The sequence below is a fragment of the Rhodococcus sp. SORGH_AS_0301 genome, assembly GCF_030818285.1.
Classification (GTDB): Bacteria; Actinomycetota; Actinomycetes; order Mycobacteriales; family Mycobacteriaceae; genus Rhodococcoides.
In genome coordinates this window covers 3,425,458-3,483,128 of sequence record NZ_JAUTAC010000002.1, presented here as the reverse complement: position 1 = coordinate 3,483,128, position 57,671 = coordinate 3,425,458, and the positions used below count along the sequence as shown (strand labels likewise).

The 57,671-nt window shown below is 68.4% G+C and carries 49 protein-coding genes and 1 pseudogene (2 of these 50 only partly in view); 19 read left to right on the top strand and 31 right to left on the bottom strand.

Annotation, left to right across the window (positions count from 1 at the left end):
- Positions 1 to 1,116, top strand: the 3' portion of a protein-coding gene (locus QE397_RS16995) for a sugar transferase (protein ID WP_373425246.1). It extends 357 nt beyond the left edge of the window; only the last 1,116 of its 1,473 coding nucleotides appear in the window; its start codon lies off the left edge, out of view; the stop codon is at positions 1,114 to 1,116.
- A 19-nt stretch (positions 1,117 to 1,135) separates the two neighbouring features.
- Here the strand turns inward: QE397_RS16995 and QE397_RS16990 are convergent, their stop codons facing one another.
- Genes QE397_RS16990 through QE397_RS16965 form a run of 6 tightly spaced genes read right to left on the bottom strand, consistent with a single transcriptional unit; the run spans position 1,136 to position 6,627 of the window.
- On the bottom strand, positions 1,136 to 1,711 hold the full coding sequence (locus tag QE397_RS16990) for a YdcF family protein (RefSeq protein WP_307096218.1): 576 nt from the start codon (positions 1,709 to 1,711) through the stop codon (positions 1,136 to 1,138).
- 9 nt (positions 1,712 to 1,720) lie between these two features.
- A complete protein-coding gene (locus QE397_RS16985) occupies positions 1,721 to 2,854 on the bottom strand; it encodes a glycosyltransferase (RefSeq protein ID WP_307096216.1) in 1,134 nt (377 codons plus the stop codon).
- The gene (locus tag QE397_RS16980) at positions 2,851 to 3,396 is read right to left on the bottom strand and encodes a DapH/DapD/GlmU-related protein (RefSeq protein WP_307096214.1); all 546 of its coding nucleotides are present in this window, start codon (positions 3,394 to 3,396) and stop codon (positions 2,851 to 2,853) included. The genes QE397_RS16985 and QE397_RS16980 overlap by 4 nt, the downstream gene beginning before the upstream one ends.
- Positions 3,393 to 4,376, bottom strand: a complete 984-nt coding sequence (locus QE397_RS16975) for a GDP-L-fucose synthase (protein WP_307096212.1) — start codon at positions 4,374 to 4,376, stop codon at positions 3,393 to 3,395. Before QE397_RS16975 ends, QE397_RS16980 begins: the two co-directional genes overlap by 4 nt.
- Complete coding sequence (gene gmd / locus QE397_RS16970) at positions 4,373 to 5,419, bottom strand: GDP-mannose 4,6-dehydratase (RefSeq protein WP_222633051.1); 1,047 nt, start codon at positions 5,417 to 5,419, stop codon at positions 4,373 to 4,375. Before gmd ends, QE397_RS16975 begins: the two co-directional genes overlap by 4 nt.
- Positions 5,416 to 6,627, bottom strand: a complete 1,212-nt coding sequence (locus tag QE397_RS16965; RefSeq protein ID WP_307097611.1) for a glycosyltransferase family 4 protein — start codon at positions 6,625 to 6,627, stop codon at positions 5,416 to 5,418. Before QE397_RS16965 ends, gmd begins: the two co-directional genes overlap by 4 nt.
- Before the next feature lie 348 nt (positions 6,628 to 6,975).
- Between QE397_RS16965 and QE397_RS16960 the strand changes: the two genes are divergently transcribed.
- From QE397_RS16960 to QE397_RS16925, 8 genes are all read left to right on the top strand, one after another.
- Entirely contained in the window at positions 6,976 to 8,304 is a 1,329-nt protein-coding gene (locus QE397_RS16960) for a hypothetical protein (RefSeq protein ID WP_307096209.1), read from the top strand.
- A 122-nt stretch (positions 8,305 to 8,426) separates the two neighbouring features.
- On the top strand, positions 8,427 to 9,707 hold the full coding sequence (locus QE397_RS16955) for a hypothetical protein (RefSeq protein ID WP_307096206.1): 1,281 nt from the start codon (positions 8,427 to 8,429) through the stop codon (positions 9,705 to 9,707).
- Positions 9,704 to 11,134: an oligosaccharide repeat unit polymerase gene (locus QE397_RS16950; RefSeq protein ID WP_307096204.1), complete on the top strand. Its 1,431-nt coding sequence runs from the start codon at positions 9,704 to 9,706 to the stop codon at positions 11,132 to 11,134. Before QE397_RS16955 ends, QE397_RS16950 begins: the two co-directional genes overlap by 4 nt.
- On the top strand, positions 11,131 to 11,913 hold the full coding sequence (locus QE397_RS16945; protein WP_307096203.1) for an SGNH/GDSL hydrolase family protein: 783 nt from the start codon (positions 11,131 to 11,133) through the stop codon (positions 11,911 to 11,913). Before QE397_RS16950 ends, QE397_RS16945 begins: the two co-directional genes overlap by 4 nt.
- Entirely contained in the window at positions 11,910 to 13,250 is a 1,341-nt protein-coding gene (locus tag QE397_RS16940; protein WP_222633046.1) for a polysaccharide biosynthesis tyrosine autokinase, read from the top strand. The genes QE397_RS16945 and QE397_RS16940 overlap by 4 nt, the downstream gene beginning before the upstream one ends.
- Positions 13,247 to 15,229 (top strand): polysaccharide biosynthesis tyrosine autokinase, encoded by a 1,983-nt coding sequence (locus QE397_RS16935; RefSeq protein ID WP_307096200.1) that lies wholly within the window; start codon positions 13,247 to 13,249, stop codon positions 15,227 to 15,229. The genes QE397_RS16940 and QE397_RS16935 overlap by 4 nt, the downstream gene beginning before the upstream one ends.
- Positions 15,226 to 16,776: a glycoside hydrolase family 71 protein gene (locus QE397_RS16930; protein WP_307096198.1), complete on the top strand. Its 1,551-nt coding sequence runs from the start codon at positions 15,226 to 15,228 to the stop codon at positions 16,774 to 16,776. Before QE397_RS16935 ends, QE397_RS16930 begins: the two co-directional genes overlap by 4 nt.
- A gap of 401 nt (positions 16,777 to 17,177) precedes the next feature.
- A complete protein-coding gene (locus QE397_RS16925; RefSeq protein WP_307096196.1) occupies positions 17,178 to 18,473 on the top strand; it encodes a glycoside hydrolase family 71 protein in 1,296 nt (431 codons plus the stop codon).
- A gap of 1 nt (position 18,474) precedes the next feature.
- On the opposite strand, the gene QE397_RS16920 is transcribed toward QE397_RS16925, so the two are convergent.
- Positions 18,475 to 19,710, bottom strand: a complete 1,236-nt coding sequence (locus QE397_RS16920; RefSeq protein ID WP_307096194.1) for a lipase family protein — start codon at positions 19,708 to 19,710, stop codon at positions 18,475 to 18,477.
- Position 19,711: 1 nt separating this feature from the next.
- Entirely contained in the window at positions 19,712 to 21,562 is a 1,851-nt protein-coding gene (locus QE397_RS16915) for a serine aminopeptidase domain-containing protein (protein ID WP_307096192.1), read from the bottom strand.
- Positions 21,563 to 21,814: 252 nt separating this feature from the next.
- Between QE397_RS16915 and QE397_RS16910 the strand changes: the two genes are divergently transcribed.
- The 3 genes from QE397_RS16910 to QE397_RS16900 are packed head-to-tail and all read left to right on the top strand — an operon-like array spanning position 21,815 to position 26,892.
- Positions 21,815 to 23,461 carry an Hsp70 family protein gene (locus tag QE397_RS16910; RefSeq protein ID WP_307096190.1) on the top strand — a complete coding sequence of 549 codons (1,647 nt, stop codon included), beginning with the start codon at positions 21,815 to 21,817 and terminating at the stop codon, positions 23,459 to 23,461.
- Positions 23,462 to 23,498: 37 nt separating this feature from the next.
- Positions 23,499 to 24,491 carry a DUF1839 family protein gene (locus tag QE397_RS16905; protein ID WP_261776461.1) on the top strand — a complete coding sequence of 331 codons (993 nt, stop codon included), beginning with the start codon at positions 23,499 to 23,501 and terminating at the stop codon, positions 24,489 to 24,491.
- Positions 24,484 to 26,892: a hypothetical protein gene (locus tag QE397_RS16900; RefSeq protein ID WP_307096188.1), complete on the top strand. Its 2,409-nt coding sequence runs from the start codon at positions 24,484 to 24,486 to the stop codon at positions 26,890 to 26,892. The genes QE397_RS16905 and QE397_RS16900 overlap by 8 nt, the downstream gene beginning before the upstream one ends.
- 74 nt (positions 26,893 to 26,966) lie before the next feature.
- Here QE397_RS16900 and QE397_RS16895 read toward each other — a convergent pair whose 3' ends face one another.
- The 11 genes and pseudogenes from QE397_RS16895 to QE397_RS16845 all read right to left on the bottom strand — a co-directional run bounded on the left by QE397_RS16895 (position 26,967) and on the right by QE397_RS16845 (position 35,901).
- A complete protein-coding gene (locus QE397_RS16895) occupies positions 26,967 to 27,911 on the bottom strand; it encodes an amino acid--[acyl-carrier-protein] ligase (protein ID WP_307096186.1) in 945 nt (314 codons plus the stop codon).
- A gap of 2 nt (positions 27,912 to 27,913) precedes the next feature.
- The gene (locus tag QE397_RS16890; protein WP_307096184.1) at positions 27,914 to 29,098 is read right to left on the bottom strand and encodes an acyl-CoA dehydrogenase family protein; all 1,185 of its coding nucleotides are present in this window, start codon (positions 29,096 to 29,098) and stop codon (positions 27,914 to 27,916) included.
- Positions 29,099 to 29,103: 5 nt separating this feature from the next.
- Positions 29,104 to 29,358, bottom strand: coding sequence for an acyl carrier protein (locus QE397_RS16885; RefSeq protein ID WP_222647928.1), 255 nt, complete (start codon positions 29,356 to 29,358; stop codon positions 29,104 to 29,106).
- 143 nt (positions 29,359 to 29,501) lie between these two features.
- Positions 29,502 to 30,756, bottom strand: a pseudogene (locus QE397_RS16880) (YibE/F family protein).
- A 461-nt stretch (positions 30,757 to 31,217) separates the two neighbouring features.
- Positions 31,218 to 32,225: an adenosine deaminase gene (gene add / locus QE397_RS16875; RefSeq protein ID WP_307096180.1), complete on the bottom strand. Its 1,008-nt coding sequence runs from the start codon at positions 32,223 to 32,225 to the stop codon at positions 31,218 to 31,220.
- A complete protein-coding gene (locus tag QE397_RS16870; protein WP_307096178.1) occupies positions 32,222 to 33,493 on the bottom strand; it encodes a pyridoxal phosphate-dependent aminotransferase in 1,272 nt (423 codons plus the stop codon). The genes add and QE397_RS16870 overlap by 4 nt, the downstream gene beginning before the upstream one ends.
- An 85-nt stretch (positions 33,494 to 33,578) precedes the next feature.
- Positions 33,579 to 34,226 carry a hypothetical protein gene (locus QE397_RS16865; protein ID WP_222626572.1) on the bottom strand — a complete coding sequence of 216 codons (648 nt, stop codon included), beginning with the start codon at positions 34,224 to 34,226 and terminating at the stop codon, positions 33,579 to 33,581.
- Positions 34,223 to 34,801, bottom strand: coding sequence for a hypothetical protein (locus QE397_RS16860; RefSeq protein ID WP_056443995.1), 579 nt, complete (start codon positions 34,799 to 34,801; stop codon positions 34,223 to 34,225). The genes QE397_RS16865 and QE397_RS16860 overlap by 4 nt, the downstream gene beginning before the upstream one ends.
- 22 nt (positions 34,802 to 34,823) lie before the next feature.
- A complete protein-coding gene (locus QE397_RS16855; protein WP_027506952.1) occupies positions 34,824 to 35,096 on the bottom strand; it encodes a DUF4235 domain-containing protein in 273 nt (90 codons plus the stop codon).
- Positions 35,093 to 35,464 (bottom strand): DUF3618 domain-containing protein, encoded by a 372-nt coding sequence (locus QE397_RS16850; RefSeq protein WP_222647317.1) that lies wholly within the window; start codon positions 35,462 to 35,464, stop codon positions 35,093 to 35,095. The genes QE397_RS16855 and QE397_RS16850 overlap by 4 nt, the downstream gene beginning before the upstream one ends.
- Positions 35,461 to 35,901, bottom strand: a complete 441-nt coding sequence (locus QE397_RS16845; RefSeq protein ID WP_051613630.1) for a phage holin family protein — start codon at positions 35,899 to 35,901, stop codon at positions 35,461 to 35,463. Before QE397_RS16845 ends, QE397_RS16850 begins: the two co-directional genes overlap by 4 nt.
- A 147-nt stretch (positions 35,902 to 36,048) precedes the next feature.
- Here QE397_RS16845 and QE397_RS16840 point away from each other — a divergent pair, with 147 nt between their 5' ends.
- Together QE397_RS16840 and QE397_RS16835 are read left to right on the top strand one after the other, a co-directional pair.
- Positions 36,049 to 36,228, top strand: coding sequence for a DUF2613 domain-containing protein (locus QE397_RS16840; RefSeq protein ID WP_235579024.1), 180 nt, complete (start codon positions 36,049 to 36,051; stop codon positions 36,226 to 36,228).
- Positions 36,229 to 36,233: 5 nt separating this feature from the next.
- Positions 36,234 to 37,250, top strand: a complete 1,017-nt coding sequence (locus QE397_RS16835) for a DUF3068 domain-containing protein (RefSeq protein ID WP_162246758.1) — start codon at positions 36,234 to 36,236, stop codon at positions 37,248 to 37,250.
- On the opposite strand, the gene galK is transcribed toward QE397_RS16835, so the two are convergent.
- From galK to QE397_RS16815, 4 genes are read right to left on the bottom strand one after another with little or no spacing between them, the layout of a single operon-like run.
- A complete protein-coding gene (gene galK / locus QE397_RS16830) occupies positions 37,241 to 38,398 on the bottom strand; it encodes a galactokinase (RefSeq protein ID WP_307096171.1) in 1,158 nt (385 codons plus the stop codon). The genes QE397_RS16835 and galK overlap by 10 nt on opposite strands.
- Entirely contained in the window at positions 38,395 to 39,540 is a 1,146-nt protein-coding gene (galT, locus tag QE397_RS16825; RefSeq protein WP_307096169.1) for a galactose-1-phosphate uridylyltransferase, read from the bottom strand. Before galT ends, galK begins: the two co-directional genes overlap by 4 nt.
- Positions 39,541 to 39,595: 55 nt before the next feature.
- Complete coding sequence (locus tag QE397_RS16820; protein ID WP_307096166.1) at positions 39,596 to 41,146, bottom strand: hypothetical protein; 1,551 nt, start codon at positions 41,144 to 41,146, stop codon at positions 39,596 to 39,598.
- Positions 41,131 to 41,904 (bottom strand): ABC transporter ATP-binding protein, encoded by a 774-nt coding sequence (locus tag QE397_RS16815; protein ID WP_307096163.1) that lies wholly within the window; start codon positions 41,902 to 41,904, stop codon positions 41,131 to 41,133. Before QE397_RS16815 ends, QE397_RS16820 begins: the two co-directional genes overlap by 16 nt.
- A gap of 85 nt (positions 41,905 to 41,989) precedes the next feature.
- Between QE397_RS16815 and QE397_RS16810 the strand changes: the two genes are divergently transcribed.
- From QE397_RS16810 to QE397_RS16795, 4 genes are all read left to right on the top strand, one after another.
- The gene (locus QE397_RS16810; RefSeq protein WP_222633026.1) at positions 41,990 to 42,676 is read left to right on the top strand and encodes an SOS response-associated peptidase; all 687 of its coding nucleotides are present in this window, start codon (positions 41,990 to 41,992) and stop codon (positions 42,674 to 42,676) included.
- Between the two features lie 69 nt (positions 42,677 to 42,745).
- Complete coding sequence (pnuC, locus tag QE397_RS16805) at positions 42,746 to 43,375, top strand: nicotinamide riboside transporter PnuC (RefSeq protein ID WP_037186937.1); 630 nt, start codon at positions 42,746 to 42,748, stop codon at positions 43,373 to 43,375.
- Entirely contained in the window at positions 43,372 to 44,424 is a 1,053-nt protein-coding gene (locus QE397_RS16800; RefSeq protein WP_307096159.1) for an AAA family ATPase, read from the top strand. The genes pnuC and QE397_RS16800 overlap by 4 nt, the downstream gene beginning before the upstream one ends.
- Positions 44,421 to 44,888, top strand: a complete 468-nt coding sequence (locus tag QE397_RS16795) for an SRPBCC family protein (protein ID WP_056444006.1) — start codon at positions 44,421 to 44,423, stop codon at positions 44,886 to 44,888. The genes QE397_RS16800 and QE397_RS16795 overlap by 4 nt, the downstream gene beginning before the upstream one ends.
- A 283-nt stretch (positions 44,889 to 45,171) precedes the next feature.
- Here QE397_RS16795 and QE397_RS16790 read toward each other — a convergent pair whose 3' ends face one another.
- Positions 45,172 to 46,092: a type IV toxin-antitoxin system AbiEi family antitoxin domain-containing protein gene (locus QE397_RS16790; RefSeq protein ID WP_307096155.1), complete on the bottom strand. Its 921-nt coding sequence runs from the start codon at positions 46,090 to 46,092 to the stop codon at positions 45,172 to 45,174.
- 303 nt (positions 46,093 to 46,395) lie between these two features.
- A complete protein-coding gene (locus QE397_RS16785; RefSeq protein ID WP_307096153.1) occupies positions 46,396 to 49,788 on the bottom strand; it encodes a (Fe-S)-binding protein in 3,393 nt (1,130 codons plus the stop codon).
- 493 nt (positions 49,789 to 50,281) lie between these two features.
- Here QE397_RS16785 and QE397_RS16780 point away from each other — a divergent pair, with 493 nt between their 5' ends.
- Complete coding sequence (locus tag QE397_RS16780) at positions 50,282 to 50,971, top strand: ammonium transporter (RefSeq protein WP_307096151.1); 690 nt, start codon at positions 50,282 to 50,284, stop codon at positions 50,969 to 50,971.
- 66 nt (positions 50,972 to 51,037) lie between these two features.
- Here the strand turns inward: QE397_RS16780 and QE397_RS16775 are convergent, their stop codons facing one another.
- The 6 genes from QE397_RS16775 to QE397_RS16750 form a co-directional block, all read right to left on the bottom strand.
- Positions 51,038 to 51,376, bottom strand: a complete 339-nt coding sequence (locus QE397_RS16775) for a hypothetical protein (RefSeq protein ID WP_307096149.1) — start codon at positions 51,374 to 51,376, stop codon at positions 51,038 to 51,040.
- 467 nt (positions 51,377 to 51,843) lie between these two features.
- The gene (locus QE397_RS16770) at positions 51,844 to 53,115 is read right to left on the bottom strand and encodes a S1 family peptidase (protein WP_307097609.1); all 1,272 of its coding nucleotides are present in this window, start codon (positions 53,113 to 53,115) and stop codon (positions 51,844 to 51,846) included.
- A 201-nt stretch (positions 53,116 to 53,316) separates the two neighbouring features.
- Entirely contained in the window at positions 53,317 to 54,426 is a 1,110-nt protein-coding gene (locus QE397_RS16765) for a hypothetical protein (protein WP_307096148.1), read from the bottom strand.
- Positions 54,427 to 54,553: 127 nt separating this feature from the next.
- The gene (locus QE397_RS16760) at positions 54,554 to 55,648 is read right to left on the bottom strand and encodes a hypothetical protein (protein WP_307096146.1); all 1,095 of its coding nucleotides are present in this window, start codon (positions 55,646 to 55,648) and stop codon (positions 54,554 to 54,556) included.
- Positions 55,645 to 57,588: a LuxR C-terminal-related transcriptional regulator gene (locus QE397_RS16755; RefSeq protein WP_307096143.1), complete on the bottom strand. Its 1,944-nt coding sequence runs from the start codon at positions 57,586 to 57,588 to the stop codon at positions 55,645 to 55,647. The genes QE397_RS16760 and QE397_RS16755 overlap by 4 nt, the downstream gene beginning before the upstream one ends.
- Positions 57,585 to 57,671: the 3' end of an Hsp70 family protein gene (locus QE397_RS16750; RefSeq protein WP_307096140.1), read on the bottom strand. It continues 1,725 nt past the right edge of the window; the window shows 87 of its 1,812 coding nt (coding positions 1,726-1,812); the start codon falls outside the window, past its right edge; the stop codon is at positions 57,585 to 57,587. Before QE397_RS16750 ends, QE397_RS16755 begins: the two co-directional genes overlap by 4 nt.

The following is a 57,671-nucleotide window of genomic DNA, read 5'->3' as shown; positions in this document are numbered from 1 at the left end:
CTGGCCATCGCCCTTCCCTTCGGCGCCGTCGGCCTGCTGATCGGTCGGCACGTCTGGCGGGGGTGGGCACGACGACACAAGGCGTCGGGACTGTTCACGACCTCGGTGCTCGTGGTCGGTTCGCACCGCGCCGCCACATCCATGGCGGCGTCCTTCGAGCGGGACGAGTCGAGTGGCTGCCGGGTCGTGGGTGCCTGTGTGCCCGGGCACGGTGTGGCCACGTCCAGCAATGGCGCCGGGTCCCTCGACGTCGACGGTCACCGCATTCCGGTACTCGGTGACGAGCACGCCGTCATCGCTGCCATGCATTCCACCGGCGCCGACGTCATCGCGGTCACCGCGACCGAGCATCTGGGTGCCGAAGGAATGAAGCGCCTGCTCTGGGAACTCGACCCGTTCGGCGTCGATCTGGTCGTGGCGCCCGGCGTCGCCGACATCGCAGGTCCGCGGCTCACCCTCCAGCCGGTCGCCGACCTTCCACTCCTCCATGTTCAGAAGCCGCGCTACCAGGGAGCCACCCGCTTCACCAAGACCGCCTTCGACATGTGTTTCTCGGCTCTCGCTCTCCTGCTCGTGTCGCCCGTTCTGCTCGCCATCGCGCTCGCCGTGAAGATCGACACTCGCGGCCCCATCTTCTACAAGTCGGAGCGAATGGGACTGGACGGTAACCCCTTCCAGATGATCAAGTTCCGCACCATGGTGGTGGACGCCGACAAGCATCTGGCCACCCTGCTCGCGCGCAACGAGAGCGAGGGGGGAGTGCTGTTCAAGATGAAGCACGATCCGCGAGTGACGCGTGTCGGCCGAGTTCTACGCCGCTACAGCCTCGACGAGTTGCCGCAGTTCGTGAACGTGCTCCGTCGCGAGATGAGCGTCGTCGGTCCGCGTCCGCCGTTGCGCCGTGAGGTGGAGACGTACGACGGAAACGTGCGTCGGCGTCTGCTGGTGCGCCCCGGTGTGACCGGCCTGTGGCAGGTGAGTGGTCGATCCGACCTCACGTGGGAAGAATCTGTGCGCCTGGATCTCTCGTACGTGGAGAACTGGTCCATGACACAGGACATGCTGATCATCGTGAAGACCGTGCGTGCGGTGTTCGGCAGCGAAGGCGCGTACTGACTCCGTGTGCGAAGGGCTGTCAGCAGTCCTCGAACACCGCGCGTGCGAATCCCGCTGTCTGATAGACGTACTGCCACGTCCACGCCCACCAGGGGAGCTCGGTCGGGCTCGCGAGCACGGTCAGGTCACCGTCCCAGCACTTGTCGAGGATGTACCGACTGCGCGACACGTGGGGCCGGAACGTCACGACCAGAACATGTTTCCAGTTCTGCTCCTCCGCGAGCCGGCGGATCTCTCGTCCCTCACCGCGGGTGGTCGACGGGTCCGGAACGAAACAGGTGACCGTGAAGTCGTAGGTGCCGTTGCACAGATCGCTCATGTAGTCGGGATCGCCGTAGGAACCGACACCTCGTGCGGTGTACGGATCCGAGAACACCACCTGCGGCGCATAGCCGTCCTCTGCCAACTCGAGGCCGAATTCCTCACGTCCGTCGTGGGCGCCTCCGAGAACGACGATGGCGTCCGCGGCAGTGGGCTGATCGACGCGCGGGCTCACGTAAGGCTCCCAGCCGACGGCGGTGGCCACGGCGACGGCGCCGACAACGGTGAGCGCCACCCGACGGCGACGGCGCCGGGGCGACTTCCTCTGCAGCACCCGGTCAGTCTACGGCGAGGGTGCGGGTGCGCCGTCGCGTGAGTACGCGGCGTCGAGCGTCTGAGCGACGGAGGCCATGCCGGAGGTCTCCCGGACCGTCCGGAAGGCGTTCTCGCCCGCTGTGCGGAGCGTCGGGGGGTCCGCAAGCAGCGCGGACATCGCCGCGGTGAGCTCGGAAACAGTGCCGTTCGTCACTGCGCCGCACGCGTTCTCGGCGATCAGGGGGGCGAGACCACAGGTGTCGGTGACGATCACGGGTACGCCGACGGACATGGCCTCGAGAACCGACATCGGGTAGGGCTCGTCCACGGACGGCAACACGTAGAGGTCGGCCGTGCGCATGGTCTCCAGCGTCTCGTGTGGTGGCAGCGGACCGCGCCACTCGACGGAAGCGCTCACGCCGGCGTCGGTGATGCGCGCGGCGACCGCATCGCCTTCACCCTCATCTGGTCCGACCAGGGTGAAGCGAGCGGTGTGGCCCTCAGCCAGGACGGCGACTGCCGCGTTCACGAAATCGACGGGGCGTTTACGAGCCTGAAGTCGAGCGAGGAAGAGCACATGCGGCGGGGCCTCACCGGATTCCCGTCGACGTTCCGCGGCGGGAACACCATTGGCGAGACGGATGAAGTCGAGGTCGGTGTTCGCCACCGCCTCGACGTCGCGCTTCTCGTGATCCGTCAGGTGAAACACCCCGGAGGCGCGGCGCAGTACCGGACGCGTGAGCAGAGCATCGATCGGCCGCGCCAACATCTTGTCGGTCGGGTCGATCATGCCGTGAGTCTGTGTGAACAGCCGCTGCGATCGGCCGACAGCGATGCGCGCGATCGGCAGCGTGACGAGGTCCCGCGCCAGGTGCACATGGACCACGTCGTAGTCTCGGCCGTGGCGCAGGAACCACGTCACCATGGCTGGGGACGACAGGCCCGCGAAGCCCGCGCCCGGCAGTAGCGCACGGACCGGAAAGAGGCGGACCGGCACGCCGTCCTGCTCGGTGGGCGCCACGTCGAAGCCGCGGGTGCCGGCGGCAATGGTGACGTCGTGGCCGCGTGCCCTGAGCTCGCGTGCCTGGTTGACCGCCACTCGCACCGGCCCGCCGTAGGCGCCGTCCGGTGAGATCAGTGTGACGACGTGAAGAATCCTCACGGTCGCATCACCGCGTTCGGTGCCAGGACGACGGCGTCCGCTGCGACGTCCGCGGTGACCAGGGCCGTGGCCCCGACGACAGCGTCGGATCCGATGGTGACTCCGCGTAACACCGTGGCTCGCGCGGCGATCCATGCCCCGTCGCCGATCTCGATCGGCGCGTTGTCGAACTCGAAGGTAGGAGACCGGCGGTCGTGACTACCGGTACACAGCAGCACGCCCTGCGAGATGCAGACGTCGGAACCCACCGTGACGGGCTCGAGGTTCAGGATCCAGACGTCCTCGCCGATCCATGAATCGCGCCCCACCGTCAGCTTCCACGGCCAGTGAATGCGAACGCGGTGTCGGATCAACACTCCGTCGGCGATGGTGGCACCGAACGCCCGGAGAACGCGGACCCGGACCGAACCGGGGCACCACCATCGCGTCAGTACCGTCCCGGACACTGCCAGCCAGAGAATCTGCTTCAGCGGTCCTGCGCCCTTGTCGTAGCCTCGGCCGGTGAAGCCGGCCAACGATCGACGCAGAGGTGCCGCGCTCACGACCGCACGGCGTCGGCACGGCCCGCGGTGCGGTACCAGTCGACGACGCCGGCGATTCCGTCGGCGAGTCCGACGGACGGCGACCACCCCGACTCCGTGAGAGTCGTGACGTCCAGCAGCTTGCGCGGTGTGCCGTCCGGCTTCGAAGTGTCCCAGTTCACGTCACCGTTGTACCCGACCGCGGCCGCTACCAGGTCCGAGATCTCGGCGATGGTGTGATCGACGCCCGTGCCGACGTTCACCTGCTGCGGTCCGTCGAAGTGCTCGAGCAGGTGGAGACAGGCCGATGCCATGTCGTCCACGTGCAGGAACTCGCGACGCGGCCTCCCGCTGCCCCAGTTCGTGACCTGTTCGGCCCCCTCGGCGACTGCCTCCTCGAAACGGCGCACCAGTGCGGGCATGACGTGCGATCCGGAACGCGAGAAGTTGTCTCCCGGGCCGTAGAGGTTGGTCGGCATGGCAGAGATCCACGGCAACCCGTACTGCTTGCGCACCGACTGCACCTGCAGGATGCCCGCGATCTTGGCGATGGCATACGCATCGTTGGTCGGTTCCAGCGTGCCGGTGAGCAGATACTCTTCGCGAATCGGCTGTGGCGCCGATCGCGGGTAGATGCACGAGGAACCGAGAAACAGAACCCGTTCGACGTCGTGGGCCAGCGCTGCGTCGAGGACGTTGACCTGGATGCGCAGGTTCTCGGAGAGGAAGTCCACCGGGAACGTGTCGTTGGCGAGGATGCCGCCGACTTTCGCGGCAGCGAGAACGACTGTGCGGGGGCGAGTCGCGGAGAAGAACTCGAACACCTGGTCGCGCTCACGAAGATCGAGCTCGGACGACGTCCGTCCGATCAGCGACGTGAAACCTTCACCTTCGAAACGGCGCCAGAGAGCCGATCCGACAAGGCCGCGGTGGCCGGCGATGTAGAGCGGTTCGTCGCGATCGAGCGGACCGGGCACGACACTGCTCGGTCCGGTGGTCACGACCTGTTCCAGTCCGGGAGGGACGGGCGATCGATCCACGGCTTGCCCTCGTGCGTGAGCGCTGCGACATCCGCATCGACCATGATGCGGGCGAGTTCGGGGGTGTGCACCGTGGCTTTCCAGCCCAGGTCGCGTTCCGCCTTGCTCGCGTCACCGATGAGGGCGTCGACCTCGGAGGGTCGAAGGTAGCGCTCGTCGAACCTGACGTGCTGCTCCCAATCGAGACCGACCTGCTCGAACGCGGCGACGAGGAAGTCACGGACCGAGAAGTTACCGCCGGTCGCCAGGACGTAGTCGTCGGGAGTGTCGGCCTGCAGCATGCGCCACATTCCCTCGACGTACTCGGGTGCGTAACCCCAGTCACGGATGGCGTCGAGGTTGCCGAGGTAGAGCTCGTTCTCCATGCCGGCGGCGATGCGAGCCGCTGCGCGGGTGATCTTGCGCGTCACGAAAGTCTCACCACGGCGGGGTGATTCGTGATTGAACAGAATGCCGTTGACAGCGAACATCCCGTAGGCCTCGCGATAGTTCCGCGTGACCCAGTAGGAGTAGACCTTCGCGGCACCGTAGGGCGAGCGCGGATGGAACGGCGTGGTCTCGTCCTGCGGAGGCGGTGTGGCACCGAACATCTCGGAGCTCGACGCCTGGTAGAAGCGGCAGTCCAGGCCTGCGAGACGCACTGCCTCGAGCAGTCTGATGGAGCCGATACCCGTGGTGTCACCGGTGTGTTCGGGCTCGTCGAAGCTCACGCGCACGTGGGACTGCGCACCCAGGTTGTAGACCTCGTCGGGACGGATCTGCATGAGCAACGTCACGAGGCGGGCACCGTCGCTGAGGTCGCCGTAGTGCAGGAACATCTTCGCGTCCGGGTTGTGCGGGTCGGCGTAGATGTGATCGATGCGAGAGGTGTTGAAGGAGGACGAGCGACGCACGACTCCGTGCACCTCGTATCCCTTCGCGAGCAGGAGCTCGGCCAGGTAGGAGCCGTCCTGTCCGGTGATGCCCGTGATGAGGGCGCGCTTTCCGGTTCCGATCTTCGTCATGAGCTGATAACACTTTCGGTGCGGGCCGGGGAGCGGCGTGCGGCTGCGAGCCGACGAAGCCACCCCTCGTAGCGGTCGATGGCGTAGTCCTCGGAGAGCATGCGGGTGCAGTACCTGCGCCCGGCGTCTCCGAACCGGCGGGACGACACGTCGTCCGAGCCGATCGCGAGAGCAGTGTCGAGAAGCTCTCGGGGGTCCCCCGACCCGATGTGAACTCCGGCCCCCGACGCACGGATCTCATGCGCCGTCGTGCTCGTGGGGTCGGTCGCGGCGAGAACAGGATTGCCGCTGGTGAAATAAGACGTCAGTTTGCTGGGAACGGCCATCTCGGCGACGCCCGGCTTCTCGTTGACGAGGAGCACGTCGGCGGCGGCGAGTGCGGACCGGAACTCGAGGTCCGGGAGCGGCCGAACGAACTGGAGACGTGAGACGCCGACGGCGGCGGCCTCGAGCTGGGGGCGCTGATTGCCGTCACCCATGAGGACGAATCGAACACGTCGTCCCTCCGCGTCCGCCAACCGCGCGGCCTCGACGACGTTCTCGAGTCCTTGCTTCGCGCCCATGTTGCCGGAGTGCAGGACGATGGTCTCGTCCTCGGCCCACCCGAACGACCGGCGTGCGGCCTCCTTGTCGATGGTGCCCATCGGCTGGATGTGGGTCCAGTTGCGAATCACCTCGACCTTGGCCGGATCGACCTGCAGGTTGCTGGTGACGTGGTCGCGGAAACGGTCGTGGATCACCGACACGCCGTCCGCGGCACGGAGGATCTCGGACTCGAAGCGGGCGGCGGCGCGTGCTCCGCGGCCGTCCATCGCGCCGGTCTCGACGACACCGAGGCTGTACAGATCCTGGACCCACACACCGACGGCGGGCCGACGCGGCGAGAGGCGCGCACGGGTGATCGCCATGGCGGTCGAGATGAGAGTGGGACTGACACAGAGCAGTACGTCGGGGCTGTTCCAGCCGCTTCGCACGGAGCGGGCTCCGAAGCTCGCCTCCATCTTGATGCGGCCCTTGGGGGTGGGCGGATCCGGAACGAGGTGGCGTCGACGGTGCACGTCGACGCCGTTGATCTGCTCGTCGGACGAGGACTGGTCGTACCCGTCCGCGATCCGCCACTCGGGATAGTGGGGCATGCCGGTGACGACGTCGATCCGGTGTCCTCGCGTTGCGAGGCCCTCCGCGAGCGCGGTGGTGTAAGGCGCGATTCCCGTCGTCTCGGGCGCGTAGTTGATTCCCAGAATCGTGACGCGCAGGGGCCGGGCCTCGAAGGCCTCGGCGCCGTCTCGCGGCTCGGTACGGATGTCGGGGAGTGCTGTCCACTCCCGCTGCGGCGAACTGATACTGCACCTCCGGGTCTAGGTTGCGTACGAAACCGTCCCCGAGTCGGTTTCGAGCCATTGAACCAGATAACCGGTTTCAAGACAACTGTGAAACCGCCGCACTCAGTTGTTAAAGTGTTTCCATCAGACCCGTCGGTTCGGGAACGCGGTCGCAACACGGCCCGCTGCCTGGTATGTGGTCCGTCACGTGAAGGACAGGGGAATCGTCATGACATGTCGGAGTGGGGCGCACGGCACGCCTCGGTGTGCCCGATGACCGCCGATCCGTGGGCCGGCAAATTCTGCTGCCAGGTCGAGACGCTGTACGGAGACGTCGACCTCGGTGCCGTGACGAGTGTCGGCAGGGCGTGGGCGGAGGCGTGTTTCGCTCCCGGCCACCGGCCGGCGGTGCGATGGATGGTCGCCACCGGTGACTTCGACGTTCTGCCCCTCACGGATGCCGTCCACGACGCGCTCGACGCCGGGGAGCTGACGCTGACCCGGGACGGCTTCCGCGAGAGCGCGATCGCGGACTTCGTCCGGCGGGGCGACCGCCCGGACGCCGACGGAGCCTTCGACCACGCGACGGTGCACGTGGTGGTCGGCGCCCGGCACGTCCGCGTCGTCTACAGCCACCTCTTCGGAGACGAGACGGTCTTCTTTCCGAAGGTGCGACGGCTGTCTCTCGCGATCGGTGGCCGAACGCTCCCGATTCCGCCGCCTCTCACGGACGAGCGTCCGCTCACCGGTCTCCGCCTCCTCGGCGCCGCGGCTCAGGTCGCTATGTCACGCCCGCGGGCAGTGGCCACGGCGGCGCGAACCATCGTGCGAGGGCGGTCGACCGATGCGGTGATGCCCCCGAGCTCCGTGACGCGACCGGCAGATCCGAGAGCGCTCTTCGCGATCTGTGTGACGATCGAGACGGTGTCGGCGCCCAAGATCCCGTCGGTTCTGCTGTACTGCTCGATCCTTCGCGACCTCGCACTGCCGGCGGGCGTCATGAACCACGTCATCGCGGATCTGCGCTCCTACTCGCCCGCCCTGTCCGGCACGGGCGGCAACGCGGTGAGTCATGTGCCGTTCGTCGCGGACTGGTCCCGTGACGACCCGAGCGGCTGCGCGGCCTCGATCGCCGCTCGATTGCGTGTGGCGGAACCGGTGGTGCGGACGGCAGCGTCGAGGCTGTTCGGACTCGGCGCGCGGATGACGACGTCGCGGACGTCCGTGTCGAGCGCCACCCTGGCCACCTCGATGTCCTACTACCGCGTTCCCGCGGGTCAGTCGGTCGTCCGGTCCGACGGGGATGCCGTCCACGTCACGGGGTTGCAGACGCCGGATCTGGGTGTGCTCGCGTTCAACGCGCGGGACTTCGGCGGTACCGCGGATCTGACAGTGTCGCATCGCGGTGGACTCGTCGATCGAGATCGCGTGCTCGCAGCCCTGGTCGTCAACGCTGCTCGAGTGGGGTGTCGGGTCACGTGGTCCTGGTCCTTCGACCGGCACGACCACGCGTCGTCGAGTTCGCCGATCACGGCTGTGCCGACCGAGGGCAGTTATGCATAGCCATAAACAATCCTGTAGTCTTCTTTCGAGGCAGTGATCAGGTTGCCGGTACGCATCGTCGGGGTGTAGGCGGGTCATCAGTCGGTGATTCGTCGTCCAACACGTCGAGGGGCGGTGTCAACATGGCTGGGCTCAAGTTTCGGGTGATCGCCAGCGCAGGGGACCAGGTCCTCTCCAGCGTCAGCAACGCTGTCATTCTCTTCGCGATGGCCGGTCCGTCCTCGGTCCAGGCATTCGGTGCCGCGGTCCTCGTCTTCTCGATCGTCACCGCTGCCATCGGACTCGTCCGAGGTGCCCTGGGCACACCGTTGTTGCTCATGAGCGGCGAGTCGCGTGAGGACATCCTGCGTGAAGGGTCTCGCGGTCTCGGTTCGGCGCTCCTGTTCGGTGCGGTGGTCGGTGTCGTCGCCCTCGTGGTGTCCATCGCCCTCGACGAGCCCCAGGTCGGAATCGCCTACGCGACAGCCGTTCCACTCGTGCTCGCACAGGATGTCCTGCGGTTCGTCTCCATGGCCCTGGGGGAACCGGAATCGGCGTTCGTCAGCGACGCGATCTGGGCAGTGGGTGCTGGTGCAGTACTCGTCACGACGTGGATCTCGCCGACCGCTCTGGTCATCCCCGAGATGATCTGGTTCTGGTCCATCGCAGGTGGACTCGCCCTTCTGCAGCTCGCCTGGCGCACGGGTATTCGCCCGACGTTCCGTGGCCTCCGGACGTGGTGGGTCGAATTCTGGCAGCACCGAACGCGTTTCGCCTTCGAGAGCGGCGTGGATCAGATCGCCGCGATCCTCATCGTGTCGGTCTCCACCATCTTCATCGGCACCGTCGCCGCCGCATCACTGCGCGGCGCGGTCACCGTCCTCGGGCCCTTCGCTGTCCTCATCAGTTCGTTGCCTCTCATCGTCATCCCCGAGGCCGTGCGGGCAGGGCACAGCGCCAAGCAGATCTGGCGCACCCTGAGCTACGCCGCGTGGATCACGTCCGCCCTCGCCGCCACCATCGGGTTCCTGGCACCGTTCGTCCCCTCGTTCCTGGGTCGCCTGTTGCTGGGTGATTCGTGGGCCGAGGCGACACAGGTGCTGCCGTTCCTCGGACTGGAGTACGCCGCGATCTGCTGGATCGCCGGCGTCTACAACTTCTATCGGTCGCGTGGAGCGTCCGCCGAACTCCTGAAGTACCGCATCGTGCAGAGTCTGCTCGGCATCGTCATCTGCACGGGCGCAGCGGCGATCTTCCGCACTGCTGTCGGCGTGGCGATCGGGCTCGCTCTGTCGGCCACCGTGATGGCCGTGTGTCTGGTCGTCGAGGTGTACCGGAAGCAACTTCGACAGGTCGCCGCAGAGCGTCGCCCCGTGCCTGCGACCGCACTGGCAGCCCGCGGCTACGCGGAGTCGCGGTCATGACCGCCCCGTCCACGCGCCGACTGCGCCCCACCACCGTCGCCACGATGTCGAGCGGCCGGCTCGGTGCTCCGCTCCTGGCGTGCTGGGTGGCGGCGTCCATGGTCGTGCTGGTGCCCGTCGTCGTCATCGGCTTCACGCCCACTCCGCATCGCCCGGTGTGGATGGGCGCCCTCGCCGTGACCACGATCGCCGGAGTCCGCTACGCCTGGATCATCGGTGAGGGCCGTCGCCGCCTCATCGAGATGTCCTTCTGGATGTTCACCTACGTCTTCCTGGGGCTGGCCCCTCTTGCTCAGTTGCGACTGGAGCAGAACCCGCCCACCACGCCGCGTCTCGATCCGTCCCTGGACATCAAGGCCATGGTCATCGTCGTCACCGGCCTGGTCTTCTTCTGCGTCGGTCTCCTGGTCGCGCGACTGGTGTGGCCCAAGCTCCCGCCCATCGTGACCGGGGAGCGCGGAGCCGGACGTATCGACCCGCTTCGTGCGGTGGCACTGGCGGTCGTCGCGCTCGCTCTCAACGCGTACTACATCAGCCGCATCGGCCTCGGCACCTTGTTCACGAGCCGCACCGCCGTGACCGAGCAGGCGGAAGGATCGCTCGGACAGTCGACCACCGCGGTCATCATCGCCGCGGGTGCCATGATGTCGCTGCTGGTCGCGTTCATCGCCGTGGTCAAGTACTACGACACGATGACGGTGAAGGAACGGGCGTTCCTCCCGATCATCATCCTGCTGGGCGCGACACTGTGCGTCACCCTCAATCCCATCTCCAACGCGCGCTACCTGTTCGGCACCGGGGCGCTCGCGGTCGCAGCGCTGTTCGGACTGTTCGCCACCCGCGCCCGGTTCCGCGTCGTCGCGATCCTGGCAGTGGCCGCGCTCGTGCTCGTCTTCCCCCTGGCCGATGCCTTCCGCTACAGTTCGTCCGCCCAGTTCAAGACATCGAATCCGTTGGAGTCGTTGACGTCTCCGGATTACGATGCTTTCGCGCAGATCAACAACACGGTGCTGTACGTCCAGAACAACGGCGACACCGGAGGCGACCAGGCCCTGGGCGTGCTCTTCTTCTGGGTGCCGCGGTCCGTCTGGGCCGACAAGGCACCCGACACGGGCGTGCTCCTGGCGCAGAGTCGGAACTACCCCGTGGACAATCTGTCGGCGCCACTCTGGGCCGAGTTGTACATCAACGGAGGGTTCCCGATTCTCGTGATCGGGATGCTGCTGTTCGGCCTCGTTGCGGGACTGCAGGATCGCCGTATCGAGATCTCGCTACGTACGGCACGCGCACCGACGGTGCTGGCCTGCATTCTGCCGTTCTACGCCATCATTCTACTCAGAGGCTCACTGCTGCAGGCGATGTCATACCTTCTCGTCATCATCGCGTGTGCCCTGTTCGTCACCGGAACCGGAAGGAACAAGGCATGACGCGGTCGGCCCTTCGGCGCGGCGACGTCCGAGCCGTCGTACTTCTCGCCATCGTCACCGTGGCCGCAGCGGGCGTGCTCTTCGCACGTGGCGCCGCTGAACCGTCCGGGACCGAATCGAGTGCGACGTCGACGTCGACGTCGACGTCGGCCTCCCTCGTGCCTAGCCGAGCGACCACCGCGCTCTGGGTGGGCGACAGCTACACCGCGGGTGTGGGCAGGATCGACAACGCGTCCTACGCCCGCATCGTCTGCCTGCGCATGGGCTGGGCCTGCAACGTGGACGCCGAGGGCAGCACCGGGTTCCTCGACGACGGCGCCGCCGAGTACCAGGGCGTCACCAGCCGGCTTCCGGCCCGACTCGACTTCGACAAGGCCACCTTCGACGCGGATGCGATCATCGTCGACGCCGGACGAAACGATCTCGAGGTGCCGTTCGACGTCCTCATCGGGGCGATCGACGACTACGTCTCGGATCTTCGCGAAGGCTGGCCGGACGCGAGGATCGTGATCATCGTGCCCACGTTCATGTCCCCCGAGAAGTACGACAACTACGACGAACTCGTCGCCGGCATCGACGCGATCGCGGCGAAAGTCGGCGGGCAGGTCCTCGATCCTGTCGCGCGTGGGTGGTACGCGAACGTCGACATTCCCTCTATGCAGATCGAGGACAGGGTGCATCCCAACGCGGTCGGCAACGCGTATCTCGCGGGCGTGCTCGAGCGCGATCTCCGCGAACTCGGCCTCGGCGACCTCACCGCACCGGAAGGACCCCAGTGAACATCGCTTCGTTCTCCGCCACCGTCGGTAAGCGCTGGACGACCGTCGTCGCCGGAGTGCTTCTCGGGCTACTGGTCGCCGTCGGAATCCTCCTGACGTCCGACACCGTCTACCGCTCCACGTCGCAGCTCTTCCTCGGTACGCCCGGGTGGGGCGGTCCGACGACCCTGGGCAATTCGGATTCCAGTCCCTACCAGGGTGACGAGTTCACCCGGCAACGTGCGCAGACCTACGTGCGTCTGATCGAGGACATGAACTTCTCTCAGCGCGTGTCGGAGCGACTCGGAGGTTCGGTGTCGCCGTCGGCGGTCGCCGCGCATCTCGATGTACGGGTGGTCCCCGACACCGTTCTGCTCGACGTCACCGCCGGTGACGCGTCACCCGACACCGCGCGAGACATGGCCGTCGCAGCCGCGGAGCAGCTCACGGAGGACATCGAGACTCTCGAGACCCCAGCCGGCCTCCGCGTGGCCACCGTGCAGCCCGTGGCCGTGGGCAGCGCGACGGTGCCGACGGAACCGTCGTCTCCCCACACGGCACTCACGCTCGTCGCCGGTGTCACGGTGGGTCTGCTCCTGGGTCTGTCGGCGATGGTCGTGCGCGAGCGGTCACGGCGAACCGTGGACGACGCCGAGACGATCGTCGCCGCGACCGGTCGCCCCGTTCTCGCCACCATTCCCCACGTCACCGACGAGGCGGCGTTCGACGAGTTCCGGTACGACCTCGACTACCTGGCGCGGCGTGCGCCGTCCGGTGTCCTGGTGGTCTCCGGACCGGGATCCGGAGTCGGACGTACCGCCACCGTCGCGGGACTGGGCGCCGCGTACAGACGAGCAGGACGATCGGCGGTGATTGTCGACGCCGATTTCCGCAGTACGGGACCGGAAGCCGCGAGCGGCGGTGTGAGCGGAGTGGTGTTGGGGGAGCTCTCTCTCGCACGTGCACTCACCTCCGTCGACGGTGTCGCGCATCTCGTGAGCGGGGTGCACCCGGCCGAACCTGCACGACTTCTCGAGAACCGACGCTTCGCGGAACTGCTGGACGACCTCCGCTCGCGCTACGACGTCGTTCTCGTCGACTCGCCCGACGCCGGCCGCTTCGACGATGCCCGCACCGTCGCTCGCCTCGCGGACACGACGGTGTTGACGGCCGCCGCCGGCAGGACGTCCATCGACGATCTGGTGCGCTCGGTCGCAGACATGCGAGCGGTCGGCGTGGATGTCGCCGGCACTGTTCTCACTCATTCCCGAGGTACCCGAGCACGATTCGGCTACCTCGCTCCGCACGACGACCAGGACGCGCCGACCGCGGTGCAGACAGGAACGGTGACCCGATGAGCACACTCATCAAGAAGCTTCGCGTGAATACGCTCGTCTGGGCTGTGCCGCTGGGTGCAGTCGTCGGCGCGATACTCGCGCTGATGCTCACCGCCACCATGCCGAAGTCCTACACGGCGAGCACGGTGCTCTTCATCGGTTCACCCGCCGCGGGCGATTCGGCCGGTGCCTATCAGGGTGACCTGTTCTCCCAGCAGCGCGCAGGAACGTACGCGCAGTTGTTCACGGGCGACGACCTCGCCGTCAAGGTGAACGACGACCTCTCGCTCGGTCTGACGCCGAGCGAGCTGGCGTCCAAGGTTACCGCGGCCGCAGTCGAGAAGACCGTGCTCCTGCAGGTGGACGTGGTGGACGGCAGTCCCACGCGAGCCGCCGACATCGCCAACGCCTACGCGTCGAACTTCGCGCAGTTCGTCGGCCAGTTGGAGAACCCGACCGGCGGCGGCCAGCCCAGCTCGTTGGTCACCGTCATCACGGCAGCCGAGGCCCCTGCTGCCCCGACGAGTCCGAGCAGCACGACGAATCTCGCTGCAGGCGTCGTGGCGGGCGGTGCCCTCGCCGGCGCTGTCGTGTGGCTGCGCCGCCGCCTCGACAAGCGAGTGAGGTCTGTCGACGCGCTGTCCGAGGCCGCGGGCGCACCGGTCCTGGGACGATTGCCTGCCGACTCGGCCCGCGGCTCGACGCTCATCAGCCTGCCCGAGAACTCGACGGACGGGTACACCGAGAGTGCGCGCAAGCTGCGGACGACCGTGCAGTTCGTCGACGCGGACAAGCAGAAGGAGTCGCTCGTCGTCACCGGTGTCGGTGATTCCGCGGCGTCGCGTGAGGTGGCGGCGACACTGGCGCTTCTGCTCACCGAGACGGGGAGGACGGTGGTGCTCGTCGATGCAGATCTGCGCGAGGCGTCACTGCACCGGTACGTCGGAGCACCGGATGCTGCCGTCGGTCTGACCGATGTGCTCGCGGGTGCGATCATGGTCGAGGACGCGGTGACCACCGTTGCCGGTGGACGCCTGTCCTTCCTCGCTGCCGGTTCGGCGTCGTCCACTCCCGGCGAGGACATCGCCGCGAATCTGATGCGCACCGTTCTCGCCGAACTCGCACGCACTTACGACCACGTCGTCGTCGCTGCCGCTGCCGCCGATGCCTATGCCGATGCTGCGGTGCTGTCGCACGACGTGGACGGAACTGTGGTGGTCGTCCGGGAGGGTGCATCGACCGCCGCGCAGGTCTCCACTGCCGCGCGCGCCCTGCGGTCGACGGGTGGCACCCTGTACGGGACGGTGCTGGTCGCGAAGACGGGTTCGTCCGCGACGACCGTGTCGAACGCGCCGACACGAGTCGCCCCTTCTCACACCTCGATTCCGGAACAGTCGCCGGTCGCTGTGAGCCGTACCCGGCGAACGGAGGTCGACCACCACACCCCGGCCGATCGTGTGTTCGGCCGTGACGACGTCGTCCGTGACGACGTCCGCCGTTCGGCCGACGGGGTGGCGCGGGAGCGCCGCGACGACGATCGCTGGGTCTCCGATCACGACCGCTTCTCGGCGAATCGCGAGGTCGAGGACGCGATCACCGATCCGTTCCCGGCTGTCACCGCCGAGGAGGCCGGTGCTGTGCCGTCCGCGATGGAGTGGGCGCCGGCGGCCCCGGTGCGGCGCCACGTCCCGTCTCGCCCGTTCCCCCGCGCAGCGCTCCCGGCGGCGTCCGAGGCACCCGCGCCCAGGTCCGCAGATGTCGTCGACAAGGACGTCGTCAGCACGTCGGGCGAACAGGATGTCGATGTCTCCGCGTCGTCGAGCGACGAGGCGCCGTCGGACACCCTCGGCGACGGACCGGACGACACCCGTGACGAGAGCGGCAGCGAGGACGAGACCACGACCACTCGGCAGATCACGCGTCGTGGAGCACCTCGATCCCGCGCAGCGAACGGTCAGCCGGTCGCCGCTTCCGGGCGGGCACGCGGTAGATCGCGGTGACACTCGGCTCCCTCGTGTCCGGACGGCGTCGTCCGGTCGGACGGCGTCTTCTCGTCGTCGCCCTGATCGTCCTGTCCGCGTCGTCGTCGGCATGCTCGACGGCGATCTCGGTCGACGGCCCGGCCGGGCTCGACGGCGCGACCGTGGTCGGTGCGCCGGACGCGACACCGGATCAGACCCTGCCGTTCGACGTCCCCGCCGAGAGCGATTCCCCCAAGAAGGTCTTCGCTCACTACTTTCCGCCGTACCCGATCTCGTTGGACAATGTCGACCCCGCCGAGGACTACTACGCGACGCACTATCTCGATCCGGCCGGTGAGGACGGGAAGTATGCGGACGTCGGCGGTTTCCTCCGCGACCGACCGTTGCCGCGAGCGCCCCGTCCCGAGGTCGACTGGGTGAATCAGGATCTCCAGGACGAAGTGCGACAGGCCGTCTCGGCGGGAATAGACGGCTTCTCTGTCGATGTACTCGCGCCGATGGAGACCGGGTCGTTCTCGGTGGCCTCTCGACCCGCTGCACTGCTCGCGGCGGCGAACGCGGTCGACCCGGCGTTCTCGATCATGCTGATGCCCGACATGTCGGGGGTGCTGGCTGATCTCTCACCTGTGGAGCTGGCGGACGAGATGGCGGCGCTCGCGCTGTACCCGTCGGCCTTCCGAGTCGACGGTGCCATCGTGATCAGTCCGTTCCGGGCGGAAGCGAAGTCGCCGCAGTGGTGGGAAGACTTCGTCGCGGCGATGGCGACCCGACACGGTCAGAAGGTCGCACTCGTTCCGGTGTTCGTGGACTCGAGCACCGATCTCGCCGCGTATTCGTCAGTCTCGTACGGATTGTCGTCGTGGGGTGCCAGAAACCCTGCCTTCAATCCGTCGGACGACGCCGGGCCACAGTCTCCCTTGGGTCAGGCCTCGGAAGCGCACAGACTGGGCAAACTGTGGATGGCACCCGTGTCCGTGCAGGACGTTCGGCCGAGCCAATCGATCTTCGACGAAGCCTCCAACACCGAGAACCTCCGCGCGACCTGGCAGAACGCGATGGCCGGTGACGCCGAGTGGGTGCAACTGGTGACCTGGAACGACTACAGCGAAGGCACGTCGTTCGCGCCGAGCGTGCGTCATGGGTGGTCCTTCCTCGACATCTCCGAGTACTGGCTGTGGTGGTTCAAGGCGGGTGATCCGCCTGCGATCGTGCGCGACACCGTCTACCTCACCCATCGCACGCAGCTGGTCGGCGCACCGACTCGATCGGCCGAGGCGGCACCGATGGTCCTGCGTTCCGGTGGTACGCCGGCGTCGGACGAGGTGGAAGCTCTCGTGTTCGCGACATCCGAAGCCTCGGTGACCATCCGAACATCTGCGGGGGAGACGACCTGTACGGTCCCCGCGGGCGTGGGGGTCTGCACAGCGGCACTCGCTCCGGGCGACGTGTCCGTCACCGTCCACCGCGACGGAAATGACGTCGCTCGTGTGGATTCGCCGTTCGTCGTCGAATCTTCGCCCGACGTGCAGTCCCTTGACTACGTCGCGGTATCCAGTCGGCGCTAGTTCCGCATGGCCGTCTCGTGCAGGCGGTGAAAAAAAGAACTCGCGCCTTTTTCGAATATGTGCGTGTCATTAATGCGCAGCGCTCCTGCGCGCTAAGTTGCATTTCATGAGCACAGTGGCGTGGTTGTTCGACGCAGGTTCCGACGATGCGTGACCGAACCGTTCGGAACAGCGTCCGCGCAGGTCTCGACGGGCGATGGCCGCGCGGAATGCGACCGACCGTGCTGGTTGCTGCGACTGCGATGCTAGTGGTCAGCCTCGTACTGCCGACCGAGGACCACGTACCGACCTCGGATCAAGACGTGATCGCGACGGCCTACTCGGCACCGGCAATGCCCGTCGACATACCTACGTCCGCGAGCCCGAAGAAAGTATTCGCCCATTACTTTCCTCCATATCCGGTGTCGATAGACAATGCGGCACCGGCCTCCGACTACTACGCCACTCAATACCTGAATCCCAACGGTGAGAACAACAAGCATGCCGCCTACGGAGGTTTCCTCCGCGATCGTCCGATTCCACGGGCTCCCCGTAGTGGAAGCGACTGGAAGATTCAGGATCTCCGGCAGGAAGTCAGCGACGCACGCAGTCGCGGCATCGACGGATTCACCGTCGACATCCTGGTCAGGTCGTCGAGCGCCAATCCGATCGCACCCGTCACGCGTCAGCTGATCGACGTGGCGGGTCAGACGGGCGGGAAGTTCTCCGTGGTGCTGATGCCCGACATGAACGGTGAGCTCGGAGCACTCACGCCCGACGGAATGGCCGACGAGTTGGCTCAGTACGCGAAACTGCCGGGAACGTACAAGCTTTCGGACGGCCGCCTCGTGGTGTCGCCGTTCTACGCCGAGCGCAAGCCGGCGAGTTGGTGGTCGAGCTTCCTCACGTCGATGCGGAACCGGTACGGCATCACCGTGGCGTTCGTTCCGACCTTTCTCGACGCCCCGTCGAACATCGACGCCTTCGCATCGATCAGTTACGGCATGTCGAACTGGGGTGGCCGCAACCCTGCGTTCAACCCCACGGCGAACACGAATCCGTACTCCCCGGTGGCGATCGCCAACAGAGTCCGCTCGCTCGGCAAGATCTGGATGCAACCGGTGTCCTTCCAGGACAGTCGGCCGAATCAGAGCATCTACGACGAAGCGCAGAACACGACGAATCTCCGGAACACCTGGGACATCGCCATCTCCACGAACAGCGAGTGGGTTCAGCTCACCACGTGGAACGACTACAGCGAGGGGGCCACTTTCGCACCGTCGGTGCGGCACGCCTGGGGCCCACTCGACATCAGCGCCTACTACCTCGTCCGATACAAGTACGGCAGCTACCCGGCGATCCGGAGAATCGGACTGTTCGTGTCGCACCGTACCCAGCTCGCGTCCGCCAGGCCCTCGTTCCCCGAGACGAGACTCATGACGTTACGGCAGGGCAGCAGTCCTGCGCGAGACACGGTGGAGGCGCTCTCGTTCGGCAACTCCCCCGCGCAGGTGAGCATCACCGTGGGCTCAGCGACCACCACGTGCACGGTGCCGGCGGGTGTGGGTGTCTGCACGGCGCCCCTGACTCCCGGCAACGTCAGAGTCGTGATGCGGCGCAACGGTTCCACGGTGCAGTCCGTCTCCTCGTCTCAGGAGGTGGTCGCGAACCCGTACGTACAAACGCTGGACTACACGGTCACGAGCAGCAGGAAGTGACTCAGCCACACACGTCCGCTGCCGGCGGTTCGCCGCGGAACCGTGCTTCGAACCAGATCGCCGTCTCCGCGCCGGGGTCGAGATTGTCGTGACCCTGGCCCTGACGGACGATGTGATCGACGGAGTAGCCCATCGCACAGGCCTTGTCGATCGCACCGGCCACCCACTGTGGTTTGACGGTCTCGTCCTGATCGCCGTTGACGACGAGGATGGGACCAGCTGCTGATCGCCTCGGCAGTTCGATGTCGCCGAGCCAGTTCTCGAGGCGGTCGGCCGCCTCCGCCGTCGACGGAACCGTGTCCGAGGGGTTGATGTACTGGATCTTGTCCGCGCGGCGGGCGAGAGCGGCGGTGTCGGCCATGCATGCCGTCCAGGAGGACGAATCCTGTGCGAGTACGCCATGGAGATAGTCCTGCGGCACTGCGTCCGGCACGGCAGCGGTGAGGCCCGAGACGAGGAAGGGGAACCCGACCTGCTGGTCACGCGTCATGAAGCGTGACGACGCGAGGGTTCCCTGCTCGGTGAGGTCCAGGGCGGGAGCGAGAGCGACGGCGCCGACGAACGACAGTTCGGGGGCGTAGAAGTCGGCGAGTTCGGCCGCTGACCACGCTGCCTGGCCGCCCTGCGACACACCCATCGCAGCCCATTTGTCGGACGCCACCGGTGTCTCTGCGCGTGCTGCGCGCACGCCGTCGATCATGTTGTACGCACTCGTGTTCGGTTCGAGGTAGGGGTGAACGGGGGAGGACCCCGGCCCCTGATATCCGAGCCCTTGGTAGTCCGTCATGACGGCCACGTAACCCAGCTTCATGAGAGGGACGATGGTGGACGCGTATCCCAGAAGATCGGGATAAGCGGACGGTGCACAGTCCGCCGTGACGCCCGTCGTGCCGTGTCCGAAGGAGACCACGGGGCGGGATCCGTTCGGAGCGGGTGCATCCGGCGTGAAGACGATTCCCGACACTGCGGTCGGTCGGCCGTCGAGGCCCGATGTCGACCAGTAGACGATGCGGGTGGCCGTTGCGCCCACTGCCGTGATCGACGGATCGATGTCCTCCACCGGCTCGGAGGAGATCACTGTTCCCCGTTGGGCGGCGGTGTCGCCGTCCAGGGTCGGGAGTGGTTGTTGCACAGGCGCTGCGGGTGCGGCCGGCGCCTCGGACGAGCAGGCGGCCGTCGTCGCGGTGAGCATCGCGAGCGCGAGAACCATGAGGGTCCGGTGGGAACGGGGTGTCATATCAGAGTTTCTCGGCGCCCAGCGGCGCCGCGGAGGTGAAAGGGGTGGGGGAAGCGCCGCCGACGGTGTCGCCGACGACGGTCAGAAGATGCTCGAACATGGTCTCTCGGAGATCACGGTGATAGAGCGAGTGGTCCCCACGATCGAAGATCGCCACCTCGGGTCGCAGCCCGCGTCGGCGGAGCCGCTGCAGAGCAGAACGACCGCGACTGGCCTCGAAGAGCGCCGTGTCCTCGGGCGACAACAGCGTGACCGTTCGCGCACCGCTGGCGGCGAGTGGTCCGAGCACGACCTCGGGCGCGTTGACCAGCCCCATGGCACCGAGCGCTCGCCAGCCCGGGTCCGGCAGCGTGTCACGCACGGCGTGCACCCTGTTCCGCACTGCGCGGGCGAGGCGGAACAGTCTCGTCACCATCGCGGAATCCAGCGCGTCGACGTGTGCGGCCTTGATGGGCACCCTCGTGTTGCGGAACGACCACTTCGCCATGTTCATCATGACCACCGCGGCGGCGCCGTTCTCACGGGCAGCGAAGGCCGAGTGCCACGAACCGGAACAGATGCCGGCGTGCACCGTGGCCTGCGCCGGTGCTTCCACACTCTCGGCCACGTGCCGGACGTCGTCGCGCGCGTCGGCCGACGTGGGTGCCGTCGACTCCTCCGACGCGACGTCACCGCTGTCGCCCGTTCCGCGACGGTCGTAGCGCAACGCGCCCACGCCGCGGGACGCGAGCAACCGACCGCCCTCCACCCAGAGTCGAGCGGGACCGATTCGGTGCTCGGCGGCAGTCTGGTGCAGAACGACCACCCCGTCCTCCGCGCGGTGGCCCGCCGCCTGAGTGGCGAAGGACAGGAGACGGTCCGGTCCCCGGTACCCGATCGTCTCGATCACCGGCGCACCCTCCGCGGTGAGCCCCACTGCGGCGTCGTGTCGGACCGCCACGTCGACGGGGGCACGAACATCCGATGCTCCGACGGAGACCCACTCCGCGATCTCGGAGAAGACGGTGGTGGGAACCGAGAACACGAAACTGGGCGGGTTGACGAAGGTCTCGAGTCGAGAGGAGGTGATGCAGCTCGCTCCCGACGCAGCGAGGAGTCCGGTCACCGCCTTTCCTGTCCTGTCCGCCTCCCGGACCACGGCGAGAACACGAGGTGCAGCGGCGGCGGCGATGCCGCCGTCGAGCGACATGGACGAGAGTCGATCGACGGTGTCCTGCGCGAACGACCCACCGATGAAGGAGACTCGCCCGTCCGCAGCGACGTCCTCGCCGACCATGACGCTGTACTGAGCCCTCTGCTCCCGCACGTAGCGCCGGCCGGAGATCACCGGGTCCAGAAGGACGAGGGAGGCGAGTGGCTCGATGTCCCGGAGGACCTGAGATGCCAGGAGTGCTCCCGCCCGAACTCCGACGACGGACACCGGGGCGTCGACACAGGACCGAACGTGGTCGACAGCTTCGCGCACGCTGTCGAGCCACCCGTCCATCGCTTCGGGGTCGGACTGCATTCCCGCCGAATCGCCCAGCCCTCGGTAGTCGAATCGTAGGACGAGGAAGCCGGCTCGACCGAGAAGCTGAGCGAGTTGGCGTAGTCCGCGATAGGTGGGGATGTGCTCGCGCGCGATGGGCGAGCAGATGACGACCGCGCCGCGCGCCGTCCCCGATACAGGAATGTGCATGCTCCCGAACAGGGAGCTCTCGGGTGGGCCGAACCACGTGTCGACGGTCCGGACGGCCTGACTGCTCGCCTGTCGCGCCGAGGTCGCCTGCACCGCGGTGAGGCCGACAGGGCGGGAAACGTGGTCGGTCGACGATCGCACGGGTTCGTGCGTGGTGAACGCGTGTCGAGTCATCGGTATGCCCTTCGCTCCTGGACCAAGCAGTCTGACGGTATTCTATCGTCAATCAAACATACCGAACGACGATGTTTCTTTCATTATTCCGCGGACGTCACCGGCAATCGGGTGCCGCACGGCACGTCGTCGCCGGTCCGCGCTGGTCCTCCCATGCCCGGATTGGTACTGTCGGGCCGAAACCGCGGGGTGTTCACAGTCGAAAGTCGGCCGAGCAGGGACCACGATCTCGTGACAGGGAAAGGCTGAGGCATGACTGCCGTGTACGGGATCAGTGTGGGAGCCGCCGCGCTTCGTCTCGTGCGGACGGATTCCGATGCGATAGAGGCCGGGACGGTCGCGTTCGAGATGAGGGTCGTCGACACGGTCGAACGCCCGACGGCGAGTGACGTCCGAGACGCTGTTCGCTCTCTGCCGACGGACGGCGACTGCGTGCGTGCCACGGTCGCGGTTCCCGAAAGTCGGCTGGCCGAGGTGTCCGCTGCGGTCGGGGACTCGACCGTCGCCGTGGTGGACGACACGCGCGCGGCACTCGCTTTCGTCGAGTTCGCTTGGCTGGCCGACGGTTACCGGACTCTCGCACTCGTGGACGCCGGCGCGACGGGCACGTCGGTCACCATCGTCGACACCGAGGCCGGACGTCGCACCGAGACGGAACGATCCTCCGCTGGTGCCGGGCGAGCCCTGGATCGGATCGTGGTCGATCATCTGCTCGACGCCCAGATCGTCGATCGCCCCGGATCCGAGGACGCTGAACGGGAGTTGGTCACCTTCGCTCGATCGGTGAAGGAATCTCTGTCGACGAGCGTGCTCGCGCGTGCGTCCGGCGGTGCGATCGAACTGATGAGCCGAGACCAGCTGAACGCACTCTCGGGCGCGACGATCGCGGCATGCGCCGACATGGTGACGGACGCTGCGTACCGGTGCGGACGCCCGGTCGACGTCGTCGTGTTGATCGGCGGGACCGCGCGTATGCCGGCTCTGCGCGATGCCCTCGAGAGCCGTGTCGGCGTTCCGGTCGTCGTCCCGGACGAGCCCGAGGCGGTGGTCGCCAAGGGAGCCGGGTTGCTGGCGGGGCTCGGTCCGTCACCCGACGACACCACCGAGCTGAGCGTCGCCGGGTGGTTGGGCGAGGATGCACCGACGATCGAGCCCGGAACGGCACGGCAGTCGTCGTCGTCGCTCGAGCAGCCCCTCACCCCGGGGTCGTCGCGCGAGGAGACCGACACGGTCGACGGAGTCCTCGAGCCGTTGCCGTTCTCTCGATCGGAATCGGACAGCGTCGATACCGAGGCCATCGAACTCGCCCACATCGTCGACGACGTGGTCTCCACGGTCCCGTCGGCACCTGCGGGCAGCCCTTACGATTCGCCGACCCGTCCGTTCCACGCCGTCGCCGACCGCCCCGCGTCTCCTATAGGGACCCTGGATCCGCCGGCCGAGGGTGGGGAGACGCCGCCTTCGACACCGTCCTCGATGCGCCTTCCCCGCGCTGCCGCGATGGTGCTGACCGTCCTCGCCGTGGCCAGCGGTGTGCTGTGGGCCGTGGTTCGCCCCGGCGTCGAGGTCGAGGCCGCGCCCGCCACTGTCGCCGACGCCGTTCCGGCCGTCACCACGACGACGACGGAGCCCACCACGACCACGCCCGCTCCGCGCATCACCACGACCACCACCGAGCCGACGACCACACAGCCCCTGATCGACGACGAGGAGGAGCCCGCGTACGTCCCGCCGCGGACCTCCACGCGGATCCCCACCGTCGACCCGCCTCTCGACCCCACCACGGAATCGGCCGCCCCGAGCGCCGCGGTGCAGGTCCCGACGCCGACCACACGTACGAATCCCTTCGAACTCACGGTCCCGCCGATCTTCGATCAGCTGCCCATTCCGGGGTTCTGAGCGGCTAGAGTGCAGCGACCACCTCAGGAGATCGCCGATGACCGGTACCACCACGCCTTCCTCGATGTCCGCCTCGTTGGGCGCGGACGCAGCGCAGCACGTTCCGCATCCCGTTCATCGCGGTGATCGGATCTGGTCTCAGACCAACTGTTACGTCGATCTGTGGATCGAGCTGGTGCACGCGCTGAAGGCGGATCCGATTCCTGCCATGGCCGTGGTCCTGAGTACGGACTTCGACGGTCGGCAGTGGGACTTCGTCAAGTTTCAGCCCGAGGACATGCGCGCTCTCCTCGGAATTCGCATCGATGAGATGAATGTCTGGAAGCCGTTCTGGCAGCACATCGTCGAGAACCTCGAGGACGGTGTCCTCTGCACGGTGGAGGTGGACTCCTACTTCCTGCCGGACACGGACGGCATCAACTATCACATCGAGAGTTCCAAGACGACCATCGTTCCGGTCGTCGTCGACACCGATGTGGAGCGCATGGAGTACTTCCACAACAGTGGTTACCACGTCGTGCAGGGCGAGGACTTCCGTCGCGTCCTGTCGCTCGATGCCCCGGTTCCGTTGCCGCCCTACATCGAACGCATCGGCATCGACCGGGATCGCTTGGCACTCGGCGCCACTCACGACGACATCGATCTCGCGGTCGCACGGTCCCACGTCGCGCGTCGGCCCCGCCGGAATCCTGTCGCGGCTCTCGGTGACCGCGTGCAGGCGGACATTCCGTGGATCCAGCAGGCCGGTCCCGAGCAGTTCCACCTCTGGTCGTTCGGAACCCTGCGCCAGTGCGGATTCACGGCAGAACTCGGCGCCGACCTCGCTCGGTACCTCGAGTCCCGAGGCGTGGCCGGCAGCGATGCCGCCGTGGCTCCGTTCCTCGACGTCGCCACCGGGGCGAAGTCGGTGCAGTTCAAGATGGCGCGCGCCGCTCGGGGGCGCGCGGTGGACGTGACCGGCGCGCTGCACGAGATGGCGCAGTCGTGGCAGTACGCCACCGACACGCTGGCCTCCGCGCTACATGCCTGAGGCGCGGTACGACCCTGTCGCGTCGAGCTCCTGGACCGTGATCGGCTCGGCCGCAGGTGCGTTCGAGGCACCGTCCGCCGTGCTCGGCGATCCCACTCCCGCCGTGGTCCCGGGTACGGTCGCATCCGCTCTGGGGCCCGAGGTCGACGCGGTGCTCGACGCTCGCGACTGGTGGTACGGCACGACCGTCGACCTCCCGGCCGGGACGACCCTGATCACGTTCGACGGTCTCGCGACGCGTGCCGAGGTGTGGGTGGACGGCCAGCTCCATGTCCGGAGCGAGTCGATGTTCGTACCGGTGGACGTCGAGATCCGCTGTGAGGCAGCTCGATCCGTGCGCCTCGATCTGGCGTTCCGAGCTCTCGACGCTGTGAGCACTCCACGGCGGCCCCGTGCCCGGTGGCGGTCGTCGATGCTGGATCGGCAGTCTCTGCGCTGGATCAGGGCGTCGGCGCTCGGACGGGCGCCCGTGTTCGTGGGTGCGCCCGCACCGGTCGGGCCGTGGCGAGCGGTCCACGTCACCGACCCGGACCGACGAGCGTTGCGGGTGACCGGCACCCTCGTCCAGGACGGCGCCGTCCTCCGCGTACGCGGAACCGCACGACCAGGCGAACGCTTCTCGGTGTCCGTCGCGGACACGACCGGATCGGTCACTGCAGGTGCCGACGGAGCGGTCGACACGACGTTCCCGGTCGACGGGGTGACACCGTGGTGGCCGCACACGCACGGTGAGTCGCATCTGTACGAGGTGCGGGTCGACGGTGAGATGCTGTGTCGCACAGGTTTCCGCTCAGTCGCCTTCGATGTCGGATCCGGGGAGCTGACGGTCAACGGTGTGGCGGTCTTCTGTCGCGGCGCGTGCTGGGTGCCGCTCGACGTCCGCAGTCTGCAGAACGATCCCACGACGCTCGAGGCCGCCCTGGACTCCGTGGTGGCGGCAGGGCTGAACATGCTCCGCTGCACGGGCACGATGGTCTACGAGGACGACGCCTTCTTCGACGCGTGTTCACGCCGCGGCATCCTGGTGTGGCAGGACCTGATGGTGACCACCATCGACCCACCGGAGACGGACGAGTTCACCGAACTGGTGACGGAGGAAGTGCGACACCTCCTCCGGTCGACCTCGCATCATCCGTCACTGGCGGTGCTCAGCGGCGGCAGCGAGACGCATCAGCAGCCGACGATGGTGGGTCTCGAGGCCCCGGACTTCGTCATGGCGCTACTGGACGACGTGGTTCCCGGCATCGTGACGGACGAGCGACCGGAGCTGGCGTACGTGCCGTCCACTCCGTACGGGGGTCCGCTGGCCACCCACGTGGGAAGCGGCGTGTCGCACTACTTCGGCGTCGGTGGCTACCTGCAACCGCTGTCGGATCTGCGCCGGGCGGGGGTGCGCTTCGCCGCCGAATCACTCGCGTTCTCCGTGCCACCCGAGCGTCGTGCAGTCGACGACATGTTCGGATCGGCGGCCGTCGCCGGGCATCATCCGGTCTGGAAGGCCGCGGTCCCGCGCGACCGCGGATCGTCGTGGGACTTCGAGGATGTCCGAGACCACTACGTGCGCGCGGTGTTCGGTGTGGATCCAGCCTCGATTCGTCGCGACGATCCGGAGTTGTACCTGGACTTCGGGCGTGCGGCGATCTGTGAGGCGGTGAGCGCCGCGTACGAGTTCTGGCGCGGCTCGGCGTCGCAGTGCCACGGGGCCCTCGTACTGACGTACCGCGACACTGCGCCCGGCGCGGGATGGGGACTGACGGACGTGGCCGGTCGTCCCAAGGCCCCGTGGTGGGCTCTGGCGCGCGCGGCCCGGCCGGTGACCATCCTGATGACGGACGAGGGGATGGACGGGCTGCGACTCGAGGCCGTGAACGACAGCGAGTCTGCGCGTGCCCTCACGTTGTCCGTCTCGGCGCACACTCGCAGCGGGGTCGTGGCAGCGGAGGGGCACCGCGAGATCACGGTTCCGGCGCGCGGGAGTGTCGTCGTGAGCGCAGACGAGATGGTGGGTCGTTTCACTGACGCCACCCATGTGCATCGCTTCGGGGCACGCACCTTCGACGCGATCCGTGCGACCCTCTCCGACGGCACGACAGGGCTCGTCGCAGAGAGTGTGCATCTCGTGGGTGGTCCGATGGTGCCGCGGCAGAACGACATCGGACTCGCAGCGACCGCGGACATCGACGATGCCGGCCGGCGACACGTGGAGGTGAGCACACGTTTCGCGGCACAGTACGTGTGCCTGGACATGGACGGATGGCTGCCGCAGGACAATTGGTTCTCGTTGGCGCCGGGAACGACACGGCGAATTCCGCTCACGCCGTCCGGGTCCGGTGACGAGGCACCGTCCGGTCACGTGCGTGCACTCAATGCGGAGGCGAGAGCGCGCATCGAGAATCGGTGACGCGCTCTCGCCTCCGTCGGTTCGGACCTCCCTCAACCCAGGCCCGAACCGGTCAGTGAGCCCCCCGAGCTCCGTCAGGAGAGGCGGAGGCTGCCCGGCCACCGCGAGGTGTCCAGGCCGTGTGTGCGCACCATCGCGAGGGCGATGCGCTCCATACCGAAACCGACACAGGCACTGTGGGCCTCGTTGCCGTCCGCGGTGCGGATGTCGAAGGTCTGACCGAAGTGGTCGCGGTGGCAGTTGCACGAGACCACCGCGGTGCCGTCGTCCAGGTCGCCGTAGAGGCGGACCACGAGCTCGGTCTTGAGGTTCTCGTTGCGCTGGTTCGCGGCCAGCATGCGTCCCGCGCGACCGAAGAACGGGTCGTTGGCGATGACGGGGGAGGCGTCGAGCCCGAGGTCGGCCAGCACCGTCATGCCGCGCTCGATCCACGACTCGCGGTGTTCGACGGCCTGGTCGGGGGTGCCGACCTGGACGAACTCGTGCATCCGGAACGCCTGCATGCGAGCAGGATCCACGGCGGGCTCGTGCCGGAAGCAGTACCCGTAGACGTCGAGCATGGTGCCGCCGTCGGGAAGCTGACCGGTGAGCATGGAGTAGGACGGGTGGCACGCGGCCGACACCAGCATGGTGCCGGCGGACTCGAGCCAGTGGTCCCAGTCCCTGCCCTCGGACCGTGCCGCGAGCAGCTCGGCGTGGGCCTTGTTGTCGCCGGAGAAGGTGGTGATGGCGCCGGTGAGGTTGGGGAACGAGGCGATGTAGTCGGTCTTCTCGAATGCATCGCGCGGGAACACTGGCGGGAATCGAAAGCGGCGCAGCGCATCTCCGTGTGCGGCAGCGCCTGCGGCCTTCACCTTGGAGTCGATGAGATCGATGATGTCCTCGAACTCGCCCGAGCGGCCGTACAGACCGTCGAGGGAGCTGGGGACGAGGAGACCGGCGCCGACGAGCTGATCGCGGAAATCGGCACGGGCCAGATCGAGATCGGAGACCACGTCGCGGTCGAGTGTGGAGGTCATGGTCAGATCCCCTTGTAGACGAGCGAGAGCTGGGCGTTGTGGCCGAGGATGCGCTCGTTGCTCACCATGATCGCGGAACCGTGCGAGTCGCGGAGGTGGCGGCTCATGCGCAGTTCACTGTCCTCGCGGTAGCCGGCGATGCCGCAAATGAGTAGTGCGCGCGCGACGATGTCGATGAGCAGGTTCGATGCGGTGACCTTGACGTTGTTGATCTGCAGTGCGAAACCGATCGCGCCGAGGGCCTCGGCGTCGTCGGCGATCGCGTCGAAGGTGTCGCCCGCGCGGAACACGGTGTCGGTGAGCTGCTGGTGCACGACGAGCAGTTCGGCCAGACGTGCGGCGGCCGGAGGAGTGACACCCGGAGTCTTGCGCGCGGCTTTCTGCACCGACTTGCGAGCCTTCCGCACAGCGGCGTCGGCGATACCCAGCCAGGCGCCGCCCCACAGGACGTGGGCGGTCGGCAGCATCGTGCGAGCCGAGATGTCACCGTAACTGTCGGGGAGGACCCACTGGGCGTCTCCGGAGGCGTGCAGCATGAAGCCGGGGCTGCAGGTGCCGCGGAAGCCCATGGTGTCCCAGGTGCCGGTCTTCTCGAGCGTGAGGTCCGCTCGCTGACAGGCGACGAGGACCTGGTCGCTCGGAGCACTGTCGACCGAGCGCCGTGCTGTCGCCAGGACGACGTCCGAGTACTCGCCGTACGAGATGACGGGGGCGTTCTTCGTGAGCGTGTAGCGGTCGCCGTCGTACTCCACCGCGCACCCGCTGGTGCGGACGTCGCCACCGATGTTGATCTCGGTGGTGGCCGACGCCACGAGGAGCTGCTCGTCGACGATGCGACGCAGAAGAGAGCGAATGGCATCCGACGTCAGGCCGTGACGCGACAGGCTCATCACCTGGGTGTGGTGCATCGCGAAGATCATGGCCGTCGACGCGCACTCACCACCGAGCGCGCGCGACACGGCCGCCAGCTCACTGAGCGTGTAGCCGCCGCCGCCGAGCGACGAGGGGATGGACGCGGACAGCAGGCCGCCGGCACGCAGCGCGTCGACCGACTCGGTGGGGAAGCGGGCTTCCCGGTCGATGGCATCGGCGTGCGAACGCACCACCGCGAGTACCTCGTCCAGGGGCAGCGGAGAGAGGGTGGAGTCGACGAGGGCGCCGGCGGGGAAATCCTCGAGTGTCGTCATGGTGATCAGGCCAGCTCGGCGACGGCGTCGGCGATGGACGCGACGCTGGCGAAGGTGGACTTCTGGAGCAGGCGGTCGGGGAACTCGACATCGAACTCGTCCTCGAGCGCGATCATCACGTTCACACTGGCGTGCGAGGTGAGGCCGGCGTCGTACAGATCGTCCTCGTTGCCCACGGACGCGATGGTGACGGGCAGCTTGCCGTACTTGCCCAGAACCTCACGGATGCGGTCGATGTCCTCGACGGTCAGTGTGTTCATTCGATGTTCCTCACATGTGTCGATGTGCCTTGCCTCTGCGATGAACAGACGCGTAGGTTCCCGAACCCAGTGAAAACAATACACGAGAATGTTTTTGTGACAAATACATACCGTGAGACGACCGGAGGTGCTGTGCTGGGGTGTCAGCGCGCGGAGTGCCGACCGCTCACGGGGGCGCGTCCGCGGGGCGGCCGGGCGAGCATCACGGCGATCGCGGTGGTGAGCGGAACGGAGAGCGCGAGCGCCGTGCCGCCCACGCACGAGCGGACGATCTCGATGGCCACCGCGTCTCCGGTCAGGACGTTGCCGAACGAGCGGCCGGCGACACTGAAGAGCAGCAACAGCGGCAGCGCACCACCCGCGTAGGCCAGGACGAGCGTGTAGACGGTGCTGGCGATGTGGTCCCGCCCGACGCGCATCGCGGACGTGAAGATCGACCGCCGGGTGGCGTCGGGATCGAGTGCCGCGAGCTCGAACGCTGCCGACGCCTGGGTGATCGTCACGTCGTTCAGTACGCCGAGCGATCCGATGATGAACCCGGCGAGCAGCAACCCGGTGATGCTGACGTGGTCGAGATAGGCCTGCACGTCGGTGTTCTGTTCCTCCGACAGACCGGTCACCCGGGTCAGCCTGATGGCCGCTTCGGACAGTCCCGCGGCGACGCCCATCGACACCACGGTGCCGAGCAACGCCGAACTGGTCCGCAGATTGGGCCCGTGCGCCAGATACAGCACGCCGTAGAGGATGACGGTGCCGCCGACCAGGGCGACGAGGATGGCGGACCGGCCGTCGAGGATCGCGGGGAGCACGAAACCCACCAGCACTCCGAGCGCGAGACCGAGTCCGAGCAGGGCGCGCAGCCCGCGCCACCGCGCGACCACGCAGATGACGACGGCGAAGACCGCGACCACCAGCAGCAGCGGAGTGGTGCGGGAGTAGTCGTCGAACCCGTAGATCGCGGTCCCGCTGTCGTCGGTGCCGCGGACGAGGCGGATCTCCTCGCCGACGCGCAGATCGGGGGTGCCCGGCCCCGGCGTCACCTCGAGCAGGGTGCGGGTGCCCTCGTTCACGCCGGTGTCGATCGAGACGATGCTGCGGTTGCATTCGAAGCCCGAGACGGTGGGCGGAGTGGGGGCGCCGCTGAAGACGCGACCGTTGGACGAACTGCCACACGGACCGATGTCCTGCGACACCACGGTGCCGTACTCGGTGGCCACGACGCCGCCGGCCCGCGCTCTGGAACGGCGCGGGGACCTCGACGGTGCGATCGCTGGGCCACAGCAGCACCACGCCCACGATCGCGGCGATGCCGACGACGGCGAGGATGCCGAGCACCAGTCTCGCGGCGATCTTCCCGATGGGGGCGGGACCGGAGCTGTGTCCGTGGCCGTGTGTCACGACGCCAACACTATCGGTGGCGCGGAGAAGTAAATGGGGGCGTGAGCGGCGCGGGACGAAAGCGGGTGGCGGGGAAGCAGGGGGGGTGTCCCCCGCCACCGACCGAGCGGCCCACCGGGGGGGTGGGGGGCCGTTCGGCGCTTTCGGAACCCCGAAGGGCTCATGTACGAACATACCCGCGAACGCACGGTTCGATCATCACGGGGTTGAAAAATGTGCCCGAGACGTTGTGTTGTGTCACACAGCGCGGTGTATGGCACTGCGCGTCACACCAAGTGCAGGTCAGGGAGTGTGCCGGCGCTCCCGTAGGGGTTCCGGGTTCTCGTAGGTGTTGCAGCATCCGCGGGAACCTGGAACGCCCGCGGGAATGCGGGCACGCCGTGCTGCGCGGGTTCCGTGAGGCGCACACCCCCTGCAGCTTGCGGGGAGGGGTGTGGAGCGCTGGACGGCGTGCAGCGCCCCTAGACCTCCGGGAGTTCGACCGCCGCGATCTCCGCCCGCAACTGCTCCTTCAGGTCCGCGTCCGCGTACGACGCGTCCACCCCCGCGAGGGCGAGCGAGCGCAGAGCCGACGCGTCCAGCCCCATGCCGTGCGCGGCGAGGTACTCGGTGGTGAGGTCGGTGCCGAACATCGACGGGTCGTCGCTGTTGAGCGTGACCGTCAGCCCCGCGTCGATCATGGCCGGCAGCGGGTGCACGTCGAGCGACTCGACGACGCGGGTCCGGATGTTGGAGGTGGGGGACACGTCGAGCGGGATCCGGTGCTCGATCAGGTGTGCGACGAGCTCGGGGTCGCCGAGCGCGGCGATGCCGTGGCCGATGCGTTCGGCCCCCAGATCACGCAGCGCCGACCAGATGCTGTCCGGCCCGCCGGTCTCGCCCGCGTGGGGGAGCGAGTGCAGTCCCGCCGCGCTCGCCCGCGCGAACACGTCGGCGAACTCCGCCCGCGGCACCTCGATGCCCCCGATGCCGAATCCGACGATCGAGTCGACGCGATGCGCCAGCACGGCGTCCAGGGTGCGGTTTGCCGCATCGGTACCGAAGTCACCGGGGAAATCGGGGATCCAGCGCGCGACGATGCCGGTCTCGGCCTCAGCACGCAGCCGGCCCTCCTCGACACCCTCGAACACCGCCGCCGCGTCCACCCCACGCATGAGGTGCCCGAAGAGACTGATGTGCATCTCGGTGTACCGCACGGCGTGCGTCGCCAGCGCGGTGAGGCTGTCGTACGCGAGCCGCGCGAAGTCCTCGGGATCGCGCAGCACGCCGATCGACGTCAGGTACACCTCGATGAAGTGCGGGAAGTCGCGGAACTCGAACCACTCCCGCAGCGCGTCCTCCGTGCGCGGGATCGCCTCGACCTGATGCTTGTCGGCCAGCGCCTTCAGCGTGCTCGGCCACATCGACCCCTCGAGGTGGACGTGCAACTCGACCTTCGGCAACGCCTCGACGAACGCCCTGACGGTCACTGCCGGTACGACGACAGGAAGTTGCCGAACCGTTCGATCGCCGTGCGCAGATCGCGGGCCCACGGCAGCGTGACGATGCGTAGGTGATCGTGATCGGGCCAGTTGAAGCCGGTTCCCTGCACCACCAGGATCTTCTCCTGCAGCAGCAGGTCCTGCACCAGCTTCTCGTCGCTGTGGATCTCGTGCACCTCGGGATCGAGGCGCGGGAAGGCATACAGCGCACCGCGCGGCTTGACGCAGCTCACGCCGGGAATGGCGTTGAGCCCCTCCCACGCGACGTCACGCTGTTCGAGCAGTCGCCCGCCCGGCAGGATGAGGTCCCCGATGCTCTGGTGGCCGCCGAGTGCGACCTGAATGGCATGCTGCGCAGGCACATTGGGGCACAGCCGGGTGGACGCCAGCAGATTGATGCCCTCCAGGAAGCCCGCGGCGTGGTCCTTGGGTCCGGTGATCGCGAGCCAGCCCGCGCGGTATCCGGCCACCCGGTAGGCCTTGGAGAGACCGTTGAAGGTGAGGCACAGCAGGTCCGGCGCCATCGTCGCCATGGACACGTGCTGGGCGCCGTCGTAGAGGATCTTGTCGTAGATCTCGTCGGCCAGCAGCAACAGGCTGTGCTTGCGTGCCAGCGCCGCGATCCCCCGCAGCACCTCCTCGGAGTACACCGCACCCGTCGGGTTGTTCGGGTTGATGACCAGGAGCGCCTTGGTGCGATCGGTGATCTTCGACTCGATGTCCGCGAGGTCGGGGTTCCAGTCGTTCTCCTCGTCGCAGCGGTAGTGCACCGCCTTGCCACCGGACAGCGTCGTCATCGCCGTCCACAGCGGGTAGTCGGGCGCCGGGATGAGGACCTCGTCGCCGTCGTCGAGCAGCGCCTGCATGGTCATCGTGATCAGCTCGGACACGCCGTTGCCGAGGTAGATGTCGTCGACGTCGAGGAACGGGAAGCCGTCGACCAGCTCGTAGCGGGTGACGATGGCGCGGCGGGCCGACATGATGCCCTTGGACTCGGAGTACCCCTGCGCCGTGGGGAGCGCGGCGATCATGTCGCGCACGATGACGTCGGGTGCCTCGAAGCCGAACGGCGCCGGGTTGCCGATGTTGAGCTTCAGAATGCGGTGGCCCTCTGCCTCGAGACGGGCGGCGTGGGCGTGCACGGGTCCACGGATCTCGTAGAGGACGTTCTGCAGCTTGACGGACTGCTCGAGCGGGCGCAGCGTGCGCTGGCCGGCCTGGCGCGGCGTCGTGTCTGATGTGCTCACGTCCGCCATCGTCTCACTGTCGGCCCCGTCGAGTGGTCTGCCCCCGAGCAGTCCAGTGACTGTCCGGGGGCAGACGGTGAGTCGACGGGCGGTGTCAGCTGTCCTTCGACGCCTCCGCGACGTCCGCCAGGCGTTCGGCGTCGTCGCGCTTCTCGGCGGCGTCCTCCAGCTTCTCCGCCGCGTCCTCGATCTCCTCGGTGCGCGGAGCCTTGGCCTCGGCCTCGCGGCGTTCGACCTCCGACAGCTTCGCTTCACGCTCGGCCTCGGCCGCCGAGATCCGCTTGTCGGCGATGTCGTCGGCGCGCGACTTGCGGTCCTCGAGTCGTGCGGCGGCCTTCTTGCCCGCGGCCACCTTGTTCTCGATCTCCTGGTCGGCCGCGTCGGTCGCCTTCTCCTCGGCGGTCTCGCGAGCCTTCTTCGCCCGCGTCGTCGCCTCGTCGACCCTGTTCTGCGTCTCGCGCGTCGCCTGTGCACGCTTCTCGCGGGCCTGCGCCTCGAGACGGGTGGCCTTCTCCAGATCCGCGGCCGCGCTGCGCATCTTCTGGCCGCGCCGCGCGAGGTCCTCGTCACCCAGGACGGCACCCGCGGTGGCGTCGATGCTTCCGACGATCTGCTGATACGTCGCACGGACCGGACCCTCGGCGTCGAGCCGACTGATCACGGTGGACTCGAACGCCTGCAACGGAAGTCGTGCGATCGAGTACTGCAGTCGCAGGATCCGGCGGGGCAGGGACAGGCTCACTTGGTCTCCTCGGTGTCGGTCGACGCGGCCTCGCGCTCGGCCCGGGCGGCGCGCTCGCGTGCCTGCGCCGCCTCCTGCTCCAGTGCGTCGGCCTCGTCGAGCTTCTCGTCGTACTCGCTTCGCGCAGCGGAGATCTCGTCGGCCGCACGGGCCTCCTCCTGCTGCCGCTCGCTGGTGGCCTCGGCGATGCGCCGCTCCGACTGTGCCTCGGCGGCGACGCGACCCTGCTCGGCGTCACGCATCGCGTCGGCCTCCGCCGTCGTGTGCGCACGGAGCCGGTCGTTCTGTGCCGCAGCCTCGGACGCGTCGGTGCGGTCCTCGACGGACTGCCGTGCGACGTCCGCCTCGGCCTCCGTCTCCGCGATGTCCTGCTGCGCCTCCTCGATCTCGAGGGCGGCGGCGGTCTCGGTGGCCTCGGCCTCGCGGCGGCGTTCCACCTCCGCCTGCTCGAGCCGTCCGCGATCGGCGAGTTCGTCGTTGTTGGTCACGGCGCCGGCCACTTCCTTGGCCCGGCCCTTGATCTTGTCGACGAAGTCGCTGCGCGCCTCGGAGGCTGCACCCTGGTTCTCGGTCACGAAAGGCTCCTTCTGATGATCGTCACTTGGGGTCTTCCTTGGCGAGTGCGCGAAATCCCTTGGCGCCGGCGCGGTCGACCCCGGCCTTGACCAGCCCGTACACGACGCCGTGCAGCGCTGCGGCGATCAGGACCTCACGGTTGGTGCGTGAGAGGTCCTTCGGATCGGGCATCTCGGCGTCGTTCTTGCCGACGCGCTTGTAGATCTGGTTGAAGATCTGTCCGGCGACCAGTCCACCGACGATGCTCGTGGCCAGGGAGAGCGGCTTGTAGAAGGCCTTCGACGTGCTGGTCATCGGCCGGCCAGGATGTCGAGGACGGTCTGTCGGCGCAGCGCCGTGCGCGCACGGCGGCGGCGGACCAGGGCCACGAGGACCACGGCGGCGAGCGCACCGGCGAGCGAGATGCCCGCGACCTGCGGGTTCTCCTTCACCTGCGCGACACCCTCCTGTGCCTTGGCGACGCCCTGCTGAGCTACCTCCTGCACCTTCTCCGTCGACTCGTGGGCCGCGGCGGAGACGCGAGCGGGCACGTCGACCTTGGCCGCGAGCGCCTCGACGGTCTCGGCCAGCTCCTCGCGCTGCTGCTCGACGGACGGCGGCTCGGCATCGGCCTCGGTACGCAGGGCGTGACGCGGTTCGGACGCGTCCTTCGGGTCGGTCATGAGTGAGCCTTTCGGGCGTTCTGGACGGTCTCGACGTCGCGCTGGACGCTGGCGACGGTGGCGGCAGGTGCAGGCGGAACGGCATTTTTCGCCTTGGTCGCGCCGACCTTGGCGAGGATGCCGCCGACGATCAGCAGGACGACGGCGACGATCAGTGCCGCGAGCCACGGGTCGAGCACCGTCGCCAGGCCGAGGACGGCGGTGGCGACGAGGGTCGCGAGGCCCAGGAACAGCAGCAGGGCGCCGGCGCCGGAGACACCGATGCCGACCCCGAGCTTGGTGCCCTTCGACTTGACCTCGTCGAGTGCGCTGCTCACCTCGGTGCGCACCAGCGTGCTCACCTGCTGGGTCAGGCGCTCGACCAATTGCACGGTGGACAGATCGGCCGCGGCCGGTGCGCGGCCGCCCGTATCGCTCGTGTGCCGGGTTTCGTTCATGAGCCGGGTTGTACCCGCGACCCGACCGGGCGAAACGGGAGCCTCCAGAGGTCCGCGCCCAGATCGTGGACTGTTCACAACGTCGGGACGGCCTCGGGCGGTGTCCGAAATGACACAGTTGGACGTCGAGGATCGGATGTGGGGGACGTGGCTGTGAGAAGTGTCGTGGTGCCGGCTGTGGCCAGCCTGCTCGTGGGTGGGGTGTTGTCCGCCGGCGCGGTGGTGGGCCTGACATGGTCCGCCGAGGAGACCGTCCGGCCGGAGCCGGTGGTCACCGCCGATCCGTCGGCCTCGGTGCTCGGCGACGTGCAGTACGGGAGCAGGTGACCGACGTGGCGCGACCTACCCTCCTGCGCGGCAGCGCGTGTGTCCTGCTCGCGATCGGCAGTGCGGCCGTGGTGGGGGCGATCATGCTGCCCACCTACGTCGAGCATCGACTCGCGGTGACGCCCCTGGACATCCGCACCACGACGGTCGCGGTCACCGATCCGGGAACCGGCGGCGACGTGCTCGACGCGACGTCCATCACGCGTCCCGGCCCGCTGTCCGTGGCCACCGGGGTCCCGCTGGTGGTGCAGCGCTTCATCACCACCGAGGATCCGAGCGACGCGGATCGCGTGACGTTCCAGTCCGGCGCGACCGTGCGCCGTGCGGACCGGGAGGGCGATGCCGGTCTGCTGACCGCGTCGGTCGACCGGGTCACCGTCGATCGACGCACGTCGCAGCCGGTCGATCCGGTGGCGTCGTTGCAGACCACCGTCGGCAAGCCCGCCATCCCGGTGCCGCGGACCGGATATCAGCAGCGCTTCCCGTTCGACACCCAGCCGATCACGTACTCGGTCTACGACGCGACGGCCTGGACGAGCTTCCCTGCCGAGTTCGTCGAGGAGATCTCGATGGACGGGCTCCCGATCTACCACTTCCGCACGCAGGTCACCGGTGCCGATCTCTCCGAGACGACGCAGTCGCCGATCAACTCCGTGACGTTGCCCGCGTCGAAGTGGGGGCTCGAGGGGCTCGGTGAGCAGTCGATCACCATGAAGCGGTACTACTCCACCGTTCGCGACATCTACGTCGAGCCGCGCAGCGGCAGTCTCGTCGGCGGTCGTGAGCAGCCCTACCAGTACTTCGCGCGCGACCCTGCCGTTCCGGAGGTCACCGTGTTCAAGGCGACCCTCGGGCTCGACGAGGACGGGCAGAAGGAGCAGCTCGACCGCGCCCGCGAGTCGGCCACCAAGCTGATGTGGCTCACCGACCGCGGACCTGTGCTGCTGTGGTCCGTCGGGGGCGTCGGTCTGGTTCTGGGTGCGGCGCTACTCGTCGTCTCGGGTCGGCGTTCTCAGCGCTGACGGTGCGCTGCCCCGGACGGGGTGGCGGTGAGGAAGGTGGGGGTGGGCAGCCCGGCTGCCGATGCCGCCTCGGTGACCGCGTTCGCGACCGCCTCGGTGCGCGTCCGGTCGACCAGGGCGATGGCCGAACCGCCGAACCCGCCGCCGGTCATCCGGGCGCCGAACGCGCCGGCGTCCAGCGATGCCCGGACGGCGGAGTCCAGTTCCGGCGAGCTCACTTCGTAGTCGTCACGCAGTGATCGGTGCGATGCGGTCAGCAGCGCCCCCAACGCCGCGAGATCGGGTGTGGCGTTCAGGAGTTCGGCCGCCTGCTCCACGCGGACGATCTCGCTGGTGACGTGCCGGACGCGTGCCGCCGACACCTGGTCGGTCATCGCGGACGCCGCCGCCTCCGGGTCGAGACCGCGCAGCGTCGACACGCCGAGGTCGGCGCACGCCTTCTCGATCGACGCGCGCCGCCGGCCGTACTGACCGTCGACCAGCCGATGCGGTGCGTTCGTGTCGATGACGAGGATCTCCGCGTCCGGGAGATCGAGCGGAATCTGCCGGGAGGAGAAGTCGAGACAGTCCAGCAGCAGCGCGTGGCCCGGTTCCGCGAGCATCGCGATCGACTGATCCATCCCGCCCGTCGATGCGCCGGCGATCTCGTTCTCGGCGCGGATGCACGCGTCGATCAGTGCCCGCCGGTCGGCGTCGAGATCGAACAGGTCCCGGAGTGCCACCGCCACAGCACATTCGAGAGCAGCCGAGCTGGACAGGCCGGAGCCCACGGGTACGGACGAGTGCACCGCGATGTCCGCGCCCATCGTGAGCCCCAGCGCCCACGAGACGCCGGCGACGTACGCGCCCCACCCGTCCGGGCCGCCGGGAGCGATGGCCGACAGTGCGATACCCCAGTGCATGTCGGAGCCTGTCGACGCCGCCCGCAGTACTGCGTCGTCGCGTCGGCGGGCCGCGACCGCGGTGACGTAGGGCAACGCGAAGGGAAGGACGAGCCCGCCCGCGTAGTCCACGTGCTCGCCGATCAGGTTCACCCGTCCCGGCGCGATCCAGACGCCGTCCGGCTCGCCGCCGAAGGTCGTGCGGAACCGTTCGACGGCACCGTCGGCGAGCTCGGCCTCGTCGACGACCGGCAGCCACGCGGTCACGCGAGCACCTCCCGGAACCTGTCCGCGATGGCCTCGGGTGTGGTGTCGTTGATCCACGCGCCCATGGCGGACTCGGATCCGGCCAGGAACTTCATCCGTCCCGGCGATCGCATCATCGAGAACAGCTGCAGGTGCAGACGCCCCAGATCACGGTCCGCACCGACGGGAGCCTGGTGCCACGCGGCGATGTACGGCACCTCGTCGACGCCCTCGAAGAAGTCGTCGACCGCACGCAGCAGAGCGCGATACACACCGGCCAACGCGTCGCGTTCGGCCGTCGACAACGCAGCGAGATCGGGAACGGCGCGGCGCGGGGCGAGGTGCACCTCGACGGGCCAGCGGGCGGCCGCCGGCACGTAGGCCACCCAGTGCTCGGTGTCGACGACGATGCGGCGGCCGGACCGCAGCTCGGTGTCCAGTACGTCGGACAGCAGTGAGCGACCGGTGCGCTCCCGGTGCAGCCGGGACTGCCGGATCATCGCGTCGGTCCTCTGCGGCAGGTACGGGTAGGCGTAGATCTGCCCGTGCGGGTGAGTGAGGGTCACCCCGATCTCCCGCCCCCGGTTCTCGAAGCAGACCACCTGGCGCACCCCGGGGAGGGCGGACAGTGCATCGGTGCGGTCGGCCCACACGTCGACGATGGTGCGCACCCGGTGCAGGTCGAGCGAGGCGAAGGAGGCGTCGGGGTCGCTGGCGAAACACACCACCTCGCACCGGCCCGTGCCGGCAGCGAGCGGCCAGAGCTCCTCGCCGTCGACGTGCGACGGAAGGTGCTGCGCCGCTGCCGACTGCGCGAGGGAGGGGAAGCGATTCTCGAAGACCACGACGTCGTAGTCGGCAGCGGGGATCTCGGTGGGTGGGCGTCCCGGGCGGCTCGGCGCGAGCGGGGACGCGTCGGGCGGTGGGAGAAACGTGCGGTCCATCCGCTGCGCGGCGATGACCACCCAGTCGCCGGTGAGCACGTCGAGTCGCATCTGCGACAACGACTCCGACGCGGGGAGGGGGCGCGTGTCCACCAGGTCCCGCGTCTTCTCCCCGGACACCCAGGGCTCGGAGTCGTCGAAGTACAGCAACTCTCGACCGTCGGCGAGGGTGGTGCTGGTCTTGCGAACGACGTGCGTCGACGGTTCGTGCATGGTCATGCCTGTGTGTTCCTCGCTCTCGGCTCCCCGGACCACATCGTGCACGGAATTGTGATCAGGCGCTGACGGTTGCGAAGATCTCCGGGCCGCGGCTGGTCACCAGAGCGACGGCTCGACGCCGGGCCACCGCCACGAGGCATCCGCCGAGCAGCAGGGAGACGACGGGCGCGAGCCAGACGAGGACGCCCGGGAGGGCCAGCGCGATCAGGACGCCCGGCAGGCACAGGAGGGCACCCCCGGCCATCACGGCGAGCGTCCACCCGATCGCACGGCCGGTCATCGACCCGCGGGAGTTGAACGCGCTCCCCGCGGTCTGTCCTGCGACGACGTACGGGCTGGCAGCCGACTGCACGGCGCCGGCCGCGGCAGTGGCCAGGGACGCGGCCACGACGACGGCGGCCGCCACGGGGAGAGTGCGCGGCGACGGATCGCCGACGAGGCGACCGAGGACAGTCCCGACGGCGCCGAACGCCGCGGCCACCACCGCCGCGATGACGAGACGCGCGTCGATGACGCGTCGCGCCACACCCGGCACCGACGTGACGCGCCACGCCGCTGCGCCGTCGAGGCCGTACGAGTTGGCGAACATGCTGCTCGTCAGCAGGATCACGATCGGTGCGCCGTACTGCAGGCCGTAGATGTCGGTCGAGGTGGCCATGAGCACGACTCCGACGAGCAGGAACACCCCCGGCATCGTCAGCAGTCCCACTCGGCGCGGATCGACCAGCAGCAACCTGCTCTCGGCGGCGATGGCCGTGATCATCGGTCCACGCGCACGGAACGTCGTCGTCGTCCGACGGCGGTCGGTCCGGGAGCGGGGCGGCGTGCTGTCGAGCGCGGCCGACACCGCCGAGGTCCACCACCGCACCACCAGTGCGCCGAGTCCCGCGAGTGCGACGACGACGAGGGCGGGCACCCACCACCTCCCGTCGTCGACTGCCTCGCTCGACACCGCCGCCCATCCCGTCGGCAGGACGCGCACCGCGGTGCGCAGGAAGGTGTTGTCGGCGAACGACGTCGAGACGTTGCCGAGCAGGAGGAAGGCCGCGTACGCGGCCGCGGCGACGACGGTGCCACCGATCGTCGAGAGGATGCGGCCGCGTGGAGTGCGCGATGCCGCATCCAGGCGGAGGACGGCGACACGGGACACGGCGAGCGCGACACCGACGGTGAGCAGGGCGATCACGGCGGTCACGATGCGTGCCACGGGCGAGACGTCCGGAACCGCGACGGGCGTGAGGGCGAGTCCGACGACGAGGAAGACGGTCACCCCGCTGCGCGCACCGATGAGGGCGAGGGCTCTCCGGAGATCGTCGGCACGCACCGGTAGATGGCGCACGTGCGCCGGGACGAGTCCGCGGTCGCCCACTCCAGTCAGCAGGGGAGCGACGACGGTGAGGACGACCACCACCACGGCGCACAGTGCGGCGAGCGTGGCACGCGCCGAGGGCTGTGCGCTCAGCGTGATCGCGTACATCGCCCCGAGCGACGCGATCGCGGTGATCACGATCGCGATGCGGGCACCCGATCCGGTTGCTGCTCTGCGTATCTCGCGATCCAACGACAGCAGTGTGCGGACCGGCGCGCTGATCATGAGCCCAGCCATGGCAACTCGGCCGCCTGGTCACCGCCGCCGACCGCGTCGAACAGCGCGCCCTCGAGGGTGCCGCCGGCACGCACGTCGTCGATCGTGCCGGCGGCCAGCAGAGAGCCGCGGGCGAGAATGGCCACGTGCGAGCACATCTGCTCGATGAGCGGCATGGAGTGGCTCGACACCATCGCGGTGCCGCCCCGCGCGACGAAACTCTCGAGAAGGTGCCGAATGGTGCGGGCGGACATGGGGTCCACCGCCTCCAGCGGCTCGTCGAGCACGAGAAGCCGTGGCGAGTGGATCATCGCCGCGGCCAGGCCGATCTTCTTCTTCATACCGGCGCTGTACGTGGAGACCGCGCGGTCACCGGCCTCGGCGATGTCCAGCACCGCGAGCAGTTCCTCGCAGCGTTCGTGCGCCACCGCCGGATCGAGACCGTGCAGCACTCCGACGTAGTGCAGTGCGCGCCGACCGGGCAGGGCCTCGGGGAGGGACGGCCTGTCGGGAAGCAGTCCGACGCGCCCGCGGGCGGCGACCGGATCGGCCCACACGTCGTGACCGTCGATCCACACCTGCCCGGCGGACGGGCGCACGATGCCCGTCGCCATCGACAGGAACGTGGTCTTGCCTGCTCCGTTGGGTCCGACCAGCCCGTACAGCGTGCCGGGCGGTACGAACAAGGACAGGTCGCGCACGGCCGGTGCGCTCCCGTCGTACTGCTTGCTCAGCCCCCACGACTGCAGCGCGCCGGGTGTCTCGTCCACGGTCGACATGCGATCCCCCTCGTCGGTTGCGGTACTTTCCGACACTAACCAGACCGCCTGGCATGTCGCTACCCGTGCGGGGCAGAATCGAGGGATGTGCGGTCGCTACGCCAGTACCCGGTCCGACGACGACCTGTCGTCCATCTTCGATGCCGCCGTGGCGCTGGGGGAGGCGCCGGAACCGTCCTACAACGTGGCGCCCACGGATGCGGTGCGCATCGTGCTCGAGCGTGGGGAGGAAGCGCGCCAGCTGCGGACGGTCCGATGGGGTCTGATCCCGTCGTGGGCGAAGGATCGAAAGATCGCGAGCAGGCTGATCAACGCGCGGTCCGAGACCATCACCGAGAAGCCGGCGTTCCGCAAGGCCGCGGCGAAGCGGCGCTGCCTCGTTCCCGCCGACGGGTATTACGAGTGGGAGAAGCGCGAGGGGAAGAAGATCCCGCACTTCCTGCACACGGACGGTGTTCTCGCGATGGCGGGACTGTACGAGCTGTGGCCGGATCCCGCACTGCCCGAGGATGATCCGGGCAAGTGGGTGTGGACCACGACTGTGCTCACCACGACGGCCACCGACGCGCTGGGGCACATCCACGACCGGTCACCCGTCGTGGTGCCGGCGGACATGCGCGATGCCTGGTTGGACCCGACGCTGACCGATCTCGGCGCGGTGGCGGACCTGGTCCAGTCGATGCCCGAGCCGCACCTGTCTCCGTACGAGGTGAGCACGGCCGTCAACAGCGTGCGCAACAACGGGCCGCAGTTGCTCGAGCCGGTGGCCTGACGAGGGGTCGAGTTGCACTTCGAGCACTTCTGCGCCATGCTTAGCGCATAATCACGCTAAGGAGGCGTCATGACCCTGATCGAGTGGCTCGGATCCACCGCGTTCGTGTCCTTCGGGGCACCCACGTCGTGGGTCGAGGTCGTCGGATTCGTCACGGGCGCCACCTGCGTCGTCCTGGTCGCACGGCAGTCGGTGTGGAACTGGCCCATCGGTATCGCCAACAACCTCGCGTTCGTCCTGCTGTTCTTCGGCGCCGGGTTGTTCGCCGACGCGGCGCTGCAGTTCGTCTACATCGCTCTCGCCGTGTCCGGATGGGTCCTGTGGGTCGGCGGCGGCACGCAGGGTCCGCTGGTGGTCACGTCCACCAGCCGTCGGGAATGGTGGTGGCTCGGCGCCGTCGGCGTGACGGCCACGCTGGCCATGACGTGGTTCCTCGACACCGCGACGACGTCGGTCGTGCCGTTCTGGGACGCGGTGACGACCGTGCTGTCACTGCTGGCGACGTGGGGCCAGGTGACGAAGCGTCGTGAGTCCTGGTTCCTGTGGATCGCCGCGGACGTCGTGTACGTGCCGCTCTACCTCTACAAGGATCTGGTGCTGACCGGTGTTCTCTATCTGGGATTCATCGCGCTGTGCGTTGCCGGGCTGCGAGCGTGGACACGGTCGATGACCCCCGCCGCGGTCGAGGTGCCGGCATGAGGCACGCGCTGATCATCGGCAAGTTCTATCCGCCGCACGTCGGTCACCACGCGATGGTCCGGTTCGCCGCCACGGTGGCCGACCGGGTGACCGTCGTGGTGATGGCAGCCACCGTGGAGTCGGTGTCTCTGCGAGACCGTGTGGCGTGGATGACCGAGTCGCACGCAGGCGAGAAGACGGTCACGATCACCGGCATCGTCTGCGACGCACCGATCGACCACGCCTCACGGGCCGTGTGGGCGGCCCAGGTGGCGTGCATGCGCGCGGCCCTCGGGAACGAGCCCGTCGACGTGGTGGTCACCAGCGAGCCGTACGGCGAGCAACTGGCGCGGTGGTTCGACGCTCGACACGTGCCGTTCGATCTGCCGCGCAGCACCTTCCCGGTGTCCGGGACCGCGTGTCGTCGCAACCTCGCCGCCTCGTGGCGCTGCCTCGACGCGCCCGCCAGAGCCGGTCTGGCGACGCGCATCGTCGTGGTGGGTTCCGAGTCGACGGGCACCACCACTGTCGCCGGCGCGCTGGCTGCCCACTTCCGACAACGGTGGCCGGACACCGAGTGTGTCGACGAGTTCGGCCGGCAGGACACCCTCGACAAGGTCGCGGAGGCCGGGTCGGTCGACGACATCGTGTGGACCGGTGACGACTTCGCCCGCATCGCGCGCACCCAGACTGCCCACGAGGACGCGGCAGCGCGGCGCGGATCGCCTGTGCTGATCTGCGACACCGACGCGTTCGCGACGACGGTGTGGGAGCGGCGTTATCTCGGCCCCGAGTCACACCACGCCGTCGCCGACGATCGCCCCGCCGTGTATCTGGTGACGGATCATCACGGAGTTCCGTTCGTGCAGGACGGTATTCGTGACGGTGAACAAGTGCGGGCGGACATGACCGGGTGGTTCCTCGACGCGCTCACGCGCACCGGCCGGTCCTGGGTGTTGTTGACGGGGAGCCGTGAGGAGCGCCTGCAGTTGGCGATCCGGGTGGCGGAGCAGGAACTTCGGCGACGAACCACCTTCACGGCGCCGCTCGGCGGCATACTCGAGGCATGACCGCACTCGAGCATTCCGACTCCATCGTGATCGCCGCGTCGCCCGACGCCGTGTACGCCCTCGTCTCCGACGTCACCCGGACCGGGGAGTGGAGCCCGATCTGCCAGGAGTGCTGGTGGAACGACGGTGGCAGCGCCGACGTGGTCGGGTCCACCTTCACCGGGCGCAACGTCACCGCCGACCGCACCTGGGAGACGGTCTCGACCGTCGCCGTCGCCATCCCGGGCACCGAGTTCGCCTGGCTCGTCGGCGACTCGTTCGTGCGGTGGGGATACACCCTTGAGGCAATCGACGAGAACTCGACGCAGCTCACCGAATCGTGGCTGTTCACCGAGCAGGGGATCGAGTACTTCCACACGAAGTTCGGCGATCGCGCGCAGGAGGAGATCGAGATCCGCCGTACCGCCGCACTCGACGGGATTCCCCGCACGCTCGCCGCGATCAAGGCGATCGTCGAGTCCTGACATGCACGGTGAGCACGTGGTGGTGGTCGGGGGTTGCCGGGTCCGCCCGCGCCTGCAGGGGGTGTGCACACCTGGTGCGGTGAGCGCACACCCTTCGCTGCAGGCTGCTGGGGGTGTGCGGTTCGTGTAGGGGGTGTGCGCTTTGCGCGGTTGCTGAGGGGTCCCGGGTCCGCTCCGCGCCTGGAGGGGCGCGCGCCAGGGTCCGCTCCGCGCCTGGAGGGGGTGTGCACACCTGTTGCGGTGAGCGCACACCCTTCGCTGCAGGCTGCTGGGGGTGTGCGGTTCATGCGGGGGTTGTGCGGTTACGGGCGAGTGCTCGCCGGATGCGCTCGATGATGATGCTCGGCGTGGCCAGGTCCTGCCACGTCCAGCGCACCACCGTGTAGCCCGCGTCGCGCAGTGCATCCTCGCGGAGCTTCTCCCGCCAGAGCACGTCGGCCGGGGTCTCGCCCGCCGGTACGAGCCGTCCGTACTTCACGCGACCGTCGAACTCGCCGATCACGTTGGAGCCGTCCACCAAGAAGTCGACACGGTAGGACGTGTTGCCGCACGTGATGGTGTGCTGAGTGGAGACCGCGAAGCCTGCAGCGTGTAGCAGCACGCGACTGCGTGATTCACCGACACTCTCGGACCCGGCGTCCATGAACAGCGCTACGCGGTGGGCTCGCGCATGGCCACTGCGGGTGGGGCGTCGAGAGAGTACTTCCTCGACCTGGGCGCCTGCCAGTCCGAATCGACGTGCTGCATCGTCCGCCGCGCAGACCGCTTCCTCGAACGGCAGGCAACAGGCCAGATCGGCAATGGTGCGGCTGACGGTAGTCGAGCGGAATCCCGCCACATCGGTGACCTCGTCGGCGTCATAAGGCGACGCATGAACGTGACGCACGGGGCCCGTACGGCCGCCTGTACGCCGGTTGCGCGTGATGTGAACTGCTGAGAGGGGCACGTTCCACAAGTCGATACCGTGAGCGATCGCTGCCGACGCATGGCTCAGCACTGCGTCGGGGGCCGTGTTGCCGGTCGTCATCATCGCGCGCGCCAGGAGGAGGTGGCGCTCCTGGCCGGAGAGGTCCGCGATGTCGTCCGAGCTGGCGTAGGCACCACGGCGCACACGTGTGAGATCTCCGGTTCTGCACATGCGCCGCAGTTCGGAGTCCGTGTAACCCTGAGTCAATGCCTCCGAGCGGGAGGTGATGCGCGCCATCGGTCGATCGTTGCCGACGTTGGCGTCTCCGATCGGTGCCCGTGCGCTCGCTGTGGACAGCGCGCACCCTGTGGATGAGCGAGCGCACACGGCCTACGTCAGGCGAACACCTGCTGCGGAGTGCTGGAGGCGGTGTTCGGTTGGTGCAGGAGGTGTTCGGTAAGGAGGCTTGGTCGCTGGTCGCTGGTTGCTGGTCGCCGCACGCGTTGGCCAGCGCCAGGGTGTGTACACACCCCTGTCATAAAGCGAGCACCCCCTCCAGCGTGCTGAAGGGGGTGCTCGGTTGGTGCAGAGGGTGTTCGGTCAGGACCTCTTGCCCGGCGCCTTCGCTCCCGACTTGAACCCGAGCCCACCGGCCTTCGGCTGCGGCGGCGCCGGGGTGTCTGCGGGTTCCGCGGCACCGTTCGACTCGGCGGCACCGTTCGACTCGGCAGCACCGTTCGACTCCGGCGTAGGAGCGGCCGTCTCCTCGGGTGCCTGCTCTGCGGGTGCCGACGACTCCGGTGCCTCCGACTCGGCAGGTGCCGCCGGCTCGGGCGCTGCGGCGGGTGCCGCCGAACCCGGTGCCTTGGCGCCGGGCTTCTTGAACCCGGACTTCACGGCGAGACCCTTGGCCTTGACGGTCGGCATGGACTCCGACGCCTGGGCCGGTGCCTCGGCGGGAGCCTCGGGGGGTGCCTCAGCAGAAGCCTCGGCGGGTGCAGAAGCCTCCGCCGGTGCCTCAGCCGCCGGTGCTGCTGCGGAACCCGGTGCCTTGGCGCCGGGCTTCTTGAACCCGGACTTCACGGCGAGACCCTTGGCCTTGACGGTCGGCATCGACTCCGACGCCTGTGCCGGTGCATCGGCAGAAGCCTCGGACGGTGCTTCGGCGGAAGCCTCGGAAGCGGGAGCCTCGGAAGCAGGAGCCGCTGACCCCGGTGCCTTGGCGCCGGGCTTCTTGAACCCGGACTTCACGGCGAGACCCTTGGGCTTGACCGTCGGCAACGACTCGGATGCCTCACTGGCCGTCTCGGCGGGAGCGTCGGTCGGTTCCGGCTTCTCGGCCGGAGCAGCTGCGGCAGATCCCGGCGCCTTCGCGCCCGGAGGACGACCCTTGAGCTGCAGCCCCTTGCCGCCCGGTGCCTTCGCCTTGCCGGCCATGCCGAGGCCCTTCGGCTTGGACGCGTCGGCTGCGTCGTCACCGTCGGCGTTGGGCGACTCGGCGGGCTCGGCCGGAGCCTTCGCACCGGGTGCCTTGGCGCCCGGAGCCTTGGCCAGGCCCTTCATCTTCAGACCCTTGCCGGGCGCGGGGGCAGCGGGATCGCCACCCGCAGCAGCCGTCTCGATCTCCTCGACGCGACCCTTCTCCTCCTCGGCGGCGACGTCCTCGGTGGCGACGGACTCGGCCTTGGGGGTGTCGACGGGCTCCTCGGCAGGGACGACCACGGGCTTGGCCCGCGGCACCACCTTGATGTTCTCGCCGAGCTGTGCGGAGTCCAGGCGCGTGATCGAGCTGAGGAGCATCTGCGAGACGTCGATGACCTCGACGTTGTCGTTGCCACCGGCCTCCTGGCGTGCGGTGACACCGTCGTTGAGCATGACGCGGCAGAAGGGGCAGCCGGTCGCGATCTTCTGCGTCGCGGTGGTGCTGCCACCCAGGGTGTCGAGCGCTTCGTCGACGCGGTCGATGTTGATCCGCTTGCCGATCTTCTCTTCCATCCACATGCGAGCACCACCGGCGCCGCAGCACATGGAGCGCTCGCCGTGACGCGGCATCTCCTTGAGCGTGGAACCCGACGCCGCCATGAGCTCGCGCGGTGCGTCGTACACCTTGTTGTGGCGTCCCAGGAAGCACGGGTCGTGGTACGTGACGTCCTCTTGCACCGACGCCACCGGCACCAGCTTCTTGGCCCGCACGAGGCGGTTGAGCAGCTGAGTGTGGTGGACGACCTCGTACTTGCCGCCCACCTGCGGGTACTCGTTGCCGAGTGCGTTGAAGCAGTGCGCGCACGTGACGACGATCTTGCGACGGCTCTCGTCGACACCCTCGAACACGGAGTTCAGGGTCTCGATGTTCTGCATCGCGAGCTGCTGGAACAGGAACTCGTTGCCCGCGCGGCGAGCGGAGTCACCGGTGCAGGTCTCCTCGGCGCCGAGCACCATGAACTTCACGCCGGCGGTGGCGAGCAGTTCCGCGACGGCCTTGGTGGTCTTCTTCGCGCGGTCCTCGTAGGCGCCGGCGCAGCCGACCCAGAAGAGGTACTCGAAGTCCTCGAAGCTGTCGGCGTCCTGGCCGAAGACCGGCACGTCGAAGTCGAGCTCCGAGATCCAGTTGGTGCGGTCCTTGGCGTTCTGGCCCCAGGGGTTGCCCTTGTTCTCCAGGTTCTTGAACAGGCCGGCGAGCTCGGAGGGGAACTCCGACTCGATGAGCACCTGGTAGCGACGCATGTCGAGAATGTGGTCGACGTGCTCGATGTCGACGGGGCACTGCTCGACGCAGGCGCCGCAGTTGGTGCAGCTCCACAGCACCTCGGGATCGATGATTCCGCCGAGACCGCCGTCGAGGGTGGTCTCGCCGACCAACGGGCGCTCGGCCTCGTCACGGGCGGCCTGCGGGATCTTCGCGAGCTTGGCCTCGTCCGGCTTGCCGTCCGCGTCGACCAGGCCGATCTCGTCGCCCGCCATGTCCTTGCGGCCACCGGCGAGCAGGTACGGCGCCTTGGCGTTGCCGTGGTCGCGGAGCGAAGTGATGAGCAGCTTGGGTGAGAGCGGCTTCCCCGTGTTCCACGCCGGGCACTGCGACTGGCAGCGGCCGCACTCGGTGCACGTGGTGAAGTCGAGCCAGCCCTTCCAGGTGAAGTCCTCGATCTTGCCGGCACCGAACGCGTCGACGTCGGGGTCGGCCTCCTCCATCTCGAGGACCTTGCCGCCGGACATCATCGGCTTGGCCGCGCCGAGCGCGACTCCGCCGTCGTCCTCACGCTTGAAGTAGATGTTGAAGAACGCGCTGAACCGGTGCCATGCGACACCCCACGTGATGTTGCGGCCGACGATCAGCAGCCAGACCATGCCGGACATGAGCTTGACGAAGGCGAAGATCGAGACCAGGACCGCGCTCGCGGGGAGCAGCTTGGCCAGGTTCATGGTGAAGAAGTCGGTCCACGGGTTGGCGTGTCCGTAGGTGGCGATCTTGCCGGCCTTCACGAAGATCATGCCGAGGCCCTCGAGCAGCACCACGAACTCGACGAAGTAGGCGGCACGGAAGTTGGAGCCGGAGAAGCGGGAGAGGCGCTCGGGGGAGCGAGGGTGGTTCCGCTGCCGGATGATCATCAGCGTCACGATGCCGATGACGGTGCCCAGGCCCAGGATCTCGTCCATCAGGTGGTAGATCGCGAGGTCACCGATGAGTGGCCAGTGGAACTCGGGATTGAACGTCTGCCCGTAGGCCTCGAACCACAGGATGGCGCCGAGCATGAAGCCGACCATCACCAACCAGTGCGCCCAGCCGACGGAGCGGAACTTGTTCATCCGGGTGTGCGCAGCGAACTCGATGCACATCTGCTTGAACCGCGGAACGAACGGTCGCAGACGTGTCCTGTCCGGCTGTCCCAGCGCGATGGATCGCACCATCATCGCGGCACCGCGGAAGAAGTAGGCCCAACACACGATGCTGAGCAGGGCACCGACGGTGCCGAGGGTGATCGTCAGGGCATTCATGACGCTGCCTTTCTTCGGCGACGGCCATTCCGTCGCCCTACGCTTCCGGCCGGCCACAGGGGGCGGTCCGACGGTCAGCCCGGATGCATCTGTCCCACTCGAAGTTACCAGCCGGTAACCACCAGGGTTCTACCGATCGGTAACTTAGCATTTCGGTCGACATCACCGCAGGTCGGACGGAGGGCTGGTCCGTCCCGCACACGCGATGAGCCCTACCGTATTACGGCACAGCGACAGGCCTCCCGCACAGGTATTCCTAACTTGCCTCGTGGGTAACTTGGGGCCGCCGAGGAAGCCGCCCCTCATCGCGACCATTTTGTTACCCTTCACGAGCCACCTCGTCCGTGAATGAGGTCACATCGTGGCTGTTCACACGGACAATTCCCGGATCGAGTGCTGAAAACGGACCTGATATTCGGTTGTGTCCCTGTCAACCGCTACAGTGCTCGTGTCGGGGTCCGACACCACGAACCTGAACGAACGGAACATCTAGATGAAACTGCGTCGACTCGTCGCAACCTCTGCGATCGCGATCGCCTCCCTGGGCGTGGCCACCGGTACTGCGTACGCGCAGCCGGCCACCACCACCCCCTCCGCGACGACCACCGAGAGTGCTCCCGCGGAGAACTCCGAGCTGAACTGGGCATCGCGCGTCGAGGGCGGCAAGGTCATCACCACCGTCGACGCCGGTCTCTTCCGCGCGTCAGACGACGGCAAGTCGGTCGTGCTCGAGGACAACGAGGGCAACAGGGTCGTCAGCCTGCCGCTGTCGTTCAACCTCAACGGTGTCGAGTTCCCCTACGGTGTCGAGTACACCGACGAGGGCCGCACCGTCACCCTGATCCCGAACCTTGCAGCTCCCATGGGCCTGGCTCCGGCTTCGCTCGAGCAGAATGCTGCATCGCCTGCCGAGAACACTGCTGCCGAGCAGTCCTTCGCCTCGCAGCTCGGACTCGCCACCTCCATCGGCGGTCTGACCGGCACTGTCATCGGTGCAGTTGCCGGTGCGGTCCTCGGTTTGCCGTTGCTGGGCGCGGGCTCCGTGATCACAATCCCGATTGCCGGCGCTGCCGGCGGCTTCATCGGCACGATCGTCGCGGGTGGGCCGACCCTGGTCGTCGCCGGTATCGATCTGCTGAACACCTACAACGCTGCTCCGGGAACCTCGAAGTTCGCGCAGTAGGACCCAAAGCATGAAAGAAGGCCGCCACCCATCGGGTGGCGGCCTTCTCGTTTCAGGCGGAGTGGTTCAGAGCCAGGGAACGGCGGCGGCGAGGAAGATGCCACCCGCGATCACACCGACGGCTCCGGTGAGCAGTCCGATGACGGTGTCTGCGCGATCGGCATCGGAAACGCGGGTGGCCAGGACGCCGGCGACGAGCGCGGCGATGCCCAGCAGAACGCCGAAGCCGAAGCTCCAGAAGGCCACCACCGACAGCGCGCCCAACAGCACGGAAGCGTCGGCAAGTCGGGGATCGCGGGCAACGGAACTCAGGGCCGCCCGAGCAGACGACATCTTCGCCGCCGTGTAGATCGCGGCCGGGGACTGAGTCTCGCGGGGGAGTGACGAATCGGCGATGTCGGTCACAGCGATACCTCCTTCGGGGAACGGCCGAAGGTCATCGGGTATCGAACGCAGCGCAGCACAGCGGTACACCTCCTCGTGGGATGAACGGAACGGTCGACACTCGGACGTCACCGACGTTGGTGACGGAGTGGACTGCGCGTGTCCCAGGATACCACTGTGGCCAAAGTGCGTTACGTGACGGAATCCGAAAAGTGATGTGCCCGTGTCTTTTTGATTCCTCGATACTCACGGCAGCGGCCCCGTCGTCCGAAGACGACGGGGCCGCGACAGTGTGGTGAAGGGAGGTCAGCTTCCGAAGGCGCCGGCGTTCGTGACGATCCCGATGATGTATCCGAAGACGGTGAGAGCGAGCTGGAGGTATCCCATGTCGGGCCTTCCGTGTGTCGACGACGCACGATCGAGGTGCGGAGGCACCCTGCCTCGACGGGTGACATTACCGCACCAAGGAGACCGAACGTTGTGCTATCTCACGACGTGCGGACGGTCGTTCCGGTGGCCGCGGTGACGGCGTCGACGGGGATGCCCAGGCTGGCGGTTCCGCCGTACTGAGCCAGCGCCAGGTTGGCCTCGCCGCAGCTCGGAGCGGCGCCGCTGTTGGATCCGCTGGTGATGCCCAGCGCGAGTGTCCCTGTGACGATGGCGCCGCCGCTGTCACCCGCGAGAGTGCAGGCGGTACTGGCGAATCCACGCACCGTGCGGCTGTCGCCGTCACCCAGGAAGAGCTGCGTCTCGACGCGGTCCGCAGCGACGAGACCACACGTGAAGGACGACGCCTGACCGGACTTGCACACCGGAGCGCCGATGACGGGCGAGGCCGTTCCGGTGATCGTGAGGGCGGTGCCGTTGGCTCCCCGCACGGTGGGCTGGTCGAGCCCGGCGGCCACGCCGGCGTCGTTCAGCGCGATGACGGAGTAGTCGAGTCCGTCGCTGCCGCCGACACTCGAGGTGGTGAAGTCGCCGACGGGAGTACTGGCGCGGATGTCGTCGCGATTCGGCAGGTACACCGAGGCGGAGTTGCCCGGATCGCAGTGTCCCGCAGACAGACTGACCGGCGTGCCGGCCCTGTCGGTGGCGCTGAACCCGAACGAGCAGATCTCGATGTCCTCGAGCGGCGCGGTGGTGATGTCGCCGGCGGACGTCACGTAGTCGTCGCCGCCCATCACGGCAGGCGGAGGCGTCGGACCGGGAGCGGGTGGGGACAGCTGCACCTGGAGGTTGGCGATGGCGGTCGGCAGATTCAGTGCGCGCCCGATCGGACTGTTGGAGATGTCGACGATCACCCGTCCGCCGAGCACGTCGACAGCCGCCGAATTGATCTGTGACGAGACCTCGCGGGGCAGACCCGACACCCAGCGACCGAAGTCGTCGAGGGACTGCTCGAGCGTGTCCGCCGACACGGGCGACTGGCGGCTGCGGTAGCCGTCCTGCGCCACCTGGCTCGCGGCCTCCGAGGTGGTGACCGCGACGACGGGAACGCCGTCGTCGCCGATCCAGGCACCCGCGAAGTCCGCCGGGCGCTGCTGACGGAAGTCGTCGGCGTAGGTACGAAGCTTCTGCGCCTCGGCAGCGCGGTCGAGGTACTCCTGCGGCGACATGTGCAGATCGCGCTGCACGGCGTCGACCAACTCGGACGGGAGGCGATCCGCGGACAGCTGCTCGGGAGCCGCCGACGCGGGTGCTGCGCCGGCAGTGGCGGTGCCGAGGCTCAGCGTCAGCAGCGACGCGCCCACCACCCCCATCACCCGTGCGCTGCGAGATGCGCCGCTCGACTCGGAGTGACTCTGGCCCGTGGCCGCTGTGGCCGCCGAGTTACGCAAGAAGTTCCCTTCGCAGTGGTGACAGTCCGTGGCCCGTCGGGTCCGCACATGGTTTGCAGAGGTACCGATGCCAGCGCACGAGCATAGGGCATCATCCTGAGCGTTTCCGGCGCCCGACGAGCGTCAGGGACGGTTCACAGACAGCATCGGGCCGAGCCGTGGAATCGCGACGGACGGCGCCGTGGACGTGGTCGTGGGAGCGGTCGACGTGGTCGTGGGTGCGGGTGTACTGCTCGCCACGGTCGGCGGCGTCGGCACGGTCACCTCGGGGAACGACGGGAAATCGGGAAAGTCGATGTCCGGTGGCGCGAACGGGAACCGGTCCGTCGGGAGCCCGAGACCGGTGCTCGGTTCCACCGCGGCGGCAGGCGGTGCGGGCGGCACGACGGGGTCGGGCGTGTCGATCTCCGGAGCCGGGGCCTCCTGCACCGGAGCCGGTGCCTGCTCCTGGACGGGCAGCGGCGCGGCGGACGTCGTGGTGCTGCCCAACGACGACGTCACGACGGGAGCGGCGGGCGTGATGGCCTGCTGCGAGTTCAGGGGCGCGACCGAGCTGGAGTCGAGGTCGTGGGTGCCCACGGCGCCGCCGACGGCGAGGAACGCGAGCGCCACCGCGGCGACCGAGACGGCTGCGCGCGTGGGTGTTCTCCTGTGAGCCCGACTGCGGCGCGTCCTGCCGGTGGCCGAGTCCGACACCATCGCCGCAAATGCCTTGTCCGAGGCCGCCGAAGTGGCCGGCGACGACCGATGCGAGGGTGCGGCGCGCACGGCCACCGCCGGGTTCTCCGACATCGCGGGAGCCAGCGAGCAGTCCTGCAGACCGACGTAGTCGAGGGCGTCCCGTAGTGCGGCGATCGAGTCGGCGGACAGTCCTGCAGGGTGGAGCAGCATGCATCGCGCGTCGGCGGGCAGAGAGTAGAGCTCCGACAGCATGCCCGTCAGAGCGTGGACGAATCCGGCGACGAGGTCCTCGGCGCGCACCACGCGGCCGTCGGCCAGACCGAGTCCGCGGGGGTCTCCCACCGCGTACAGAAATCCGCGAACTCCCTGGTCGGAGTCGTCGAGGCGGACGCGTCCATCGGAGTCCAGGCCCACCGCCGTCGGGCACTCGAACAGCTCGGTACCACCGTCGATGTCGACCGACACGGCCGTCTCGGCGTCGGTCAACGCCATGACGAGGTGGATCGTCTTGTCGACCCGGGGGCCGTCGAGCCCCTGGCTGCGCGCGCTCATTCGGACTCGACCCCCTCGGCGAGTTGCGGACACGGTGCCACGTCGACCGCGAGCACCCGTCCGATCACCGTACCGGTCGTCACGGTCATGGGGTACCGGTTGAGCTCCGCCCCTGCACAGCAGGGATCTAGCCGACCGGCGTGGTGCCGGCTGACGGCGCGGGTGACTCGGGCTCGGCAGGAGTGTCCGGAGTATCCGGAACGTCGGGGTCCGGGTCCGTTCCCTCCGCGGGGTCGACTGGCTCCTCGACGACGGGCGGGTCGCTGGGCACGGGCTCAGGTTCCGGTTCGGGTGCCGGGGCAGGAGCGGGCGCGGGTGCCGGCTCGGGGTCCGGTGCGCGCGGGGGCACCGTCGTGGAGATCCGAGCAGGTGCACGTGTGGCCTCGACGGGCGCGGGTGCGCCGGGGACGACGGTCGGGAAGCCGATGCTGGTGGACGGGGCGGGACGAGTCGTCGTCGGCCGCGCTGTGACACCGGCGGCGTCCTCGACGGCCGGAACCGCGGTGCTGACCGTCCGATCGGACGCGAGGTAGGCGATACCGCCGCCCACGATCAGCAGGGTCGCGACTGCGGCCGCCACGAGGAGGGCGAGGGGGCCGCGCGGTGTCGACCTCGATGCACCGCTGTCGGTGGCTGTCGAGGCGGCAGCGGTCGCGAGCAGCGGTGCCCCCGTCGTCGGCGCGAGCCCGGCGGCGGCACGTGCGGCGGCCGCGGCGGCGGCCAGCCGTTCCTCCGACGCGCCGAGGGTGGCGTGGGGATCGGCCGACTCGGGATGCAGCGTCAGCGCGGTGAGTCCGACGAAGTCGAGCGCGTCCCGCAGCGCGGCGATGCGCTCGGGTGACCAGTCGGCGGGATGGGCAGCGCCGGCGGTGAGGGCGCGGACGTCCTCGCCGGCGTCGACGGTCTCGCTGAGTAGCAAAAACATCATGGTCGCGACGAGGTCCTCGGCGCGCATGGGCACACCGCGGGACGAGACCACGCCGGACGGGTCACCGACGCGAGCCATGAAGCGATCGACGACGTCGATGTCCGCCGTCAGCGCGTCGGGCCGGTGCAGGGTCGTCGTGCCGTCGGGCAGGAGATAGAGAACCGTCTCGGCCGTCACCGGCACGCGGACCAGTTCACCCGAGGTCGTCGACACCACGACGGCCGTCGACGTCAGATCGGTGATGTGGATCCCGGTGGCTCGGGTGATCGGTGCGGCGTCGTGCCCGGTGTTCATGCGTGTACCCGTCGTTCCTTGTCCTGTGCGTAGCCGGCCGCGCGGAGCATCGACAGCATCTGCGAGCGCGACTGCGCTCCCAGACGTCGACGGATCCGCGCGACGTGGTGCTCGACCGTCTTGGCCGAGATGTACATCTGGGCGCCGATCTCGCGGTACGTCAGGCCCAGTACGAGATGATGCGCCACCTCCGCCTCACGCTCGGTCAGCGCCCCCAGCGACGCGGAACCGGGCTCGGTGGGCTCGGCCGTCGCCGCGACGGCACCGATGTCGCGGGCGATCTGCAGCAGGGCGGTGGCGTCGCGGGTGTCGGCGACGCGCAGGGCGGCGTCACTGGCGAGCCGTGCCGCGTCCCAGGCGTGCCCGAACTTCTCCAGGGTGCGAGCGGACGTCTCGACCTCGGCGACGTCGGGCTCGCCCTGCAGGACGCGGAGCCATGCCTTGCCTGCGGAGGCGAGTGCTGCGGCGTGGGGACTGCGGTCGGCGAACGAGCCGAGCGCACGAGCGTGGGGAAGCAGGTCGGCCGGGGCGCCGCCGAGGATCGCGGCCTGGACGCCGTACCAGTGCCACGTGGCCGCCCAGGTCGGTGGTTCGCCGAGCGAGGCGACCAGTGCGGTGGCCGCGGAGACGGAATGCGCAATGCGTGCCGTGTCCCCGAGGCGCACTGCGGCGAGCCACAGTTCACCGAGCGGGATGAGGGAGAAGAGATCGGGCTCGGCCTCCGCGACGGTGCGCCGGGCCTCCTGCCACGCGGACATGAGGGCACCGGTGTCTCCGCGTCGGCGGGCGGTGGCGACGCGAAGTGCGAAGTAGGACAGGGCGTCCCGTTGGGGGAGCGTGGCAGGGTCGACGCCCGAGGTGGGATCGACACCCGTGTCGCCGGCCACGAGGGCCGACCAGGCGAGCAGCAGACGGCACCGCGTGGACACCGCGCATCCCGGATCCGCGGCGATGGTCTCGGTCAGCACCGCTCGGGCGGTGGCGGGGTCACCGGTGTGCAGAGCGATCAGTGCCGCGATCACCGCGGGATGGTCCGGCTCGGCCCGGGCGCCCACCGCGGTGTCGGCCATCGAGGCGGCGCGCAGCAGCGAACCCGTTGCCACAGTGGCGGGTTCGGTCAGCGAGTCGAGTAGCCCGCGGGCCACCAGCGTCGAGCGGGCGTTCGCCGACGTGGGCGGGACGGGGCGGAGGCCGCCGTGCGCGCGGACGAACGTCGCGGCGCAGTCGGCGTCTCCCACGGCGAGAAGCGTCGTCACCGCGTACGCCGCATCCGGTCCGATGCGGTCCGGCCCGAGCCACCGGTAGAGGTCGGCGGCGTGTGACGCGGTGCCGCGCATCAGTGCGACCGTGGACGCGACGCGAACGGCTCCGCGTACTCCGTCGGGTGACGGCGCCTCGGCGGACAGCACCGCGTCCACCGTGAGCGCCGCAGTGTCGAGATCTCCGCTCGCGAGCAGGGCGTCGGCGTAGGGCACGGAGATGTCGGTGCCCTGCGCACCCGCCGCGGAGGCCGCGTCCCAGAGTCGTCGTGCGGCGAGACGGTCTGCGGCGGAGGCCAATCCGACCAGGTGCTGTGCGAGATCGGGATCGCGCAGACCCGCATCCGCGAGCGAGACCGCGAGATCACCACCGAGACCGCCACTGTCGAGGTGCACCCGTGCCAGGCGACGCAGCACGCCGAGCATTCCGTGCTCGCCCATCACCACGCGCAGGGCACCGCGCGCGGAGTCCGACAGCAGGCCCTCGTCGGACAGGACCCCGCAGCCCCGGGTGCGCTCCACGGCGGCGGCGGCGGCGGGCATCGGGACGTCGGCGACATCGGCGACGAGATACGGATCCGGGGCCACACCGACCGACGCGAGCGTCACCACCACGAGGGCGGTGTGATCGTGCGCGGACAGCAGAGCGTCGAGGGCCGATCGCTCGTCGGGCGAAGTCACAGTCCGAGGGGACTCGTCAGCGTTCCGACTGCACCGCCCAGACCTGCGCCGACACCGCCCAAGGTGTCACCCACGCCTCCGAC

What these genes read in the sequence shown, in the direction of transcription:
- gmd (WP_222633051.1), bottom strand. Translation starts at nt 5,419, where the DNA reads ATGACGAAGATCGGAACCGGAAAGCGCGCCCTCATCACGGGCATCACC.
- QE397_RS16960 (WP_307096209.1), top strand. Translation starts at nt 6,976, where the DNA reads ATGTCGGAGTGGGGCGCACGGCACGCCTCGGTGTGCCCGATGACCGCC.
- QE397_RS16955 (WP_307096206.1), top strand. Translation starts at nt 8,427, where the DNA reads ATGGCTGGGCTCAAGTTTCGGGTGATCGCCAGCGCAGGGGACCAGGTC.
- QE397_RS16950 (WP_307096204.1), top strand. Translation starts at nt 9,704, where the DNA reads ATGACCGCCCCGTCCACGCGCCGACTGCGCCCCACCACCGTCGCCACG.
- QE397_RS16945 (WP_307096203.1), top strand. Translation starts at nt 11,131, where the DNA reads ATGACGCGGTCGGCCCTTCGGCGCGGCGACGTCCGAGCCGTCGTACTT.
- QE397_RS16935 (WP_307096200.1), top strand. Translation starts at nt 13,247, where the DNA reads ATGAGCACACTCATCAAGAAGCTTCGCGTGAATACGCTCGTCTGGGCT.
- QE397_RS16920 (WP_307096194.1), bottom strand. Translation starts at nt 19,710, where the DNA reads ATGACACCCCGTTCCCACCGGACCCTCATGGTTCTCGCGCTCGCGATG.
- QE397_RS16915 (WP_307096192.1), bottom strand. Translation starts at nt 21,562, where the DNA reads ATGACTCGACACGCGTTCACCACGCACGAACCCGTGCGATCGTCGACC.
- QE397_RS16910 (WP_307096190.1), top strand. Translation starts at nt 21,815, where the DNA reads ATGACTGCCGTGTACGGGATCAGTGTGGGAGCCGCCGCGCTTCGTCTC.
- QE397_RS16905 (WP_261776461.1), top strand. Translation starts at nt 23,499, where the DNA reads ATGACCGGTACCACCACGCCTTCCTCGATGTCCGCCTCGTTGGGCGCG.
- QE397_RS16900 (WP_307096188.1), top strand. Translation starts at nt 24,484, where the DNA reads ATGCCTGAGGCGCGGTACGACCCTGTCGCGTCGAGCTCCTGGACCGTG.
- QE397_RS16895 (WP_307096186.1), bottom strand. Translation starts at nt 27,911, where the DNA reads ATGACCTCCACACTCGACCGCGACGTGGTCTCCGATCTCGATCTGGCC.
- QE397_RS16890 (WP_307096184.1), bottom strand. Translation starts at nt 29,098, where the DNA reads ATGACGACACTCGAGGATTTCCCCGCCGGCGCCCTCGTCGACTCCACC.
- QE397_RS16885 (WP_222647928.1), bottom strand. Translation starts at nt 29,358, where the DNA reads ATGAACACACTGACCGTCGAGGACATCGACCGCATCCGTGAGGTTCTG.
- QE397_RS16870 (WP_307096178.1), bottom strand. Translation starts at nt 33,493, where the DNA reads ATGGCGGACGTGAGCACATCAGACACGACGCCGCGCCAGGCCGGCCAG.
- QE397_RS16855 (WP_027506952.1), bottom strand. Translation starts at nt 35,096, where the DNA reads ATGACCAGCACGTCGAAGGCCTTCTACAAGCCGCTCTCCCTGGCCACG.
- QE397_RS16850 (WP_222647317.1), bottom strand. Translation starts at nt 35,464, where the DNA reads ATGACCGACCCGAAGGACGCGTCCGAACCGCGTCACGCCCTGCGTACC.
- QE397_RS16845 (WP_051613630.1), bottom strand. Translation starts at nt 35,901, where the DNA reads ATGAACGAAACCCGGCACACGAGCGATACGGGCGGCCGCGCACCGGCC.
- galT (WP_307096169.1), bottom strand. Translation starts at nt 39,540, where the DNA reads ATGACCATGCACGAACCGTCGACGCACGTCGTTCGCAAGACCAGCACC.
- QE397_RS16820 (WP_307096166.1), bottom strand. Translation starts at nt 41,146, where the DNA reads ATGGCTGGGCTCATGATCAGCGCGCCGGTCCGCACACTGCTGTCGTTG.
- QE397_RS16815 (WP_307096163.1), bottom strand. Translation starts at nt 41,904, where the DNA reads ATGTCGACCGTGGACGAGACACCCGGCGCGCTGCAGTCGTGGGGGCTG.
- QE397_RS16810 (WP_222633026.1), top strand. Translation starts at nt 41,990, where the DNA reads ATGTGCGGTCGCTACGCCAGTACCCGGTCCGACGACGACCTGTCGTCC.
- pnuC (WP_037186937.1), top strand. Translation starts at nt 42,746, where the DNA reads ATGACCCTGATCGAGTGGCTCGGATCCACCGCGTTCGTGTCCTTCGGG.
- QE397_RS16800 (WP_307096159.1), top strand. Translation starts at nt 43,372, where the DNA reads ATGAGGCACGCGCTGATCATCGGCAAGTTCTATCCGCCGCACGTCGGT.
- QE397_RS16795 (WP_056444006.1), top strand. Translation starts at nt 44,421, where the DNA reads ATGACCGCACTCGAGCATTCCGACTCCATCGTGATCGCCGCGTCGCCC.
- QE397_RS16790 (WP_307096155.1), bottom strand. Translation starts at nt 46,092, where the DNA reads ATGGCGCGCATCACCTCCCGCTCGGAGGCATTGACTCAGGGTTACACG.
- QE397_RS16785 (WP_307096153.1), bottom strand. Translation starts at nt 49,788, where the DNA reads ATGAATGCCCTGACGATCACCCTCGGCACCGTCGGTGCCCTGCTCAGC.
- QE397_RS16780 (WP_307096151.1), top strand. Translation starts at nt 50,282, where the DNA reads ATGAAACTGCGTCGACTCGTCGCAACCTCTGCGATCGCGATCGCCTCC.
- QE397_RS16770 (WP_307097609.1), bottom strand. Translation starts at nt 53,115, where the DNA reads ATGGGGGTGGTGGGCGCGTCGCTGCTGACGCTGAGCCTCGGCACCGCC.
- QE397_RS16765 (WP_307096148.1), bottom strand. Translation starts at nt 54,426, where the DNA reads ATGAGCGCGCGCAGCCAGGGGCTCGACGGCCCCCGGGTCGACAAGACG.
- QE397_RS16760 (WP_307096146.1), bottom strand. Translation starts at nt 55,648, where the DNA reads ATGAACACCGGGCACGACGCCGCACCGATCACCCGAGCCACCGGGATC.